Origin of the sequence: Photobacterium marinum (assembly GCF_000331515.1) — a bacterium.
In the GTDB taxonomy this organism is placed as follows: Bacteria; Pseudomonadota; Gammaproteobacteria; order Enterobacterales; family Vibrionaceae; genus Photobacterium; species Photobacterium marinum.
On record NZ_AMZO01000016.1, the window covers coordinates 230,686 to 288,356 of the forward strand.

At 42.5% G+C, this 57,671-nt stretch carries 61 protein-coding genes and 1 riboswitch (1 of these 62 running past the window's edge); of the genes, 29 read left to right on the forward strand and 32 right to left on the reverse strand.

Annotation, left to right across the window (positions count from 1 at the left end; translation table 11 throughout):
• Nucleotides 1-289: 289 nt before the first annotated feature.
• Entirely contained in the window at nucleotides 290-967 is a 678-nt protein-coding gene (gene ribB / locus C942_RS11110) for a 3,4-dihydroxy-2-butanone-4-phosphate synthase (protein ID WP_007465715.1), read from the reverse strand.
• A 193-nt stretch (nucleotides 968-1,160) separates the two neighbouring features.
• Nucleotides 1,161-1,351, reverse strand: a riboswitch (FMN riboswitch).
• Nucleotides 1,352-1,496: 145 nt separating this feature from the next.
• Entirely contained in the window at nucleotides 1,497-2,423 is a 927-nt protein-coding gene (locus C942_RS11115; protein WP_007465717.1) for a hypothetical protein, read from the reverse strand.
• Nucleotides 2,424-2,690: 267 nt separating this feature from the next.
• Here C942_RS11115 and C942_RS11120 point away from each other — a divergent pair, with 267 nt between their 5' ends.
• From C942_RS11120 to C942_RS11160, 10 genes are all read left to right on the forward strand, one after another.
• Nucleotides 2,691-2,882, forward strand: coding sequence for a hypothetical protein (locus C942_RS11120; RefSeq protein WP_007465719.1), 192 nt, complete (start codon nucleotides 2,691-2,693; stop codon nucleotides 2,880-2,882).
• Nucleotides 2,883-3,087: 205 nt separating this feature from the next.
• Nucleotides 3,088-3,366, forward strand: coding sequence for an HlyU family transcriptional regulator (locus C942_RS11125; protein ID WP_007465720.1), 279 nt, complete (start codon nucleotides 3,088-3,090; stop codon nucleotides 3,364-3,366).
• A 521-nt stretch (nucleotides 3,367-3,887) separates the two neighbouring features.
• Complete coding sequence (pntA, locus tag C942_RS11130; protein WP_007465724.1) at nucleotides 3,888-5,444, forward strand: Re/Si-specific NAD(P)(+) transhydrogenase subunit alpha; 1,557 nt, start codon at nucleotides 3,888-3,890, stop codon at nucleotides 5,442-5,444.
• 10 nt (nucleotides 5,445-5,454) lie between these two features.
• Entirely contained in the window at nucleotides 5,455-6,831 is a 1,377-nt protein-coding gene (pntB, locus tag C942_RS11135) for a Re/Si-specific NAD(P)(+) transhydrogenase subunit beta (RefSeq protein ID WP_007465726.1), read from the forward strand.
• A 154-nt stretch (nucleotides 6,832-6,985) separates the two neighbouring features.
• Complete coding sequence (gene vxrA / locus C942_RS11140; protein ID WP_007465727.1) at nucleotides 6,986-8,425, forward strand: sensor histidine kinase VxrA; 1,440 nt, start codon at nucleotides 6,986-6,988, stop codon at nucleotides 8,423-8,425.
• The gene (locus C942_RS11145) at nucleotides 8,400-9,071 is read left to right on the forward strand and encodes a response regulator transcription factor (RefSeq protein WP_007465730.1); all 672 of its coding nucleotides are present in this window, start codon (nucleotides 8,400-8,402) and stop codon (nucleotides 9,069-9,071) included. Before vxrA ends, C942_RS11145 begins: the two co-directional genes overlap by 26 nt.
• A 32-nt stretch (nucleotides 9,072-9,103) precedes the next feature.
• The gene (locus C942_RS11150; RefSeq protein ID WP_232428169.1) at nucleotides 9,104-9,934 is read left to right on the forward strand and encodes a DUF2861 family protein; all 831 of its coding nucleotides are present in this window, start codon (nucleotides 9,104-9,106) and stop codon (nucleotides 9,932-9,934) included.
• Between the two features lie 122 nt (nucleotides 9,935-10,056).
• Nucleotides 10,057-11,262, forward strand: a complete 1,206-nt coding sequence (locus tag C942_RS11155; RefSeq protein WP_007465735.1) for an NnrS family protein — start codon at nucleotides 10,057-10,059, stop codon at nucleotides 11,260-11,262.
• Nucleotides 11,263-11,328: 66 nt separating this feature from the next.
• A complete protein-coding gene (locus C942_RS24655; RefSeq protein ID WP_007465737.1) occupies nucleotides 11,329-11,499 on the forward strand; it encodes a YoaH family protein in 171 nt (56 codons plus the stop codon).
• 174 nt (nucleotides 11,500-11,673) lie between these two features.
• Nucleotides 11,674-12,189 (forward strand): HD domain-containing protein, encoded by a 516-nt coding sequence (locus C942_RS11160; protein ID WP_036799670.1) that lies wholly within the window; start codon nucleotides 11,674-11,676, stop codon nucleotides 12,187-12,189.
• 69 nt (nucleotides 12,190-12,258) lie between these two features.
• Here C942_RS11160 and nadE read toward each other — a convergent pair whose 3' ends face one another.
• A complete protein-coding gene (nadE, locus tag C942_RS11165; protein WP_007465741.1) occupies nucleotides 12,259-13,098 on the reverse strand; it encodes an ammonia-dependent NAD(+) synthetase in 840 nt (279 codons plus the stop codon).
• A 183-nt stretch (nucleotides 13,099-13,281) separates the two neighbouring features.
• Here nadE and C942_RS11170 point away from each other — a divergent pair, with 183 nt between their 5' ends.
• Nucleotides 13,282-13,815 (forward strand): nicotinate-nicotinamide nucleotide adenylyltransferase, encoded by a 534-nt coding sequence (locus C942_RS11170; protein ID WP_007465743.1) that lies wholly within the window; start codon nucleotides 13,282-13,284, stop codon nucleotides 13,813-13,815.
• Nucleotides 13,816-13,948: 133 nt separating this feature from the next.
• Complete coding sequence (locus tag C942_RS11175; protein WP_051035792.1) at nucleotides 13,949-14,398, forward strand: hypothetical protein; 450 nt, start codon at nucleotides 13,949-13,951, stop codon at nucleotides 14,396-14,398.
• A gap of 83 nt (nucleotides 14,399-14,481) precedes the next feature.
• Here C942_RS11175 and C942_RS11180 read toward each other — a convergent pair whose 3' ends face one another.
• The gene (locus C942_RS11180) at nucleotides 14,482-15,168 is read right to left on the reverse strand and encodes an AraC family ligand binding domain-containing protein (protein ID WP_036799673.1); all 687 of its coding nucleotides are present in this window, start codon (nucleotides 15,166-15,168) and stop codon (nucleotides 14,482-14,484) included.
• 273 nt (nucleotides 15,169-15,441) lie between these two features.
• Between C942_RS11180 and C942_RS11185 the strand changes: the two genes are divergently transcribed.
• Complete coding sequence (locus C942_RS11185) at nucleotides 15,442-16,548, forward strand: 1-acyl-sn-glycerol-3-phosphate acyltransferase (protein ID WP_007465747.1); 1,107 nt, start codon at nucleotides 15,442-15,444, stop codon at nucleotides 16,546-16,548.
• A 70-nt stretch (nucleotides 16,549-16,618) separates the two neighbouring features.
• Here C942_RS11185 and C942_RS11190 read toward each other — a convergent pair whose 3' ends face one another.
• Both C942_RS11190 and C942_RS11195 read right to left on the reverse strand, forming a co-directional pair.
• Nucleotides 16,619-17,179 (reverse strand): OmpA family protein, encoded by a 561-nt coding sequence (locus tag C942_RS11190; RefSeq protein WP_007465749.1) that lies wholly within the window; start codon nucleotides 17,177-17,179, stop codon nucleotides 16,619-16,621.
• 90 nt (nucleotides 17,180-17,269) lie between these two features.
• A complete protein-coding gene (locus tag C942_RS11195; RefSeq protein WP_007465750.1) occupies nucleotides 17,270-18,196 on the reverse strand; it encodes a LysR family transcriptional regulator in 927 nt (308 codons plus the stop codon).
• 469 nt (nucleotides 18,197-18,665) lie between these two features.
• On the opposite strand from C942_RS11195, the gene chrA reads away from it, so the two are divergent.
• Complete coding sequence (gene chrA / locus C942_RS11200; RefSeq protein ID WP_007465754.1) at nucleotides 18,666-19,886, forward strand: chromate efflux transporter; 1,221 nt, start codon at nucleotides 18,666-18,668, stop codon at nucleotides 19,884-19,886.
• Nucleotides 19,887-20,065: 179 nt separating this feature from the next.
• A complete protein-coding gene (locus C942_RS11205) occupies nucleotides 20,066-20,377 on the forward strand; it encodes a hypothetical protein (protein ID WP_036799676.1) in 312 nt (103 codons plus the stop codon).
• A gap of 88 nt (nucleotides 20,378-20,465) precedes the next feature.
• On the opposite strand, the gene C942_RS11210 is transcribed toward C942_RS11205, so the two are convergent.
• The 5 genes from C942_RS11210 to C942_RS11230 form a co-directional block, all read right to left on the reverse strand.
• Nucleotides 20,466-21,035 carry a DUF1439 domain-containing protein gene (locus C942_RS11210; protein WP_036799679.1) on the reverse strand — a complete coding sequence of 190 codons (570 nt, stop codon included), beginning with the start codon at nucleotides 21,033-21,035 and terminating at the stop codon, nucleotides 20,466-20,468.
• 48 nt (nucleotides 21,036-21,083) lie between these two features.
• Entirely contained in the window at nucleotides 21,084-21,308 is a 225-nt protein-coding gene (locus C942_RS25340; protein WP_007465759.1) for a hypothetical protein, read from the reverse strand.
• A 207-nt stretch (nucleotides 21,309-21,515) separates the two neighbouring features.
• Nucleotides 21,516-22,391 (reverse strand): RNA polymerase sigma factor RpoS, encoded by an 876-nt coding sequence (gene rpoS, locus C942_RS11220; RefSeq protein WP_007465761.1) that lies wholly within the window; start codon nucleotides 22,389-22,391, stop codon nucleotides 21,516-21,518.
• Between the two features lie 366 nt (nucleotides 22,392-22,757).
• The gene (locus C942_RS11225; RefSeq protein WP_036799682.1) at nucleotides 22,758-23,015 is read right to left on the reverse strand and encodes a hypothetical protein; all 258 of its coding nucleotides are present in this window, start codon (nucleotides 23,013-23,015) and stop codon (nucleotides 22,758-22,760) included.
• Between the two features lie 160 nt (nucleotides 23,016-23,175).
• Nucleotides 23,176-24,807, reverse strand: a complete 1,632-nt coding sequence (locus C942_RS11230) for a methyl-accepting chemotaxis protein (RefSeq protein ID WP_007465762.1) — start codon at nucleotides 24,805-24,807, stop codon at nucleotides 23,176-23,178.
• Between the two features lie 534 nt (nucleotides 24,808-25,341).
• On the opposite strand from C942_RS11230, the gene C942_RS25630 reads away from it, so the two are divergent.
• A complete protein-coding gene (locus C942_RS25630) occupies nucleotides 25,342-25,473 on the forward strand; it encodes a hypothetical protein (protein ID WP_007465765.1) in 132 nt (43 codons plus the stop codon).
• Nucleotides 25,474-26,819: 1,346 nt separating this feature from the next.
• Nucleotides 26,820-27,191: a DUF3653 domain-containing protein gene (locus C942_RS11240; RefSeq protein WP_036799685.1), complete on the forward strand. Its 372-nt coding sequence runs from the start codon at nucleotides 26,820-26,822 to the stop codon at nucleotides 27,189-27,191.
• A 47-nt stretch (nucleotides 27,192-27,238) separates the two neighbouring features.
• Here the strand turns inward: C942_RS11240 and C942_RS11245 are convergent, their stop codons facing one another.
• The 11 genes from C942_RS11245 to C942_RS11295 form a co-directional block, all read right to left on the reverse strand.
• Nucleotides 27,239-27,946, reverse strand: coding sequence for an Abi-alpha family protein (locus C942_RS11245; RefSeq protein WP_007465767.1), 708 nt, complete (start codon nucleotides 27,944-27,946; stop codon nucleotides 27,239-27,241).
• Nucleotides 27,947-28,133: 187 nt separating this feature from the next.
• Nucleotides 28,134-28,991: a hypothetical protein gene (locus C942_RS11250; protein ID WP_007465770.1), complete on the reverse strand. Its 858-nt coding sequence runs from the start codon at nucleotides 28,989-28,991 to the stop codon at nucleotides 28,134-28,136.
• 228 nt (nucleotides 28,992-29,219) lie between these two features.
• On the reverse strand, nucleotides 29,220-29,891 hold the full coding sequence (locus C942_RS11255) for a DUF2726 domain-containing protein (protein ID WP_007465772.1): 672 nt from the start codon (nucleotides 29,889-29,891) through the stop codon (nucleotides 29,220-29,222).
• 276 nt (nucleotides 29,892-30,167) lie between these two features.
• Nucleotides 30,168-31,325, reverse strand: a complete 1,158-nt coding sequence (locus C942_RS11260) for a zonular occludens toxin domain-containing protein (protein WP_036799687.1) — start codon at nucleotides 31,323-31,325, stop codon at nucleotides 30,168-30,170.
• A 3-nt stretch (nucleotides 31,326-31,328) separates the two neighbouring features.
• Entirely contained in the window at nucleotides 31,329-31,655 is a 327-nt protein-coding gene (locus tag C942_RS11265) for a DUF2523 family protein (RefSeq protein WP_007465777.1), read from the reverse strand.
• Between the two features lies 1 nt (nucleotide 31,656).
• Entirely contained in the window at nucleotides 31,657-33,339 is a 1,683-nt protein-coding gene (locus C942_RS25085) for a hypothetical protein (protein WP_007465779.1), read from the reverse strand.
• Nucleotides 33,340-33,486: 147 nt separating this feature from the next.
• Entirely contained in the window at nucleotides 33,487-33,714 is a 228-nt protein-coding gene (locus C942_RS11280) for a hypothetical protein (RefSeq protein WP_007465781.1), read from the reverse strand.
• 10 nt (nucleotides 33,715-33,724) lie between these two features.
• A complete protein-coding gene (locus C942_RS25090; protein WP_157372617.1) occupies nucleotides 33,725-33,967 on the reverse strand; it encodes a single-stranded DNA-binding protein in 243 nt (80 codons plus the stop codon).
• A gap of 53 nt (nucleotides 33,968-34,020) precedes the next feature.
• A complete protein-coding gene (locus C942_RS11285) occupies nucleotides 34,021-34,347 on the reverse strand; it encodes a hypothetical protein (protein ID WP_007465783.1) in 327 nt (108 codons plus the stop codon).
• Between the two features lie 32 nt (nucleotides 34,348-34,379).
• Complete coding sequence (locus C942_RS11290; protein ID WP_007465785.1) at nucleotides 34,380-36,482, reverse strand: replication endonuclease; 2,103 nt, start codon at nucleotides 36,480-36,482, stop codon at nucleotides 34,380-34,382.
• Between the two features lie 2 nt (nucleotides 36,483-36,484).
• Complete coding sequence (locus C942_RS11295; RefSeq protein ID WP_007465787.1) at nucleotides 36,485-36,781, reverse strand: hypothetical protein; 297 nt, start codon at nucleotides 36,779-36,781, stop codon at nucleotides 36,485-36,487.
• Nucleotides 36,782-36,901: 120 nt separating this feature from the next.
• Here C942_RS11295 and C942_RS11300 point away from each other — a divergent pair, with 120 nt between their 5' ends.
• On the forward strand, nucleotides 36,902-37,258 hold the full coding sequence (locus tag C942_RS11300) for a DUF3693 domain-containing protein (RefSeq protein ID WP_007465789.1): 357 nt from the start codon (nucleotides 36,902-36,904) through the stop codon (nucleotides 37,256-37,258).
• 314 nt (nucleotides 37,259-37,572) lie between these two features.
• On the opposite strand, the gene yciH is transcribed toward C942_RS11300, so the two are convergent.
• The gene (yciH, locus tag C942_RS11305) at nucleotides 37,573-37,896 is read right to left on the reverse strand and encodes a stress response translation initiation inhibitor YciH (RefSeq protein WP_007465791.1); all 324 of its coding nucleotides are present in this window, start codon (nucleotides 37,894-37,896) and stop codon (nucleotides 37,573-37,575) included.
• A gap of 120 nt (nucleotides 37,897-38,016) precedes the next feature.
• Here yciH and C942_RS11310 point away from each other — a divergent pair, with 120 nt between their 5' ends.
• Nucleotides 38,017-38,625, forward strand: a complete 609-nt coding sequence (locus C942_RS11310; RefSeq protein ID WP_007465793.1) for an HAD family hydrolase — start codon at nucleotides 38,017-38,019, stop codon at nucleotides 38,623-38,625.
• 155 nt (nucleotides 38,626-38,780) lie between these two features.
• Nucleotides 38,781-39,296 (forward strand): ATP-dependent zinc protease family protein, encoded by a 516-nt coding sequence (locus C942_RS11315; protein ID WP_007465796.1) that lies wholly within the window; start codon nucleotides 38,781-38,783, stop codon nucleotides 39,294-39,296.
• 170 nt (nucleotides 39,297-39,466) lie between these two features.
• On the opposite strand, the gene C942_RS11320 is transcribed toward C942_RS11315, so the two are convergent.
• Nucleotides 39,467-39,826, reverse strand: a complete 360-nt coding sequence (locus C942_RS11320) for a DUF3319 domain-containing protein (RefSeq protein ID WP_036799689.1) — start codon at nucleotides 39,824-39,826, stop codon at nucleotides 39,467-39,469.
• Nucleotides 39,827-40,076: 250 nt separating this feature from the next.
• Between C942_RS11320 and C942_RS11325 the strand changes: the two genes are divergently transcribed.
• On the forward strand, nucleotides 40,077-41,048 hold the full coding sequence (locus tag C942_RS11325; protein WP_007465800.1) for a tyrosine-type recombinase/integrase: 972 nt from the start codon (nucleotides 40,077-40,079) through the stop codon (nucleotides 41,046-41,048).
• A 65-nt stretch (nucleotides 41,049-41,113) separates the two neighbouring features.
• On the opposite strand, the gene C942_RS11330 is transcribed toward C942_RS11325, so the two are convergent.
• The 4 genes from C942_RS11330 to C942_RS11340 all read right to left on the reverse strand — a co-directional run bounded on the left by C942_RS11330 (nucleotide 41,114) and on the right by C942_RS11340 (nucleotide 43,951).
• Complete coding sequence (locus C942_RS11330; RefSeq protein ID WP_036799690.1) at nucleotides 41,114-41,755, reverse strand: putative adenosine monophosphate-protein transferase Fic; 642 nt, start codon at nucleotides 41,753-41,755, stop codon at nucleotides 41,114-41,116.
• The gene (locus C942_RS24665) at nucleotides 41,745-41,918 is read right to left on the reverse strand and encodes a YhfG family protein (protein WP_007465803.1); all 174 of its coding nucleotides are present in this window, start codon (nucleotides 41,916-41,918) and stop codon (nucleotides 41,745-41,747) included. Before C942_RS24665 ends, C942_RS11330 begins: the two co-directional genes overlap by 11 nt.
• Before the next feature lie 135 nt (nucleotides 41,919-42,053).
• Nucleotides 42,054-43,049: a D-alanine--D-alanine ligase gene (locus C942_RS11335; protein ID WP_007465805.1), complete on the reverse strand. Its 996-nt coding sequence runs from the start codon at nucleotides 43,047-43,049 to the stop codon at nucleotides 42,054-42,056.
• Between the two features lie 302 nt (nucleotides 43,050-43,351).
• A complete protein-coding gene (locus tag C942_RS11340) occupies nucleotides 43,352-43,951 on the reverse strand; it encodes an SPOR domain-containing protein (RefSeq protein WP_007465806.1) in 600 nt (199 codons plus the stop codon).
• 163 nt (nucleotides 43,952-44,114) lie between these two features.
• On the opposite strand from C942_RS11340, the gene C942_RS11345 reads away from it, so the two are divergent.
• Nucleotides 44,115-44,624, forward strand: a complete 510-nt coding sequence (locus tag C942_RS11345; RefSeq protein ID WP_007465808.1) for a DUF2301 domain-containing membrane protein — start codon at nucleotides 44,115-44,117, stop codon at nucleotides 44,622-44,624.
• Between the two features lie 206 nt (nucleotides 44,625-44,830).
• Nucleotides 44,831-47,524, forward strand: a complete 2,694-nt coding sequence (locus C942_RS11350; protein WP_007465810.1) for a bifunctional acetate--CoA ligase family protein/GNAT family N-acetyltransferase — start codon at nucleotides 44,831-44,833, stop codon at nucleotides 47,522-47,524.
• Between the two features lie 78 nt (nucleotides 47,525-47,602).
• On the opposite strand, the gene C942_RS11355 is transcribed toward C942_RS11350, so the two are convergent.
• On the reverse strand, nucleotides 47,603-48,502 hold the full coding sequence (locus tag C942_RS11355; RefSeq protein WP_007465812.1) for a LysR family transcriptional regulator: 900 nt from the start codon (nucleotides 48,500-48,502) through the stop codon (nucleotides 47,603-47,605).
• Between the two features lie 154 nt (nucleotides 48,503-48,656).
• Here C942_RS11355 and C942_RS11360 point away from each other — a divergent pair, with 154 nt between their 5' ends.
• Nucleotides 48,657-49,460, forward strand: a complete 804-nt coding sequence (locus C942_RS11360) for a DUF4344 domain-containing metallopeptidase (RefSeq protein ID WP_007465814.1) — start codon at nucleotides 48,657-48,659, stop codon at nucleotides 49,458-49,460.
• 185 nt (nucleotides 49,461-49,645) lie between these two features.
• Here C942_RS11360 and C942_RS11365 read toward each other — a convergent pair whose 3' ends face one another.
• Nucleotides 49,646-50,296, reverse strand: coding sequence for a hypothetical protein (locus C942_RS11365; protein ID WP_007465816.1), 651 nt, complete (start codon nucleotides 50,294-50,296; stop codon nucleotides 49,646-49,648).
• A gap of 310 nt (nucleotides 50,297-50,606) precedes the next feature.
• On the opposite strand from C942_RS11365, the gene C942_RS11370 reads away from it, so the two are divergent.
• From C942_RS11370 to C942_RS11390, 5 genes are all read left to right on the forward strand, one after another.
• The gene (locus C942_RS11370) at nucleotides 50,607-50,969 is read left to right on the forward strand and encodes a hypothetical protein (protein WP_007465818.1); all 363 of its coding nucleotides are present in this window, start codon (nucleotides 50,607-50,609) and stop codon (nucleotides 50,967-50,969) included.
• Between the two features lie 287 nt (nucleotides 50,970-51,256).
• Nucleotides 51,257-54,628, forward strand: a complete 3,372-nt coding sequence (locus C942_RS11375; RefSeq protein ID WP_007465820.1) for a YdbH domain-containing protein — start codon at nucleotides 51,257-51,259, stop codon at nucleotides 54,626-54,628.
• A gap of 45 nt (nucleotides 54,629-54,673) precedes the next feature.
• On the forward strand, nucleotides 54,674-54,889 hold the full coding sequence (locus C942_RS11380) for a YnbE family lipoprotein (RefSeq protein ID WP_007465822.1): 216 nt from the start codon (nucleotides 54,674-54,676) through the stop codon (nucleotides 54,887-54,889).
• An 18-nt stretch (nucleotides 54,890-54,907) separates the two neighbouring features.
• Nucleotides 54,908-55,231, forward strand: coding sequence for a YdbL family protein (locus tag C942_RS11385; protein WP_007465824.1), 324 nt, complete (start codon nucleotides 54,908-54,910; stop codon nucleotides 55,229-55,231).
• Nucleotides 55,232-55,389: 158 nt separating this feature from the next.
• The gene (locus tag C942_RS11390) at nucleotides 55,390-56,346 is read left to right on the forward strand and encodes a YeiH family protein (protein ID WP_007465826.1); all 957 of its coding nucleotides are present in this window, start codon (nucleotides 55,390-55,392) and stop codon (nucleotides 56,344-56,346) included.
• A 43-nt stretch (nucleotides 56,347-56,389) separates the two neighbouring features.
• On the opposite strand, the gene C942_RS25345 is transcribed toward C942_RS11390, so the two are convergent.
• Both C942_RS25345 and C942_RS11395 read right to left on the reverse strand, forming a co-directional pair.
• Nucleotides 56,390-56,530: a hypothetical protein gene (locus C942_RS25345; protein WP_007465829.1), complete on the reverse strand. Its 141-nt coding sequence runs from the start codon at nucleotides 56,528-56,530 to the stop codon at nucleotides 56,390-56,392.
• Nucleotides 56,531-56,687: 157 nt separating this feature from the next.
• Nucleotides 56,688-57,671: the 3' portion of a Y-family DNA polymerase gene (locus tag C942_RS11395; protein ID WP_007465831.1), read on the reverse strand. 321 nt of this gene lie beyond the right edge of the window; 984 of the gene's 1,305 nt are visible here — the last part of the coding sequence; its start codon lies beyond the right edge, outside the window — the gene reads right to left on this strand; it ends in the stop codon at nucleotides 56,688-56,690.

Here is a 57,671-nt window from a genome sequence, read left to right on the forward strand (position 1 = left end):
ATAAACTAAAGGTTATTCCAAACCTGTCGATATTAAATATAAATCGGAAATGAAATTGTGTTGAGAGGGTAAGATGAGCAGAGACTGGGTAGACGTAGCAATGGTTACTGGTTGGGTTTCAGCGTGGACTGCGTTGATTTACTTTATGCCGGCTGTAGGCGTATAACACGAAATTAAACAAAGAAGTATTTTAATGCTGTTATTTATCCGAAGTTCCTGTGTTAAGCAGGTTGGAAAAACTATGAGTCTTTAAAAAGCCGAGATAATTCTCGGCTTTTTTGATGCTTTATTATGCTGAAATACTTTCTGGTTGCTCAGTATTTGCTACTTCATTTGCCAGGCGGTAAGCCGCAAGATCTTCAATTGTCAGAACAGGCATATCGAATTTCTTACCGAACTCAATAACCTCCGGCAGGCGAGCCATTGTGCCATCCGGGTTAGTCAGCTCACACAGTACACCGTAAGGCTTCAGGCCGGAAAGGCGCATCAGATCAATAGTCGCTTCTGTGTGACCACGACGAGCTAGAACACCCTCAGGATTTGCTTTAAGCGGAAATACATGACCAGGGCGGTTCAGATCAGATGGCTTCGCATCGTCTGCGATAGCCGCTTTAATCGTTGTTACGCGGTCTGCTGCGGAAACGCCGGTTGTTACACCTTCTGCTGCCTCAATGGTTACAGTGAAGCCTGTTTGGTTTGCGCTGGTGTTGTTTTCAACCATCATAGGCAGGTCAAGCTGCTGAACACGCTCTTCGGTTAGGCAAAGGCATACGATGCCAGAGCATTCGCGGATCATGATTGCCATTTGTTCAGGAGTCAGTGTTTCTGCGGCAAAAATGATATCGCCTTCGTTTTCACGATCTTCATCGTCAACAACAAGAACACCACGACCATTACGAATTGCGTTCAGGCCGGCTTCAACTCGTTCGAAAGGTGTACCGTATGGGGCTAGTAAAGACTGATTCATGGTAATAGATACTCCAAATAAAAAAATACCAGAATCAGGGCATGGAATGACAGCGTTTCAGCAAGGCTGAAATAACTTCACAGTATTACTCGTCAGGATATATAACGAGAACGCTATGCGTATGAGCTATAACCTGAGTTCAGATACAGCAGTTCTACTGTGTTTTAAAAAGCAAGAGATCGGCATGATCCCCACTGATCCTCTTTCATCCGGACTATAACCGTCGGCTCTGGAATCATGTAAAAAAGCACTGAACCAGATCTGCTGACCTTAACTAACGTGAAATTAGTTAAGCGCTCGCGGGCTTTTCAAAATAAGCCATTTTTATATGATCTATTTCGAACTACCGCCGGTGGGGAATTTCACCCCGCCCTGAGAATTCTTGGAAATCTTAGGTAAATCAACATCTAGACGCAAGAGAAAGAGTTGATTTCGTATCACAAATTTGAAATTACGAGCAGATTGATTGTTTTGTGTTCAGTGGCGAAGAGGAATTATGCTTTGTGATGTCGACTCTTGAGTTAATTATTTATTGGGTATCATCCATTTTTCCGGTGAATTTATAGATGTTTTTGACAAAAAGAGGAAGGCAATAAGTAGGTAATTGCAGAGCACCCATCAGGACGAGATAGTCAGGGCCAAGATAACTTCCGGCGACAGTAAATGTCAGTAATACATTTCGATTTGCCGACGTAATAGCAGCAAGTAAACTCTGATCAAGGTCAGCACGACGGTAACAAAGATAACCTGCAAAAAAATACAAACCGCAGATAACTAACCCAATCAATAAGAAAAAGAAACCATCAGTGAGCGAATTATTGAAAACCTCCCGGAAAGGCCCGATTAACCCGAATGGAAAAGCCAGTACGAGAATAATCGTGACTTGCGAGAGTTTGCCGTGTACGCGATGCAATAGGTGATGTGGAATAAACCTGTAGCAAAGGGCTGAGAACAACATAGGGCCAAAGATAAAGATTACCAACCGCTGGAGATAACTCTGCATGTCTAGTGTGAAATGCTCGTCCTGGAAAACTATCAGGTTGATATAAAGTATGATCGGCATTAACAAGGTTGAGGCAATTGTCATTGCCATGGCTTTTAATGCATCAAGGCCTACAGAGCGGGCAATAGCAGGTGTGGCGAACAGCGAGCCTGTTGCAGCAACACCTGCTATAGCAAGAAGCAACTCCGGGCTGGCGTTTAATAACATAGCAACAGAGCAGCTTATCAGAGTAAGCAACGCTGAATGGAAAAGTGCGTATAGCCAGATTTCGCTATTGAACAGCTGCTTAACCAGCAATGCTTGTGGCATACCCAAAAGGGTAAAAAGCATAAGAAAGAACAGAATATAGGGCAACACAGGGAATAGGGCGAACGAGGTATCTGGAAAAAGAAAGCCTAGAATAGCTGCAACAATAAGTAAGGCTGAGGAATGCTTAGATAAGAGGCTGATCATAATTTTCACTCTTGCTTATGTTGCATCATTGTTGCGTACCAATGCGTTGGATTGCAAGCAAAACAAGAGTATGCACTAAGCACTGCCTTAATCGGAGAAATTATTCATTGTTAATGTCGTTTTAAGCGCTAAAAGATCATGGCGATTAACTATCGATTAACACATAAGAAAAACTAATATTGACATCTAAATATTGTCATTTTTTGCGGAAATATTAACCGGATAAAATTACCTCAGTTCATAAATACAACAAAATGAGAGGCAATCATGGCACAGGCAATGAATTTTGATACCATCGCACATAACGCCGCAATGGAGAAAAAAGCCTATGCGGTTAACATCAAAGGATTGATTGCACACGCATTAGATATTCTCTTTGGCGCTCGTAAAGCACCAAAACAGTACAATGTATCGGATCTTCCGGTTCACCTACAAAAGGACATCGGAATCTATCGATAATCAGTATATTGAACACCGGACATAAAGAAGACGCTGGCTGATGCCAGCGTTTTTTTGCGCTAATAAAACTTATCTGAAGCAATTCGCTGCTTTACAGCTATGATTTTATTGTTTTTTTCCTCATAATTTTACCCAGGTTTAATTATTTACATATCGGATATGGCATTATCATGTCGTATGTGTATGAGGCACGGAGATAAATTAAGTGGGCTTTTTCTCAAAACTATTTGGATTAGGTAAAGAAACCAAAGCGGTTGAGGTTGAACCTTTTGAACACGAAGGTTACCTGATTTATCCGGAGCCTATAGCAGAAGGTGGTCAGTACCGTATTGCTGGCCGCATTTGTAAAGAAATCGACGGTGAGATGAAGACTCATACATTTATCCGTTCGGATTTATTGGCCTCTAAACACGATGCGGAAAACTTCATGTTAGAGAAAGCTAAGATGTTTATTAAGCAGACTGGCGATGACATGTTCCGCTAAAAATTGCAGAACGACAGTTTTCTAAACTATACCGGCACCTGCCGCCGGTATAGTTTCTCATGATCATGGCAGGTACAACTATTGAGAAGTAGTTACAAGAAATATCAATCGGGATAAGCAGGAAGCAATAACTCAAGTGCTTATTCTTATTGGTATCAGATTCATCAGGGAAAGATGGGTTTTCTGACTTCCATTCCGGGTTCACTACAACATCTCTTCTTGATGCATTTAAAACGGAAGTACTGACTGCTCAGGGCATCCGTTTTGGACAATAAGTTGGTTGCATTCGAATTAATTGGTTATTTATGTGCCTGTTCGTGCGTATTTTGTTAATTTTATTCGAGGTTTGACCTCTGTCCACATGCTAAAAACGTTCTTTTATTACTGATAGAAGGTAACATCTGCTGTCAATAACAGCGTGTATGTTAAATAATTTTGTTTTATTCCTACAAAGTGCTTGATCTTACTGAGTGGGTTGGATACAAAATTGTTACTTCTTTGCCAATATTCAGGGAATAATAATGCAAATTGGTGTGCCAAAAGAGATACTCGCGAACGAAACGCGAGTCGCTGCAACACCTAAAACGGTAGAGCAGCTTTTAAAAATGGGGTTCAGCGTTGCTGTCGAACATGGTGCAGGTATCGAAGCAAGCTTTGATGATGCAGCATATGAAGCCGCTGGTGCGACTGTTGTTTCGGTTGAGGATGTGTGGCAATCAGATTTAATTCTGAAAGTTAACGCTCCCCTGGTAAATGACAAAACGGGTGTTGATGAATTTGATTTGATCAAAGAAGGCGCAAGCCTTGTTAGCTTTATCTGGCCAGCTCAGAATCCTGAGTTGCTGGAAAAACTGTCAGGCAAAAACATCAACGTAATGGCGATGGACTCAGTACCACGTATTTCAAGAGCACAGGCTCTTGATGCTTTGAGTTCAATGGCAAACATCGCCGGTTATCGTGCTGTTGTCGAAGCTGCTCACGAATTTGGCCGCTTCTTTACCGGCCAGATTACAGCTGCCGGTAAAGTTCCACCAGCTAAAGTGATGGTTGCAGGTGCCGGTGTTGCTGGTTTGGCTGCAATCGGTGCTGCCGGAAGCCTTGGTGCGATTGTTCGCGCATTTGACGTTCGTCCTGAAGTAAAAGAGCAGGTTGAGTCAATGGGCGCTGAATTCCTTGAAGTTGATTTCAAGGAAGACACAAGCACAGGTGACGGTTACGCGAAAGAAATGTCTGATGATTTCAACAAAGCTGCTGAGCGTCTGTACGCAGAGCAGGCTAAAGACGTTGATATCATCATCACGACGGCTTTGATTCCGGGTCGTTCTGCTCCGAAATTGATCACCAAAGAAATGGTTGATTCAATGAAGGCGGGTAGTGTGATTGTCGACCTTGCTGCTGCAAACGGCGGTAACTGTGAGTACACAGAGGCTGACAAAGTTGTTACTACAGAAAACGGCGTGAAGATTATCGGTTACACCGATATGGTAGGTCGCCTGCCAACTCAGTCTTCTCAGCTTTATGGTACCAACCTTGTAAACCTGATGAAGCTGCTTTGTAAAGAGAAAGACGGCAACATCGATATCGACTTCGAAGATGAAGTTCTGCGTGGTCTGACTGTTATTAAAGAAGGCGAGGTTACTTGGCCGGCTCCACCAATTAAGGTGTCTGCTGAACCACAACAACCAGCACCAGAGCCTGAACAGCCAGCAGTCGTTGAAGAAGCGCCGGCTTCACCTGTGAAGAAATATGGTCTGATGGCTGCCGGTGTTGCAGTATTCGGCTGGATCGCGAACTATGCGCCTGCTGAGTTCCTGTCGCACTTCACTGTATTTGCTCTGGCATGTGTGGTGGGCTATTACGTTGTCTGGAACGTTACCCATGCCCTGCATACTCCTTTGATGTCCGTAACTAATGCTATCTCAGGCATCATCATTGTTGGTGCTTTGCTACAAATTGGCCATGGAATCGGTATTGTTACCTTCCTGTCGTTCGTAGCTGTATTGATCGCAAGTATCAACATCTTCGGTGGCTTTACCGTCACTAAACGGATGCTTGAAATGTTCCGTAAAGATAAATAAGGAGTAACACATGTCTGCAGGTATCGTACAAGCGGCATACATTGTTGCTGCAGTACTATTTATCATGTCTCTTGCGGGACTTTCCAAGCAGGAAACAGCGCGAGCAGGTAACTACTATGGTATTGCCGGTATGGCAATTGCCCTTTTCGCGACTATCTTTGGTCCTGAAGCTCAGGGCACAGCCTGGGTTATCCTTGCGATGATCATCGGTGGTGCAATCGGTATCCACTTCGCTAAGAAAGTAGAAATGACAGAAATGCCAGAACTTGTGGCAATTCTTCACAGCTTTGTTGGTATGGCTGCGGTACTGGTTGGTTTCAACACCTTCCTGGATCACGGTGAACTGACTGGCGCTATGCTGAATATCCACCTTGTTGAAATCTTCCTTGGTGTATTCATCGGTGCTGTAACCTTCACCGGTTCTGTTGTGGCGTTCGGTAAGTTGCGTGGTGTGATTTCATCTAAGCCACTGATGCTGCCACACCGTCATAAGCTGAATCTGGTTGCTGTTATCGTATCATTGCTGCTAATGGTGATGTTCGTTAACGCTGAAGGTTCAATGTTTGCTCTGATCGTTGTAACACTGATTGCATTTGCATTCGGTTACCACCTGGTTGCTTCAATCGGTGGTGCTGATATGCCGGTTGTTGTTTCAATGTTGAACTCATACTCTGGATGGGCTGCAGCGGCGGCTGGTTTCATGCTGGCAAACGACCTGCTAATCGTAACTGGTGCATTGGTTGGTTCTTCAGGTGCAATCCTTTCTTACATTATGTGTAAGGCTATGAACCGTTCATTCATCAGCGTTATTGCCGGTGGCTTTGGTACAGACGGCAGCTCAGCAGCAACAGGTGAAGAGCAGGGTGAACACTACGAAGCATCAGCTGAAGAAGTGGCAGAAATGCTGAAAGGTGCACGCTCTGTAATCATCACTCCTGGATATGGTATGGCAGTAGCTCAGGCTCAGTACCCTGTACATGAGATCACTGACAAGCTACGCAGCAAAGGCGTTAACGTTCGTTTCGGTATTCACCCTGTTGCGGGTCGTCTGCCAGGCCACATGAACGTTCTACTGGCTGAAGCAAAAGTTCCATATGATATCGTTCTGGAAATGGACGAAATCAACGATGACTTCGAAGAAACCGATGTAGTTCTGGTTATCGGTGCGAACGATACGGTTAACCCGGCTGCTTTGGAAGATCCAAATAGCCCAATTGCGGGTATGCCGGTTCTTGAAGTGTGGAACTCAAAACACGTTATCGTATTTAAGCGTTCAATGAACACTGGTTACGCTGGCGTACAGAACCCATTGTTCTTCAAAGAAAATACACAAATGCTGTTCGGTGATGCTAAAGAGTCTTGTAACAAGATTCTTGAACACCTTTAATACAGAGTTTGCTGTAATCTAATAGAGGGAGCCAGTTGGCTCCCTTTCTTTTTCTTCTCATTTCACCCTCTGCCTTTGGTGCTTTCACTGTAAATGTCTTAAACTAATGACAATTTTCTGACATTAACGACCAATTGAGTGATACACTTTGCTCATGAAAAAGTATGTTTTATTAATATCGCTGTTGCTCTCCGGAGTCTGTCATGCCGAGGCTGATAATTTGCCGGAGCGTCTAAGATCTGTACGTGCAGAGCTTCTCAACAGCGAACCTTTAGCGACATACGATTTCAGAAAGCTGCAAAGTCGTTTTCCCAATCCTTTACTGTTACCTTCCAGCTTATTGCCGCAATCGGCAGTTTATCCGCTTAAATCGCTCAAACGCCTTTATAAAAATGCGATTACCTGTAAAGGGCCGTGGCCGGTAAGCCCGCTGGTTACTCAACCAGTTGTTTTCACAAGAGCGATCTGTAATAACACGATCCTTCCAAAGGGGTGGTTTGTCCGAGCCGGATATATTCATCCAGGCGGCGGTAGTTATGCAGTTCGTTATCTTGAGAAACACCCTGATGCGGTTGAAGATTTGGAAAGATACCTTCACATCCAGGAGCGAGAGCTGGCACCGACTAATTCAATACTCGGTCGCCTGCAGCGTATGAGCAATGAAGAAATTCATGTTTATATTGCTGGCGCTGAAGCGTTTATCTCGAATGGCGAGCTGTGGATACGGAACGGTAATGAATACAATGTTTACGACCAGCCAACATGGGCTTTTGTTCTTAACCAGTATGATGTGAACTTTACACGTCTGAAGCAAACTGATTTTTGTCTGGTTAAAAGCGGGAATATCTGTTGGGAAAAAGAAGATCAGTCCCATCTGATGTTTTATCTTCTTGTTGGTTTGCTGGTCGTCAACGTGGCCTTGTTGATTGGTTGGAGTGTTTACCGCTGGCGTATTCGCCGACGTGCCATGCAAGAGCGGATGCTTGTTCTGCAAATCCTTACACATGAGCTTCGTACTCCAATTGCCAGCCTGGGCATGACAGTTGAAGGTTTCAGGCGTCATTTTGATGCGTTACCTGAGAGCTTATACGATGAATTTCGGCGCTTGACGGAAGATTCTCGCCGTCTGCGCCAGCTTGCTGAAGCGAGTAAAGATTACCTTCAGGCGAACCAACAAGAACTAAGTGTTCAACAGGTTGACTCTTTTAATGAGTGGGTTGAATATTTAAGTGAGCCCTACGATGTATCGTTACAGCTCAGCGATGATCGGTCAGTGAAGGTAAATATCTATTGGCTGGGAACTTGTATTGATAATTTATTATCTAATGCACAGAAGTACGGCAAAGCACCTATTAAATTAACTTCATCATTCAACGACGGAAAACTAATTGTAAGAGTTGAAGATAAAGGCCAGCTTGGTTCGAAAGACTGGGCAAGATTGAGAAAGCCCTTTGTTAGTGAAAAAGGTCTAGGGCTTGGTCTTACAATCGTTGAATCGATGATTCGGAGAATGGGGGGACGAATGAAGCTAATCGGCCCGCCGACAACATTTATTTTGGAGATACCGTGTGAATCAAACTCTGCTTCTGGTTGAAGATGACCGCAACCTTGCTGATGGTTTACTCGAGAGCTTGAGGGATGCAGGTTATGAATGCCTGTATGCTGACTGTGCAACAAAAGTAGCCGATTTATGGTCGGGTGCAGATTTGGTTGTTTTAGACCGCCAGTTACCCGAGGGTGACTCGCTTGATTACCTGAATGGCTGGCTTGAGATTAAGCAAGTGCCAGTTATTCTGCTGACTGCTATGGTTTCAGTTACAGATAAGGTTGTAGGCCTTGATTCTGGCGCAAAAGATTACCTGACCAAGCCATTTGCTGAAGAAGAACTGCTGGCTCGAATTCGATTGCACCTGCGTAGCGCGGGTTCTGCACCTGAGGTGAAATCCGCAAATGTCATCACGACCGGCGATATTGTTATTGATATGGATAGTCGTGAAGTCAGACAGGGAGAGGAGAAGATAACCCTTACTCGTACAGAATTCGAATTACTTGTATTTCTGGCAAAGCATGCGGGTAGGGTATTTACTCGTGATGAATTGCTGGATCAAGTATGGGGTTATAACCATTACCCAACCACTCGAACCGTTGACACGCATATCTTGCAATTGCGTCAAAAATTGCCTGGTATTGAAATTGAAACTTTGCGTGGTGTCGGTTACCGACTGAAATCAGCACAGTAATGAGAAAGCTCTCCTATACATGTGCTTTGTTTATGTTGCATTCGGTGTTAATGGCACCGGGTGCAGCTGCAAAGTGGTTTACTGGTCAGGATCGATATACCTTGGCCCATCAAAGGCTGCTTGAAGGTAGCACTTCCGCTAGTTTTGAAGGGATGGTTCAGGCTTGGCAACAAGCTCCGAATAATGAGGAGAGAAATAATCTTAATTCTCTGCTTAAGTTAGCCGTTTCTGAAGATTGTGGTCGAAGCTTGTCTCAAAATTCACTGCCGGACTGGCTGCCCAATTTGGTTATCCAGCGTGAAGTGATCCAGAATCTCAATCAAATTATGCTTAAGTTGTCTATTAATGGCGTGAGCAACAGCAATATCTCTGAAGTGAAACTGGTTAAATGGCCAGATCAGACAGTGATTGCCAATTCACCCGTGATAGGTGCCGGCGGTTATTTTGCTGTTGAAACCCGACGCCTGGAAAAGCCAATTACAGCAGGGCTTTATCAGTTGGTAATCAGTGCTAATGGTGAAGAAAGTTTTAATCGCTGGATTGTTCTCTCTGAGCCCTCTGTTAAGCAGCGTATTTCCTGGAAAGACAGCAAAAACTGGCGTATAGAGCGTGGTAATCTGCCAAATCCGGCCTGTCCATCTCCGGTGCTGTCAATGAGTATGTATGATTTGAACGATACCACCTGGACACCGCTTTGGACGGAAGATGTTGATGGTAAATTGCCAACGACGCTACCTAAAATTGATGTACCGGATGGAAGGTATTGGTTGAGCGTTGGGTTAATCGAAAGTCGCTGGCAAGGGGAAATATCTATACTTGATATACAAACTATCACTCGTCCGGTTGATTACCCAGGATTCTGATTTATAAATAAATAGCCTTCATTTAGACTCGGCTTCTTTCCATATTTCAAAAGATACATTTGAATCACAACTTAAAAGATGTATTATTTATACATCTTTTAAGTTTGAGTTTAAATTTATCTATGATGCAGATTCTGGATAGTGAAAAAGAACAGCGGATTATTCCAATATTCCGTCTCGCATTTCGTCCTTTTTTTCTGGCTGCAAGTGCATTTTCTGTGATATCGATGCTGTTATGGGCGGCTTTCTGGTCAGGGCACTTCAATGTCAGCTCTTTGATGTACAGTAATCCGTTGTGGTGGCATAGCCACGAAATGCTGATTGGTTTTACCGGCGCAATCATTGTCGGTTTCTTATTAACAGCTGTTCAGAATTGGACCGGGAACCCTGGTGTAAGAGGCTGGAAACTGGCGAGTATCTTTTTTTTGTGGCTGGTTGCCAGGGTAGGGATTCTGGTTTCAACGCCGAATACTTTACTAATGATTGCCGACTTATTATGGATGCCACTGGCAGCATATTTTCTCGCAATTCCGATTATCATTCGTAAGCAATGGAATAATCTGTTCTTTGCGCCTTTGATTGCGCTGCTTACTGTTCTGAATGCGCTTTTCCATCTGTCTTTGTTTGGCTATGGTGGGTTTGAACTGCGCGAAATTTCATTTATGGCCATTATGGTTATTGCTGTGATTGTGTTAGTCGTTGGGGGGAGGGTGATCCCATTCTTTACCTGGCGAGGAACCAACACAGAGCAAATTACACGGGTTAAGTGGATTGAGTACGCTTCACTGATCCCATGCTGGTTGTTACTGCTTGCTGTCTTGGTGCCACTCCCGGAAATGTTTAGCAATGAAGTGCTGGCTGGATTGATGCTGCTTACTGCGATTTGTAACTTTGTTCGTTTTACTCGCTGGCGAACACTGTCGACATTGAAAACTCCACTTTTGTGGCTGCTTCATTTTGCCTACCTGTTTATGATCATTGGTATGCTGTCACTTGGTATCAATAAATTTAACGGCTCAATAAGTTACAGTGTAGCGCTTCATTTTATTACCTTGGGTGGTATTGGTTGTATGATTCTGGCAATGATTGCACGAGTTTCGTTGGGTCATACAGGTCGAAACCTGAAAGTCGGAAAATTGATGGTTGTTGCTTTCGGCGCTTTGCTTATGGCTACTCTCGTTCGAACTGTCTTAGTGATGCTGTTTCCTGCTATGATTCTTAATGCCTATGTTATTTCAGCTATTTTGTGGGCTGTCGCCTTTGCGATTTTCACTGTTGTATATTTTCCTATACTGACGACTCCTCGAGTTGATGGACGTCCTGGATAAGTAGATGACAAAACAGCGAATTGCCCCTAGAATAATGCTCCCTTTAACAGAGTAGAATTAACAGCTATGTTCAACAATGTGCCGACATTAACTCACGCGCAGCAGCAAAAAGCTGCAGAGAAGATCCATGAATTGATGGCCAAAGGCATCAGCAGTGGCGAAGCAATTAGAATTGTTGCTGATGAAATTCGTGAAGCGGAAGCGAAGCAGAACGCGGCACAGACTGAAGACGAATAGTAATGCGTTCCAAACGTTAGCTGATTACTAAAACAGGCACCTTATGGTGCCTGTTTTTTCATCAAAATGTGCTGTTAATCTCATCTGTATTATCTTACCTTAGCAAACAGTTGCATGCTGAAATAGAATATTAACTGTTCAGTTTTTAATTTTGGTAATCAAACGGGGGTCAGGATGAACAACCGGTACCTTAAGGCGCGCACATTAGCCAGGGCAAAACATAAAAATCAAAAGTATGGAGATCGTCCTTATTATGTACACCTTGATGCTGTTACACGATTAGCTAGCCCGTTTGGTACTAATGCAATGATTGCTGCTCAGTTACATGATGTGCTGGAAGATACTGAGACATCCCTTGAAGAGCTTGCTGCTGACTTCGGTTATGTAATAGCAGATGCTGTTTGTTATATGACAGATGGTAAGCTTAAAGATCGCAGAGCCAGAAAAGAGCAGGTTAACACTCGACTGGCATCGCTCGATCTTAGTGAAGAATCAGCAAGGATTGCGCTTATTGTTAAAGCCTGTGATCGACTTGCTAATGTAAGGGCAAGCTTGCATAGTCCTGAGAAGTATTTTTCTATGTATCAACAAGAACACCCGGCATTTAAGCAGGCGGTCTATCGTAAAGGTCTTTGTGAAGCAATCTGGTGGGAACTTGATAATCTACTCAGGCTATCAGAGGCCTCCTGAATCAAATCAGATTGAAGAACAAAAAAAGGGGCCTAACAGCCCCTTTTCAAGTTGTAATATCAGCTTCAATTACTCTTCATCATCATAGACTGTCGGAATAGGCTGACGCTTGTGCTGAGTTGCCTGGTAGATTTCAACAAGACGTTCGGCAACTTCTGTTTCTACTGGTTTTCCTTCAAGGAAGTCGTCAATCTGATCGTAAGTTACCATCAGTGCATGTTCATCCGGTTTCTGAGGTGCCAGTTCTTCCAAATCGGCGGTAGGTACTTTCTTAACCAGAACTTCCGGCGCACCAAGATCAGCAGCAATCTGGCGAACCTGGCGTTTATTCAAACCGAATAGTGGTGCAAGGTCGCAGGCTCCATCACCGTACTTAGTGTAGAAACCAGTAATATTTTCAGCTGAATGGTCTGTACCCAACACCAAGCCACCCACGAGGCCTGCAATTTCGTACTGAGCGATCATACGTGCACGTGCTTTAACGTTACCTTTTACAAAGTCGATTTTTGCGTGGCACTCAGGAATCAGGCCTGTACCTTCCAGTGCGTTATGTGTGTTGGCATGAAGGCCGTCAACACCATCTTTGATATTAACGCTAACAGAGTGGGTTGGCTGAATAAAAGAAAGCGCCAGTTGTGCTTCATCTTCATCGTGCTGGATGCCGTAAGGCAAACGAACAGCAATAAACTGATAGTCTTGAGAATTTGTTTCGTCATTTAGTCTGTTGACAGCCAGCTGAGCCAAGCGTCCGCATAGGGTGGAATCAACGCCACCACTGATACCCAACACCAAAGACTTGCATCCTGATTGCTTAAGTTTACGTTGAATAAAACCAACACGTCGCTGAATTTCAAAATCAACATTAATTTCTGGCAATACGTGCATTTCTGCACGAATTAGCTGTTCCATAGTCAATGAATCCTCAGGGCACTGCCCACTATCTAGTCACTTAGCTTGGTGGAATGCAAAAAAAGTGAAATATGCATTAAACCTTTAACAAAATCATGCGATAACTCTAAGTAAGGATCAATCCTGAACCTGCAATTAAATAGAAATTGTGGTTAATCAGTATAAAAAAGGGGCATTCTATTCATGACAACATCAATTGCGGTGTTTGGTAGCGCATTTAATCCACCGAGTCTGGGGCATAAATCCGTGTTGGAGCGCCTACAGCATTTTGATCGCGTCTTATTACTGCCCAGCTACTCACATGCTTGGGGCAAAGCAATGATTGATTATGATGCCCGTTGTGAGTTGGTTAAAGCGTTTATAGAAGATCTCGGACTTCCAAATCTCGAGCTTTGTCTGCTGGAGAAGGAAATAGCAGTTGGAAATGAATCAGTTACAACCTATGCTGTTTTAGAGGAACTACAGAAAAGATTACCAGATACTGAGCTGACATTTGTTGTTGGCCCGGATAATTTCCTTAATTTCGGGAAATTCTATAAATCAGACGAAATCTTAAAAAAATGGCAGATCCTAGCGTGTCCGGAAGTTGTCAAGGTGAGAAGTACGATCATTCGTGAGAATATTGTCAATAATCGCTCAATCTCACACCTAACGACTGAAAGAGTAGCTAGAATGCTTACTGATAAATTACATTACAGTTTTCGTGAATACGACTGACCTTATGTGGTAAATTACTGCCCGCGTTGTGTTGGTCTTTGAAGTGGAAGGCTTGGTTGTGGATTGTAGTAACAGAAAAAATTTGATCTGTATTGTTCTGACCAGTTTTACTTTCGTGTCCGGAGCAATGGCAATGCCGTGTCAACAATATGATATTCGTGAGCTTGCTGCATTAGGTGATGAATATCATCAGCATATCGTAACGTCGTGTTCAGTTGTGGAAGGCACTACAAACACAACCGCTACTCACACACATCCTACATCTAAAAAGTGGAAGCAGGATAGTCGGCCTAATGATGATGAATTTTGGGATGATTGGTTAGGTGTAATCGACTCGCCGGTCATCACCACTAACTCAAATACAACCTACTATGGTGTTAATGTCTGGATGCCAGATAAATACAAGGAAGAAGAAGCCCTAACGGTTGAGGATGCCAAAGAGTGGATAAAAAATCACGGCTTACAAATGAGTTTGGGCATGAGTGGTAATGATAAGAACTCTCCAAGAGTTCGTTTAGATTACCGTTGGCATGCTGATGAATTTGATGATTTTCATCTACAGGTTGAGATTCCATTTCAGTGATACTCTCATGAAAAACATAACAAAAAAGCGACGTTTGAAACGTCGCTTTTTTGGGTATCCAGATCGAGTTCTGCTGGAATATATCAGGCCAGTGTCTCGCCAAGAATCGGCATTGCCAGAGCACTGATACTTTCAGCAGGAATACGCAACGCATCAGCAATTTGATTAAGTTTACGACCAGACCGAGATAGCTTGAGCGCTTCCCGTATGGTCATACAGGCTTCAAATTCATTAGACGATACACCAGTTACTTTAGAAATAGCGTCTATTGCTGCACGATCAGTTACCTTGTCACCTTTTATCATTCGACTAAGCTGTAGGTCGAAGTCAGCAGGAAGAGAAGGGCAAAGAGAATGCGTTTTAACTTTGAGTTTTGCTGCTTGATCAGCAATAACCCGAAGAAGATTTGTTGTCGTCTGATTTTGCTCGGAACACCGATGCTGCTTTGTATCTTCACGAAGCTCGTAGAGTAAAGCAGACAGCAAAGGCGTGACTTTGAAGAAGCCGGCATCACGGCAAACAGGCGTTGTCAGCCTTGCTGAAAATTCGACTTTGTCATACTTGGAACCTGGCAGAAATGTCAACGCATGCAGGCAATCGAACGGAATCCAAAAACCATTACCTTTTGCGACTAAGAACTCTTGCTTACCTAATCTGATCAGGGCAGAGCCTTCAGAAACCACAATCATATATGAGGTATGGCTTTTACGACGTGAGCCAACGTGAAGATAGTTTTGGATACTGTGTGAAAATTCAATTGCCTGTTTCATAGTCTGTCTCTAGCAAAAAAGCATGCACATATTGTTCTGTTTTGCTTGATCCGTCAATAACTGAGGCAGTTCACAACAATTTTTGACTGTTTTTTAGCTGAAATTGCTATGTTAGCAACAGACAGAGTCAGGATTTTTAGGCTAATCTGCTTTTAATTTATACATATACGTGTGGTAAGACCTCCAACCATTTGAGTTGTGAGCTCTAGCCATTGGGTAAACGCATAAATCTGCGTAAAATGTCGCGGTTTTTATTTGATACGAAGCATAATTGTGCAAAAAGATAACGATATTTATAAAGAAATCCGCCCTTACAATGACGAAGAAGTAAGTGGCGCAATTCAGCGTCTGATTAACGATAAAGAGTTCATTACAGCTATTCTTAATTATCGTTTCCCTCAGCTGTCGGGTGTGCTTGGTTGGCTATTGATCCCATTGATCAAGCGTTTTTTGATCCGTAAATGGTCGAATGTAAAAACGGTTGAAGATGTTCAGTTTCAAGTTGCGAAGTACATGAATGCTACCATTGACCATTCATGTGACGGGGTAACATTTAGCGGCCTTGATAACCTTGACCCTAACCAGTCATACCTTTTCGTTTCAAACCACCGCGATATTGCGATGGATCCGGCGATGGTAAACTGGTGTCTGTTCCAGACTAATTTCAAAACGGTTCGTATCGCTATCGGCGATAACCTGTTGAAAAAACCTTGTGCGACTGAATTGATGCGACTCAATAAGAGTTTTATTGTTAAGCGCTCAGCCAAAGGTCCACGTGAGATGATGAAAACGCTTGGTCTGCTTTCAAGCTACATTTCGAATTCACTTGAGACTGGTAACTCTATCTGGATTGCTCAGAAAGAGGGGCGGGCTAAAGACGGAAACGATAAAACTGATCCTGCCATTTTGAAAATGTTCTATATGGAAGGGCGTAAGCGTAAAGAATCTTTCGATGAGTTTATGCCTCAGCTGAACATTGTTCCTGTTGCTATTTCTTATGAAAATGACCCTTGTGATGTAGCTAAAGCAAATGAGCTTTATGAGAAAGCGACTTCTGGCAGCTATGAAAAAGGTGAGTTTGAAGATATCGAAAGCATTATTCAGGGAATTGTTGGTGAGAAGCGCCATATTCATGTGAGCTTCGGTGAAGTGATCAAAGCACCTCTTGAAACACCGGAAGAGCTGGCAGAAGAGATTGATCGCCAAATTACACAAAACTACCACCTGTTCCCTGCGAATTATATCGCAGCTGGAATAGAGCATGAATCTGCAACTGAAGAGGAAAGGAATCGTTTCAACGAGAAGATTGCAGATTTAACGGAGGGGGTAGCAGACATTCTGAAGAAAATGTACGCTTTCCCTGCAATTAAGAAACAGTAAGTTTTTGATTGTTTTTTTTATTAGCACGGGGCAGTGGGAGCTGTAATTTCACTGCCTTTGTTATTTCTTCTCAGTACTGAAGGTTATTGTTGTGAGGACTTAATGTTCTGACAATTGCTTTTGGTGAAAGTACTTCTACTCTGCGGTTTTCTTTTCTTTCCTGCTCGCTTGGTCCTGTCGAAAGTTGCTCACTGCTTCCTGCCGCGACTAATTGTATTCTCTCTTCTTCTACACCAAACACAGATGAAATATAGATAGCAACACTAAACGCTCGTTCATATGAAAGAATGATATTATCTTCTTCATCTGAGCTGTCATCACTGTGGCCAACAACAACTAAAAAACTGTCTGGATGTTGTCTTAAGCGAACCGCAATTGGATCCAGTAAAAACTGGCTTTTAACATTGAGGTCGTAGCTGTTTTTGTCGAAATAAATTACCTGTCGCATTTCAGGTAGTTCGGTCAGCAGAATTTGTGCGTTAGGAACGACAGTTGTGTTGTTAACCGTAACCGGGGAGCTGTTGCTGTTTTGTTTAGTGACGGTGTCACCTCCATTCCCACATCCTGTTACCAGACCAACTGATAAAAGAGCAGGAATGAAAGGCTTAAGCCGAGTATGAATGGGTGACATTAGTAAACCTAAAGTTTATTGATTACTTTAGGTTTAGTTGATCTGTATGGAATGACAACTGCACTGTTGAGATAGTCAGTCAGAGTATTATTAGACTGCTACCGGGTTTGGTTTGCGGTAGGGTGGAACTGCCATGCGCTCTGCCATAAAGTCGACAAAAGAACGAACTTTAGGTGCGAGATATTTACGTCTCGGGTATACAGCATAAATCGGAAGATCGACATCAGCCTTCCATTCTGGAAGTAACTCTACCAATTTACCAGTCTCAAGCTCATCAGTGATCAGATAAGTAGCCAGGTACGCAACACCAAGACCGGATACTGCGGCATCAAGTACGGCAGGTGCATTATCAATTCGGTAATTACCCCGAGCTCGAATCGATTGACGAACACCATCCCGAGAGAACTCCCAGTTCACATATTTACGTTCACGGCTCTGGTAAGTAATGCAGTTGTGTTTACGAAGATCGCCTGGCACAGTCGGCTTACCATGTGCGGCAATATAGTCAGGTGAAGCTACAACTGAGAATTCACAATCAGCAAGCTTACGGGCAACCATACCTTCAGGCGGATGCTCGTGGATTGCTACCCAACAATCGAAACCTTCTTCAAGCAGGTTAGGGCGGTGGTCAAACAGGCTAACTTCAAGTTCTAGATCCGGGTGTTCTTTTTGGAAGTCAGCTAATGCCGATGTAATGCGCGACTGACCAAAAGATTGTGCGAAGCCAATTCGCAGTACACCTTTAATCTCATTTCTATAACCGGCCACCATAGCTTCCGCTTCGCTGACCGTATCCAACAGTTGTTGGCCATATTCAGAATATTGCTGGCCAATATCAGTCAAAGCGACAGTTCGAGTACTGCGCTGAACTAATTGGCAGCCTAAGCGTTCTTCAAGAAAGCGAATCTGTTTACTGACTTGTGATTTAGATATTCCAAGTCTTTCTGCTGCACGAGTGAAATTTTGCTCATGACCAACAGTAGCGAGGATCACCATTTGTTGAAGGTTTTCTAGCATAGGTAACAACCATAGTGGAACAAGCCGGAAATTATACCATTGATTATAAACCGATAAATAAAGGCCAGGTCACACTGTCACATAATGACGCAGTAAAAATGTGTATTTATTGCCACCTAATCAGTTTGAGTGAATCTCTATTTTTATCCATCAACACTGATTGAGCATATAAAAGATCAATGAGCTTGTGACATCTCCGAATATTATCCTGCCATTATTTCACTATCCTGTAAGTATTACAAAATAACATATTCAGTAAAAACAGCATCTTACTTACTTTGTTTTCATCTGTGCACAATGCTTTTGGCTTTTTGTAGCAAACTTACATGGTTGGTAAGTGCTTAGTTATTTGTGCTGATCTTCCATGATCTTTAGTTTGTTGATTAATTCTATCGATGTTTATTATCAAAACGAACGATTTAATTAATTTATTGTGCGCAGATATTATGGGGCCTAATCAGGAGGTTTTATGTTGAAAGTAATGTGGCATTTCTTTGTGTTGGGGCTTTACAGTTTTGGCGGGCCAGCCGCACATATTGGCTATTTCCAGCGTGAATTTGTTCAAAAGAAAAAATGGTTAGATGAGCAGGATTTCACGCAGGCAGTGACGCTCTGTCAGTTTTTACCTGGTCCAGCTAGTAGCCAGTTAGGGATGTTTATCGGTTATAAGCAAGGAGGATACCTCGGGGCATTAGCAGCGTTTGTCGGCTTTACCTTTCCGTCATTTCTACTGCTGACATTTCTGGCGATGGGAAGTCAGTTATACAGTGATGCTCCGTTAATAGATACTTTGATTCAGTCAGCAAAGCTTCTGGCAGTTATTGTGGTTGCAGATGCTCTGTGGGGAATGGCTAAGAAGAACATCACAGATAAGTTGACGCTGATGGTAGCTGGTTTTACGGCTGTTGCTGTGTTTTTCAGTACAGGATTATTGGGGCAGATCACTCCTATCTTACTGGCTGCACTATTAGGTTATCTTTTGTCATTCCGTGCTGAGGACTGTGTTGATACACAACCACCGCAAGCAATTCGTCCAAATTTTGTCTTGCTTGGTGTCTTTGTCTTAATCTTATTGCTGATGCCACTAACAGCTCAGTCATCGCAATGGCTTACACTCTTTAATGTGTTTTACCAAGCTGGTAGCTTTGTATTTGGTGGGGGGCATGTTGTTCTTCCTCTGTTGGAGCCAATGCTTAACGGAATGGTGGAGTCTGATACTTTCTTGAGTGCTTATGCTTCTGCTCAGCTTGTTCCTGGCCCGATGTTTACCATGGCAAGTTTTCTGGGGGCTTCTTACCTAACTGAGTATCCTGTTCTGGGGAGTCTGATTGCAACAATTGCGATTTTTTTGCCTGGAAATCTTCTGTTATTTGCATTTCTGCCAGCATGGAAAGCTCTGTTCAGCCATCCTCGGCTTAAAGCTTCAATCACATTGGTAAATGCTTGTGTTGTTGGCCTTCTGGCTAGTGCGCTTGTTAAACCTGTAATCATGACATCAATTAGTTCATGGGGTGATGCAGTTATTGTGGTGTTGGTTTTCCTTATTTTGAAATACCGAAACATACCTGTCTGGCTGCTGATTACTTCTCTTAGTGTCTATAAGTTCGTGATGTTATCTGTTTCAAATCGGATTTTAAAATATGCATTCGGGGGGACTCACCATAGTGAGACTCCCATTTTGTTCATTTAATGCACTATAACTTTTATTTTTTAATACAATAAAATTTATAAGGATATCTCAACAAAAACACCTGCAAACACAAAACTGATGAGCTAAGCAACGAACTGTGCGAGAGGGATCTAATTGATTAAGCTAATGTTAAGTCAGACTTGGTAGAGTTTTCGCACGTATCATTTCAGGTCCAGACAATGAATATAAAACGAAAGGTTCGACCTAACTTAACTAACTATGATTTACTTGAATTGATTCAGGAAGAATTACAGCAAGCCGAAAGGCGAATTGTAAGAAAAGTTGTCTTCACGGTTTCATGTGGTGTGATCAGCATTTTTATGTTCTTAGCTTTCGTCATTTCAGCTCAGGGGGGAACAGCAAGAGATTACGCAGCAGAAGCGATGAAAAAAGCTTTTGTTGCAGAACGAGCCGTACATATCATTGATGAAGCTTCTGGTGCGAATATTTTAGAAAGAGCAAACACCGTATCTAACCAAAACACAGAGTGATGGAATTAAGGCTGAAGTGGAATTTTCAGCCTTGTACATAACCCGTATTCTTAATTTGAATCGTTTTTAGTTCTACAGCTTGTCGATGTTACATTTGAACGACGAGAGAGTGATTTTTGATTAATAGTTCAGGGCGAGCTGTTTTAAGGACTGATTGTTTAAAATCATCTTCATCCAGGCGGTAAACAGGACGCGTAAGAAGTAGCTGACCAATTAATTGCACAATTGGTGAAATTAAGTGCTTGCTACCGAAACCTTCAAGTACATCCGGCACAATATCAAGTGATTCAACCTCAAGATCGTTTAAGAAAATTGCGCCTTCATTTCTATCGTAGTAGGGAACAGCACTAAAACTAACATCAATGCTGACTTCTTGCTCTGGTTGCCCGGAAATAATAATTTTTGCCTCAGATTTAGCCTCAAGGTTTACACGGTCATCTGAAACACGCCCGATACCCACTTTGATATCATTGAACTTAACATTGGCGTAAGCTAAGCCTTTAACGCCGACTGTTCGTTCAAATGATGCGTTTTTATCAAGGTATTCCTGTATCTCACCCTCGGTTACACTGTAACTGGCGCAGGAAGAAAGTAGAAATACCAGTGTTAGTATCAGTACTCGTTTCACACTAAGCCTATTGATAATAAAATTATTCATAAATTATCAACGAGCTAAGTTTTTTTTCCACTAAATTTCTAAGAAAAATCAGAAACAGTATTTAAATTCATCCTTATAAAGCTTCTCTAACTTCTTGTGGTACTTAACACCTTGCTTATAGGTATATTTTTGCTTCATCTTTTTGTTGATCTTTTCGATCTTAGCCCGTGTGTTGAGGCACTTTTCCGCTTTAGTTTCTTTTGCTGTAACGTATGGTGAATGGTTCAGAGCAAAGGCTGCTAGTAATGCTGTGATAATTAATGAGCGTTTCATTTTAGACAGTTGTTGTAATGAGTGATGAACTCAAACTACAGATTTTGATGGGTTATCGTTACTGAAACAGACTGCTGTTGGGTCAGAAAGCTCACATTTAATTGCTAAGAAACAACATAATTTCTTGCTGGCAGAATTGAGTTCAAGAAAGAGGTAAAGAGGGTGGAGCGCTCTGGATAGACCAGAGCACTCCCGTAGTGCTGGTACTTAAGCAGATTCAGAGAATAACAGCTCGAAATCATAGTTATTTCGTTTAAGTGCGTTTTTCAGCTTATTCAATGAACTCACCTGCAATTGGCGAATACGTTCCCTAGTTAAACCTACCTCGTCGGCAACTTGCTGAAGAGTTTGAGTTTCATGACCAAGCAAACCGAATCGGCGGCAGATGATCTCGCGATCTCGTTCATTAAGACTATTCAGAACCGAAATTGCCAACTTGCTTATATCTTGCTGATTCAGCTCGGTATCTGGCTGATTTGAACCATCATCAGCAATAAAAGCAGAAATTGATTGTGAGTTACTATCATCGCTGATTGCTTGATCAATTGATACAACTGGTGCATCGTAAGCTAAAACGCCAGAGATATCATCGACAGAACGTTCTAGTTTCTCTGCGATATCTTCATGAGTTGGCTCCTGGTTTGTGCTCTTCATCAGCTGCTTGTGAGTTCGCAAAATCGTGTTGATTTCTTTTGAAACGTGTACCGGCAGGCGAATTGTTCTGGCCTGATTGTGAATTGCACGTTCAATGGTTTGCTTTATCCACCAGGTTGCATAGGTTGAAAATCGGAATCCACGCTCAGGATCATATTTATCTACTGCGGTAATTAGGCCGATGTTGCCTTCATCGATAAGATCGCTTAACAGCATCCCGCTACCACGGTATTTCTTAGCAATGCTGACTACCAGGCGCAGGTTACTTTCAATCATTGTCGCCTTGGCATCTTCATCACCCAGCAGACTTTTGCGGCTGTAAAGAATCTCTTCGTTCTTAGTCAGAAGAGGCTTTTGCGCAATTTCCTGCAGGTAAAGGTGAATAACATCAGCATCAAAACCATGTATTTCTTGTGACTTGATATCCATATCTAATCCCTCAATAACTGGTACGACGATGTTTATTTTTTATTGTTGTTACGTAAAGACGTTAACATACACCTATTGCATATTCCATTTATTTGGTTACAAAAAGATAGCAAATAGGTATAACATTTTGTTATTTAAAGCTACGGAATTGGCTGTTTACTGGAGAAATCACACTATTTTGCAATAGCTTATGTTTCTTATTCCAGAAAGGGATAACCGGAGAGTTGCTGGTTTATCTTAATTGTTATGTTACTTAATATTAACTATTGGGTGTGTGTTTTAAGACATTATAGCGAAGAGGGATTACGCTTCTGAATTACAGCGATTCAAAGTTTGAGTTGTTACACTGTAATGGATTTTTGTTTATTATCTGAAAAATAAGGAACTATATTGGTCCAAAACAGCCTTTTTCTTCCCAGAGATTCTGAATCGCATGATAGGTTTCCAATATTCCTTTTTTTGCTTTTTAGTGCCTCCTTTATATTTTGCGTTTATATCAGCAACTTTGTTTTGTAAACCTGCACAAGGTAAATAACGATACAAACGTTCGTAATCGTCTACAGATTTAGAATGCAAAGTTGTAGAAAAAGATATAGCCAGTACAAATAATAATGTTTGCCACATAAGCAGTCTCAAAATGTATCTGATAATAATCTATCGGAAACATGTCTGATAATCATCAGCCAACAAAATATTGGATTCAGGCGATGTTTTTTAAAGAGATTTATGCAATTTAAGTGGGAAATCAGGCTGGCTGATTCATTTGCCAGCCTGACGAGGATGGTTAACTAAGTTTGAATTGAGAGATATTTTCCTGAAGCCCATTTGCAAGCTGGCTCAATTCACTACAAGCCTGTGCCGTCTGTTTCGCTCCGGATGCGACTTCTGTTGATGCCTGGTTAATAGATTCAACACTTCGGCTTAATTCATCTGTCACTGAGTTTTGTTCACAGCAAGCACTGGCGATTTGAATATTCATATCCGCAATACTGGCAACAGATGATTCAATTTGGGTAATGCTGTTACCTGCTATCTGACTTTGTCCAACGCACTGTTGAATTAGATGGCAACTGTTTTTAGTTGCTTCGCCTGTCTCTTTTGCGCGGTGTTGAAGTTTATCAATAATAGAAATAATTTCAGACGTTGACTGTGAAGTTCTTCCGGCCAGTGTTCTGACTTCATCCGCAACAACAGCGAAGCCGCGTCCCTGATCGCCGGCACGTGCCGCTTCAATCGCTGCATTCAAAGCAAGCAGGTTAGTTTGTTCAGCAATTCCACTGATCACATCTACAACCATGCTGATGTTGGCTGTATCCTGCTCTAACTGAGCCACCATTTCGCCGGCATTTTGAATTTCGTTAGCTACTTTCTCAATTTCAATAATTGTTTCATTAACCACACGAGTGCTTTCTTTGGCTTCATTGGTTGCAGATGTCGCTAATTCACTGGCATCTTCAGTATTCGCAGCCACCTGAGAAACTGTTGATTGCATCTGGTTCATCGCTGTCGCAATCATTGCTAGTTGATCCTGCTGGTGTACCATTCCAGCGGACGACTGCTCTGAAACGACACTCATTTCTTCAATAGAAGCACTTAACTGCACAACAGCTGCAGAGATTTCATTAATCAGCTCTTTCAGGCCGTTTTGCATAACGAGACAAGCATCAGCCAGAGAACCAAATTCATCATTACCCATTGTTGAACGGTCAAGGGAGTAGGTTAAATCACCGTCGGCAATAGCCATTGCCATCTTGGTAGTTTTCTCTAGCGGTTGAGTGATTTGCCGAATCATATAAACAGCGACGATGACCATAAAGCCGAGTAGGAGTGCCAATGAAGCCATTGTGTAAAGATTCGCTTGCTGGACACGATTCATAGCTGCTGCTTTGCCCTGATCACTTTCTTTGTTAGTCAGTTCGATTAGTTTATCCAGCGATACCTGTAAGGTGGTGAACTTATCAAAGGAACCCAGTACTACATTATTCGCAAGACCTGTATCTTGTGCCTGGATAGCCATTGAGAAGCTACTTGTTGCCTCTTTATATGCTGTCCATGAGCGCATTACTTCATCAAAGCGTCGTTGCGATTCATTTTCAGTAATTGTTGTTTTGTATGTAGCCAGAGCTGAGTCAACTTGTTTATACACTTTATGAATATCATTTAACCAGTTTTTCACATCAGGGTGGTTAATATTTGGTAAAATAGAAAATTCATCTTTACGAATAGTGGTGATATCTGTTTGAAGATCCAGAACTAATGCTGTTTTAGGCATAGTTCGGTTGGTTATATTAAGTAAATTATCATTAATGCTGGATATTTCACTAAGCATAAATACACCAAGAGATACAACTCCCACACCTATCATTGCCAACATGGCAGCTATTTTTGTTCGAACGGATAGATCTTGAAACCGCATATACAATCGCCCTCAATATTATCATTATAATGAATAAAAAAATGGATACGGGATGGTATTCTGACTATAGGGAAAGTCAAAAAGATTTTCTTCTTTTTTCATGAAAGTTTGATTCTATCAGCTAAATAAGATAATTAACTTGAAAAAATATTTATCGTGAGATTCAGTGTTTTTACTTCTTGATTTGTCAAAGCTGATATCTGAATAACGTTGTGATTAAGAAGAATTTCAACATCTTTAGGCACAATAAATAATCACAAGAAATATAATCTGAAATTGAATTCAATAGTGGAATATAATCTCTTATCGACAAAAAATAAGTTTGTAACATATATAATGTTTACGAATAATAATTAACTTACTTATTCAATAATTGTAAATTTTTGATATTTATAAGCTTATCGAAGTAAATTCAGCAATATAGCTTTAAGTCATATTTATCCTTCGACTCAGTTCAAGTTTCGGAAAGATTAGACACAAAAGTCTAAATTCTAGTGTTACACATGGAGTTACTGAATTGTATAGGAGTATCACATGACAGATGAGGGCGTTGAACTAAAAGTCTGCCCAGTGTGCGGACAAGAAGAGGAATATCTGGTTGATGAACTACGAGAAACCGTTATCTGTATTTGTGGTGCAATTATCGATGAGCCGGTATTTCATTAATCCGACTCAGAGTGACGATAACAGTCATTTAGCATTTCTAGTGCGTGATGGCCTTTTCGTGTTGTTGACTACGTAACGTATTGCTGAGCGTAGCCAGCACTATAAGAGTTATTCCTGCAATTTTATTGACCGCCAAGTTTTCATTGAAAAAGCAGATTTGCCATATCACGGCAAAAATCAGATTCGTAAATATAAGCGGTGCTAGTTCTGAACCTGAATTGACTAACTTATAAGCTTTGGCACGAAACATTTAGTGCCGACAATACTAACGGCAAGAATTGCAAGTAATGTAAGCACATTAGCTTGTGTTAAAGCCACTGTCTCAACATCACATTACCACTGGTGATAACGCTGGTACCCGCAACTGGCAGTAAAATAAGTGCGGCTAGCATAAAGCACCAACCATTTAGACCAGCGGCAGACAGATCGGACTTCGCACCACGGATCAGATTGATGAACCCGTATTGAACCCTTACCAGGGATTTTACTTCGTTTGCCTCCCCGGAAGATTAAAGCAGGAGAGTGTGCTTACATTGATAAACTGGTTCAAAGACCAGTTCGAAGATGAAGGGGATTTATGTCGTCGTTAAACTATTGCGTTTGTTACCTTGTCACATTATTTTGCGGATTGTCTTAAAACATTGCGCGTGTACTTAGCGCGTATTGCTTTTGGAGCCTCTCGAAAGTAACAAATGCCTATGTAAACTTTTAGGTGATCCTGTAACGTTTATTCTTGAGTTTTATCCGCATCTCTGGGCAACTGGGTAAAATTGCTACGCAGGGTGACAATATCGTATAGCCATGATGGGAGCAATCTAGAGCTGTTCGCTAAGACAGTTTCGGCGGTGGCGTGACTGATAGTACCGAGGCTTGAGCATGAGGAAAAAAACATCGGTAATCATCCATTGGTGTAGCGTTTCCAATGGGAGAGAAATGTTGTGATATTCTATGAGTTTTCATGCGGTAGTGTCGGTCCAAAGTCAGGATAGTTTTCACGAATAATACTGAGGCACCGGTATCGAATATCATCATGGATTTTATTTTATGAAGATCTGCCTCGGCATTGATTGCTGATCCTAGCAGGGCCGAGTTATTAAGTGTTGGATTGGCGGATGCTCAGTGACAGAGTACGAGGATGAGCTTAATCCGCAGTAATTCACCATCAGTCATGGTCAGCAAGATCTCATTAGTTAATCTGACATTACTAATTAGATCTTATATTGCCTCAGTGCGCATTATGACGGCCTTATGTTAAATGTTTTTGTTAACATTTATATGCAGCAGCCTTATATACAGGGCGGTTACTATGCAATTCCTCAATAACAAGGAATGCAAAAAGTGACACCATGTCCAAAAATTTAACTAATAACTACATATTTAGAAAATTTACTTGCGGTTTATCGAAAAAAGAGGTGTCAGAACTTTGTTTCAAAAGTGTGAGGACGGTCACGCGATGGGACGCAGGGCAAGAGATACCACCAGAATGCAGAAGATTGATGAAAATGTATGCTGGACGTGAATTAGGAGCGATAGGGGATATTTGGCGTGGTTGGTGGTTATCGAAGGAAGAATTGGTAACCCCAAACGGTTGGAGCCTCAATCCAGATCGAATAATCACGGGAAATGCTCTACTTGAGATCAATGCAGAAAATGATAGACAAGCTAAAGCTCATATACTGAGGACAGCAAGACTGTTGAAAAACCTACCGGAAAAATAATAATGTTTTAGCCCCAAACTATGGGGCTATGTGTATTCAAAATTAAGCTATTTGCTATCAGTTTTTTCTGTACATGCAGATACAAACTCTAAGCCCAATAATGTTGGTAAAATTAGGCTATAAATCTCCCCACCACCAATAACACTGGGAAACCGTAAACACCCTAAGCGTACAAGGTTTGCAATTGCAACTCTTACTTCTTGCGGTGGAAGTTGTTTTTCATCATCACCTGAACGTATGATCTCGCATCGCTCTGGAAGGTGTTCTGTGGTCACCCCCAAATAAACTATATCTCTAAATGAATAACTGTAGATAGTTTCTAAAATTCTAACTTCCAAATGACTCAATTGACTTAGAATTTCGATAAAAGCTCTAGTCATTTTTTGGGGCTCTTGTGAACAGGTGCAATTTACTAACAGCCGAGCCCACATTTCGTGTAGATAATCATCCTCTTCCAATGTTGCGTATTCCAAAAGAGGAATTGCATTCTTAAGCTGTAGTGGGTTATTCGCTCTTTCATAACCTGATGCTTTCATAATTTGGCTTGCTTTAACTATAAGCTTTTGTTGTTTTTCCCATCTAATGAATTGCAACTTATCAGAAATAATGCCAACGCCAGCTTCTAAAGGTGCTGAGATAAACTTAGATACAAATCCACCTAACTGTTTTGATGCTTCAATGGCCTGACCTGAAGTCTTAGCTACTTCTTGTATAGCTTTTGATGACTCAATTACAGCTTCAACTTCTTTTTCCACAAAACCTCCAAAAACAAATCGAACTATTACTTTTCAATCATACGCTTAGCAAGCGTTAAAACAACCCGCCAAAACCCTGCAATAGGCGAACTTCTTGAAATAGGAGGAAACCTACCCCGTCATACATTTTGGAAGTCCAGAACCATGTTGAAGGGCATGGCGACCCCAAAACTTTCACCCCGTATTACTAGGCGGGGTTAAAGAAGTACGAAACAAATATTCCTGCAGTAACTGATATTAATGAGGCAACAATAACACACCACTTAATATTAGAAGAAAATGAAACATAACTATCATAGATAGATATTTCATCCCTCCAATAAAAGGTCGATTTTTTGCCAAAGCTATGTAATTTTGAAAAAAAGTTTGAAGATAATAACAAAGCAAATGAAATCAACATTCCAACCAGACATGCAATAAACGTAACTAATCTTTGGCCACGTAATGAATAATCATAATTTCTATAAATTATAAAATCGAGCTTTTCGCTCTGTGAAAGTTCTAACAGCTTTTCTAATGTATATGAGTCATATTGTGTAGAATGGTCATTTAATAAAATAGTTAACCCAAAAAAAGCAAACAACATCAAAATTGAAAATGCCAGAGCTGAAAGTCTATAAGTTTCGTCCTCATAACGCTTTAAAATAACAGTTCTTTTTATTTGACTATCTAGCTCATCAAAAAGAATGAAACACCAATTACGGTCTTTTCCTGAAACATCCAACGAAATTTTTGAGCCGTAGTATGTATTGTTGTTATGAAAATTAATATTCACAAGAAATCTGTCATTTAAATTATCACTCTTAATTAACAACCCGATCCTCAATGTAACAATGCTTTTGTCTTTTGAATTATCTTCACTTAATATCTGCTCTATATCGTCTGTAACATAATGCGATGAATTCTTACGTTCAACAGAATATTTAATATAACTATCAGGAATGTCTTGCGAAGACTTCAACAAAATGTCATTGATTTTACGTAAATTTTGCTCTGTTAATTTATAATTAACTCTATAATCAATATTGTGACCAGCTCTTTCCATTTGATAACCTAGTTATTCCTAAAATACCAATTACGTTAAATAGCCGACTTTGCGTAGCAAAACTATCAACTCAGCCACATACCGCATCCTGTTCAGAATTTTACACCCATAAATACAGAAATCTAGGCAGCAAATGCATTGAAAGTTAGTTACAGATTATGAACTAAAACGGTAGCAACAAAGCAGCATACCGTTTCAGACATGTTTTATGATGAAGTAGCTAAAATCCTAACTTTCCTCTACATAGCGACATTTGGGGTAGGCCGAACAACCCCAAAAGGTATTGCCTTGATTCTTACCTCGCTTACTTACCCGTTCGACTAGCTGAGAACTACAACAAGGGCAAATTTTGGTATCAGCAGAAGGAGTCTGAGATGATTGTTGAGCTAAAAACTGATGTAATTCATTTTGAATATCACGAATCACATATGAACGCTTTGCCGTAAACTCAACAAACGGAATATTAGCGGATGATAATGCCCTAGATAAGAAAGCATCTCGCTGAGCCCGGTCTGCCTTATTATGGCTTGAATCGTTCAACTCGATTGCACATAAAATTGACAGATTGTCCTTATCACAAATAACAAAATCTATATGCTTTCTAGATATCTGATTAAAAGCAGTTTGCCATTCAGAACGGTTTAGATTGCCTTGAGGCTTAATAATATCAGCTACTCGAACTTTGCCTAAAAGGACGTAATTATCTTTAAGAGACTGAGTTAGAACACCGTAAAATGAACGCTCGGCAGCAGTAAAAAGTGCACCAATTGCTTCAAAAGCATAACTGTCATCTTTATCTACATCTACTGCTTTATCTACTGCTTTTTTCTTGCTCACAGTTCGAATGAAAAAGACAGCACAAAGTAAAAAAAAGACCCCCACAATAACCAGTAATTCCATCCTTACCTCCTTGATAACATGAGAAAAATAAGAAAGGCGATCTATACACCCGATTGAATATTGACGCAAGTTAAACCCCCACGCTTTATCTGAAGTGTCATACGACAATCAGCTGCGTACCATATTGTTAGTTCGACAAACCCCATGAAAAGCGGCCTAGCAGGAAGGAAGGGGGTTAAAATCGCTATAGATACGTGTGTAGTTCCACATAGAAACACCAGCGCGACCGGACAACCCGAGAAGGTGCCAATAGTCGCAACTGGTAACAGGAGTGCATCAGATAGCAAACGAAGGTGTACCAACCGCATTGAAAGCATCCATCATGCCGCCATCGCCTTTCTGTTTCTCATCCACCTTACAAGTGACAATCCGCTGCTCACCACCAAATTCAAGCTTGAAAACACAATCCGACAGGGCGACAAACTTATAGCCCATGCTCACCAAGTCGCGATTGGTGATAGAAAAACGCTTACTGGCTCCCTTATAGACATCTAGGTAAACCAGATAGAAGTTCTGGTTAATGTCGTAGTCCCGCATGTCATCGTAGTAATAGACCTGTCTGGCCCATCCGGTAATGAACATATCAAACCCACTCAACGGGCCGTCTATCTCGATATCTTCCGGGGGCCTACCCGGGGAACCATCATCAACACTAGCGGGCTTTTCTGCCACAACCTCAATCACCGGCACGGGTTCTGGTTCGGGTTCCTCATCACTGAACAACCCCGCAAGCGAGTAAATCAACCACGGAATACCAAGCAGCAGGAATAGGGCACCGCCAACGAAAGACCAGTGTTTCCAGATAGGCTTAATATCCGATGCCTCCCGCTCTAACACCTCCTTTTTGCTCTGGGTATGGGACTTGTAGAACGGGAAGATAGTTTTGTCATACTTCCGCTGCTCCTCGTTCACTACCGCACCACGCCAACCATCAACAACTTTTTTGGTATAGGTACTGGTTGAGCCAAGGGCCGTGTTTTTGATAGTACGGTAAAGAATCTCAACCAAATTCAGGATATCGGCATCCAGTTGTCGCGGGTTCTGGGTCATCAGCAAGATATCGATACCATAATGCTCGTGCATGGTGTAATACTTTTTCACCGCATCCAACGTTTTACCTTTCGGCAAACTGAAATGAGCCTCATCAATCACATACAAAGGCCCAACGCCTTTATCATCACGCCAGTCATCCATATAGTAATCAGGCGTGGAGAACGGGAAGGTTACCGTTGCACCCTCAAAGTCTGCATAGTCAAACTCAACAACCTTAATCAGTTCCTCAACCTCAGCACCATAAATCTTTTTGAAATGCTCAATATTCAAGGGCAGGTTAGTTATCACCTTGCGACCTGATTTAATTGCAGGTATGACGTGATACTTAACAGCCTCGTAGGACTTACCAGAACGCGGTCTACCCGCAATTAAATAAATCATGAATTAACTACCTAATCGGGTAAACGGAATTAGTTGCAAAATAAGACGAACAGTAATTGCCGTGGTAATCATCACCATAGCTTGAGGCAGGCCAATAAGCCCCATCACACCCGCAACCTCTGGCGGAATAGCCGTTATATACTGCGAAATATCGATAGGCTGCATAAACGACGCCAAACCAGAAAGGATTTTTTCCACAGCCGTCATAAATACATCAAAAATGCCAAACAATAAATCTTGCAGCAAAGTAATTAGTGTTAATAACAACCGATACAAAAAATCCAGCAATTCATTATAAAGGTATTCAACCCATTCAAAAAAACCTTGCACATTAACCCCCAAACACCAATTTACGACACGTCATAAAAGCAGTGAACATGATGCAAATACGAATAAACGTCCATACAAAGGCAGGCAAGCGAATATCATAGCAACCAAAGTCAATAATAATATCCAAACATAAATTCCACTCAGGAGCCTGACTAGGGAAGTGGACATTAAATTGATTCACAACATCAAGAAATGCACCATTTTTAACAGATGTAAAATGCTTCTCGATAATACCGTCCAATCCATCCGTATAACGTGAATCAATAAGACTACTGCAAGTATCATTAGTACGACACCCAACTAAATTACGCTTGCCACCTTTACCAAACTCTTCCATCAACCCCGTTTGCTTATCCAACTCACTATTGACATTATCCAACTTATCTTCAATGGCCTTAGTATCAATCTCCACTTTAATATCATTAGTAATAGAATCAGCAACAGCATCAACCGAAGCCGTGATTTTTTCTGTTTGCTCATCTGACTTCTCAGCCATCAATTGTTTTAACTCATCAATTTGCTCCTGCTCAAGTTTTGAATTATCAGCCAACGCTTTATTAATGCTCTCAATATCTAAATCATTATTTAACTGATTAAGACTTTCATTAATTGCATCCAATTTATTTATATTGGCTGTTTTAAAATCATTGGTTGCATTCAAAATACTATTGGACTTGTTATATATCCGGTCAAAGTGAGTACCATATTCACCCTGAATAGAACGCAAGATTGATAATTCCTGCTCAGTAAACTTAGCCATATGGTCTAATGAAGATGATGATTTTTTTGCAGTCTCATAATATTTGCTCACCAAATCTTGTGTATCTGACCAGTTCTGAAGTTCTTTCGCACTATCACGCTGCAATACTTTTAAATGACCATCAATATTAGAATTAGTCCGATTAATCGCACTAATAACACCTGACATATCTACATCAACTGAAATATCTCCCGAACCAGAACCACCTGAACCAGAACCACCTGAACCAGAACCGCCTGAACCAGAACCGCCTGAACCAGAACCGCCTGAACCAGAACCGCCTGAACCAGAACCACCCGAACCAGAACCACCCGAACCAGAACCACCCGAACCAGAACCACCTGAACCAGAACCGCCTGAACCAGAACCGCCTCCCGTATCACCGCCTCCCGTGTCACCGCCTCCCGTGTCACCACCACTAGACGACTTGTCATTTATTTCACAGAAAGTCTCAATAACTTCAGTTTTACGATTACATTTAGCTTCATTCCTTGCGATTGTTTGATTATCGCCAGCACGACTAGAACATGATTTTTTTGCCTCTTGTTCAGCATCATAAGCAGCGGGAGTGTCACAATAATTGTCATCATCATCACTTTTAATTCGTTTAGTGAACAACGAATAATTAGCAAATCCCTGAAAACTATTATCGTACGTATCGTAAATATCACATTTGATATCCATATTTGCTTCACGATATGCACAATTTCTATATTCATATGCTTTACGGCGACCAGTTCTAAAACCATTCGCACAACTAGCATTTGAAACAAAATAATATAATGGCTTAGGTTCACGACCTTCAATACAAAAATCATCACTCGAAGTGCCAGGAAAGCCCGCAGCATATCGAGAATAATACAGGTCATAATCAGCAAGTGCCGGAAAAGAAAAAATCAGTACAAAAATTAACAATCTGTACATAACACACCAAAAAATAATTGCATAAAAAAAGGCGACCGAAGCCGCCTATTAATTATCTGCCTGACCAACCATATATTACCGCCCAGCCAGTCATAGCACCGATTAAAGCCGCAATAGCTAATATGATGTCATGCAGGAGAGCAGCCATTACGCTTTATTTACAGCACGCTTAGCCAAGGTGATACCTTTATAAGCCATAGTGATACCAACAATAGTTACACCCGCCGCACCAACAGCAGTTGCAACACCTGACAAGTCGATAGCACTGAAATAGCTAGAAACCTGAGAACCACCCTCAGCGGCAAAAGTTGGCGCAGCCATAGAAGTTACAGCAATAGCGAAACCGTATTTTTTAGCAGCGTTAAGAAATTTCATAATAGTGTCCTTATAATTGACGGATTAATTTTTTGGCTAATCCAACCCCGTAAGAGGATAAATAGCCAGTAACAAGAATTGCCCCCAAACCAAAAGTAAAAGCAGAGCTAATTTCAGCGGGTGATAATTCCCAAGTAGAAAGCCAAGTGTCATACTCAGCCTTAGTTACCATCACATACCCGTCACACTGGGCAACGGGTATATTTTCAATTCTTAAATACCCTTGAGCATTTGTATTTACGCAGGTAGGCAAGGGTGCCCCCTTAATTAAACTTAATTGCTGAATGATTTATTTTTGCAGCAGCGTTATTTATTCGTCGGCTTTGACTCTAAAGACGGCACACCCAATAAATTCCAGCCAGAGAAACTAATATGTTTACCGCCATCACCCGCAAACGAACGCTCAGTGTGTTGGATCTTAAATTCAGCTTTCTTATCAATCAGAGTTTTCAAATCAGTACCACCGCCCATAGAATCCCATAGGTCAGGGGAGACACGGCATTCAACCACCTCAGAAGGGTTAAATAGCTGCAAGCGAACCACACCGGAATCACGGGATTCACCAGTGCTCTGGTTAGTGTTGGTTTTCTTCTCGATGTCGTCTAGGTCGTTAATTCGTGCTGTAACAATCATTCTTCAATTCTCCAAAATCTTTATTGGGACAGTTATTGACACAAGTCCAAGGAAGAGCCTAAAAGGCGGGAACCCTCCCCGGGGGCGGGTCCCCTCCCGCCTTGCGGCTCTTCAAAAGCCCCTGCATCAAATACGTAAGCGGAAAGCTCATCTACACGTTGTAAATATTGTTGGTACTGCTCGTATTGCTCATCAGCCATACGTCGATACTCATCCTCACGTTCCAGCACCTCGAAGATGTCAGAGACACCCGTCATGATGCGCTGAGTACCGCGCAGGAATTGCTCTTTGTTTTCGGTTTTCCATTTGCGGGCACGTGTGGCAAGGAAGGCCGCACGGAACACCACGCCCACAACCCGGGCACTGGAATCATCGCCGTAACGGGTTTTCGTGGTTTTGGTCGAAACTACCTCTTCACCCCATTCGTTAATCAGCTTTTCCATGATCTGCGGAACTTGGTAAACAGGCTTAATAGTCTGGTCATCACGACGGACAAACACACCGCCCATAGCGAGGCAGAAGCTTTCCCAGTCGGATTCGTCAGCCGCACGACGGACATTTTCAAGGGTGAGCCATTCACCCTCATCGAGATGATTGAACAAGGCATCATCCTCTTTAAATTCTTCACGGACGCGGCGCAGCTCACGCCACACAGTCACGGACGGGCCACCAATAAACTGGAATTGGCGGATACGGTTCACCCGGGCCCAAGTCACCACACGCTCAGCCGCCGCCACACCCTCAAGAACAGTAGAGCGGTCAGAATCGATGTGCTTACCATCGATATTCTTTGACAGGTACTTAGCGACATAGCCAACCGCCGAACCTTTCTCCCAATCAATCGCCTGAGAGGTGAAACGGTATTTTTTCGCCCCGGGTTCCTCTGGTGTATCTTTCATTGCCGCCGCCCGGAACAGGTCGGTGACTTTCTTTTGCTGGCTCTTTTCCATGAACAGCAGCAAATGCCAGTGCGGGCAACCGTCAGCATGAGGCTCAACAACCCGCAGGCCATAAACCTTGATTTCAGCCTTATCGAGAGCCTTACGGAAATCAGCAAACATGCTGGTCATGTAGTCATGCGCGTCCTGAGTGGACGGGCAACCCGCATCAAGCCAAGCCTGATTAACTTGGTTGTTAGAGACAGAATGGAAGCGGCTAGGGCAGGTCGGAGTGTAGAACATACCAACATGGCCGCTTGCCTTAGCGATATTCTCAAACCCCTTGAGCCGGACAAACATTTCAGCGCGGCGAACCTCCGGGTTAGAAATGGATTTACCCGCCAGCTCATGCAAGCTGAACCAGTTAGATTCGTCATCCTCGTCATACGCAACAGTATTTTTCAGCACTTCACTGTTACTCTCGTCACGCTGACGACGACGGCCAAGAGAGAAATCAGAGCAATACGCCTGACCATGTTTATGGACAATCGTCAAATCCCGGGCAACACGTTCAATCTCCAATGCAGAACGACGACGCAACGTACGACGCCACCAAAGCTCATTGGTTGCACGGTTAATCAAGCTTTGAAGCTGGTTGTTTTCTCTGGCCTTTTTAACTTGGTCAGGACGAAACGCCAAACCGTAGTCAGACAGAATGTCACAAGCACGGTCAAATGCCTCGATGACATCCTTAATACCCGCGACCTGACGCATGACAAACGCGGATTTGGCCTTAGCAAAATCACACAGTTCCTCATCAGTAGAAGTGTAACGAAACTCAAGTTTTGACAAGCGCTTATCAGCGTTTTCCAATGCACGAAGTGCTTCAAGATGACCAATTTTATCCGCCATCCTAATGTATGCACGGGACATCACTGGCGCAAAATCACGATGTGACTTACAAGCATCAAAGGCGCGAACAATCCAACTTTTCTCACCAACACAAACTGTTTTCTTACCCCAATCATCATCCCGAGACACAATCACAGGCTGGGGCGCGGCATAATATGGATTGATGCCATAAGCATCAGTGAACATGCTAGCGACCACGTTATAACATTCAGGCATAGCCGGCAGAGAACTCTTAGCGTCACGCGGTAACGTCAGCACGGATGAGTAATCACCAGATTGTTGAGCCAAAGCATAACGCTCAAACCAATTCAGCTTGGAGTGCTCTAACTGCGCTAATTGAGTCATGATTAAGCGTCCTCAACAGAAGCGCGAATCCACATAGAATCAATAGCGGTCAATGCGTTCTCAGCATCCTCAATGAAACGATGGTACAAGCACACATCTACCTTAAATTTCTCAGCCTCAGCAAGGTCGCGCCGCAATGTCACTAAACGTTCTCTCAACGCAAAAGAGGCATGTTCAAAAGCACTATATTCATCCTTAGTAACAACAATAGGTTTATTGTTTTGAGGAACGACACGAGCACGTAGCTTGTCACGAGCTTCACGAAGACTCTTTGCTGGAGAGGATTTGGTAGTAGTCATGATGTGCCTCAATGCTTATGTAATTACCAAGTTTGGTAATCGTAATTACCAGCTTTGGTAATTACAAGATACCAATTTTGGTAATTTAGAAGCTAAAATGAGGAAAACACAGGAGGATTTATGTATCAAAATCAACTGCTAGACGCATACAAAACTGCAAAAAACTATGTTCAAGACAAGCAAATTGCACACGACCTAGCTGTTGGTGCATCAAGAATCTCTGAATACAGAAGTGGCAAGCGCCAAATGTCTGATACACAAGCAATTTTTCTGGCCGAAAACTCAAATATTGACCCGCACCAAGCATTAATCTATCTGGCAGCAGAAAGAGCCAAGGATTACAAAGCCCAGCAGTTATGGAATGACATCACGGCAAAATTGGGTAGCCAAGGTTTTTGGGGCTTAGTCCTTGGTTTTACAGGATTTTTAGCCCTTCACGAACAGGAACTTGAGTGCGCATTATATGTATTATGTTAAATAAGGTATTAGAGTCACCCCAATTATTAGTCCGGTAACGCCCCTCATCCCGTTGATGTGTGGCCACTACGCGCTCTCCCTTCTGAATACTGGACAATTTAACAGTATGCGCAATTTACCATAAAATAGGTAATTAACACCTATTTTTAAGCTCTGCTGCAAATGGTCAGTTTGCCTGGTTCTTCAAAGCTAGTTGTCATTACTTATACAGCAACTTCTTTGTGCTTGTTGATGTTCATCGGTTTACCGTGACTTAGTGACAATCTCTTATTGTTGATAAGAAAAAGCCCGAGGGTTAACTCGGGCTCTTTTGATTAACCGCCGGCCAGTTTTACTGTGTGGCCTTTTTTCTCCAGCGCAACTTTAATGACATCGCGTTTGTCACCCTGGATTTCGATGTTGCCATCTTTAACTGAGCCACCACAGCCGCAAACTTTCTTTAGTTCGGCAGCCAGCAGCTTCAGCTGCGCGTCTTCAAGATCAAGGCCTGTAACAACACAAACACCTTTGCCTTTACGACCTTTAGTCTGACGTTGAATGCGAACAACACCGTCGCCCTTAGGACGTTTTGGTGCTGCTTTCTCTTCTTTGATTCGGCCTGTCTCTGTCGAGAATACTAAGCGGCTGTTATCATTCATCTGAAATAAATCTCGTCTGCTTTCTTGGATTTGTGAGCCTGATAATAAGTTATTGAATCAAGCTTGCGGATTACCCGTTCCCGAATATTATCAATAAATGGTAGCAAAACGGAAACTGTTATGATTCGTAACGTAATTTTTGATCTTGGCGCTGTATTGTTTGAGTGGAATCCAGTCCGAATTGTGCAAACATTTACCGATTCGACAACTGAGCAAAACATTTTACTTAAAGAAGTTATCCATCACCCGGATTGGCTCTCGCTGGATCGTGGCACTATGTTGCTTGCCGAAGAGATCCCGAAATTTGCAGCTCGTACCGATTTTACTGTAGCCAGAATGCAGTCTTTTATTGATCATGTGTTAGACAGCTTGCAACCAATACAAGCTACAGAAAATTTACTTTACCAGGTGCTCGACAAGCACTTCTCTGCTTACTATCTCACTAATATGAGTAATGCTTTTTTTGAAACGCTTCATGACCGAAATGAGTTTTTCTCTCTGTTTGCCGGCGGCATTGTTTCCGGGCGAGAGTTTGTGATTAAGCCGGAGCCGCAGATCTATCAGCTGTTGCTGGACAGATACGATTTGCAGCCAGAACAATCCCTTTATATTGATGACAATGCTGATAATGTTAAAGCAGCTAAAAGCTTAGGCTTTCATGCGGTACAGTTTGAACAAACTGATGCCTGTTTCAGCAAAATTCGTGATTTATTAAAAATTTACCAATAATTGACTTTGCTGTTCAGCGTCAATTCTGCTTCATGGTATATGATTCATATTGAGCTTCTGAGTAAGCTCCTCCTGCTGGTTGGATGATGTTAAGTGCAACAATCCATCTGGTGTCTATATTAAAAACAGACAAATAAACTCTTAGGAGCCTGTGTGTGAAAAAAATTCTGTTACCGGCATTGTTCTTGATCTGCTCAACTGGGGCAAACCTGGCGATGGCTGATAGTAATGACAGCAAACAGAAGTCAATTGTTGGTCAGGTTGAAACAATCAAAGTACATGAACTTGATCTGGATTTTAAGGCACGGATTGATACAGGTGCCAAAACAACCTCTATTCATGCTACTGATATTAAAGTCATTGGAGAAGACAGTGACAGCGATAACATGCGTGAACACCTTGGTCATATGGTTGAGTTTACAGCAACTAATGAGAATGGTGATGAAGTAAGGTATAAAGGCAAAATCATTAAAGTCAGTAAAATTCGTAATGCACAGGGCGTTGAACGCCGCTATGCAGTAAAAATGGATTTAGGCTGGAACGGTGAACACAAGACGGTGTCTGTTAACCTTCGTGACCGCAGTAAGTTGGAGTACAAACTACTTATTGGTCGAAACTGGCTAAGTGGTGATTACCTGGTTGATGTCGATAAGAAAGACGAAGATGATTGATATTATTTTGCTTACACTTCGCTATTAATGAAATTGCCCGGACTGCGTTGTTATCACAGTCCGGGCTAAATTCTGTTTAAGCAAGATTTATTAAAACCAGTTACTACACGATACGAACACCCTTCCCTTTTTCTCTCACGTAATACCAATCACACAAACCAAACATAATTTTATTTTTGTTTTAGTTTTTCAATCACAGCATCCAAATGTTTCTTTATTGCTGCAGGCGAACCTTTCAGCAGTCTGCCACGCAAGATGACATACCACTCATTCGGGTTACCGCTGTCATTTACCAGCTTAAAGCCTCTGTATTCTTCAACTTTCTGGCCTGCTTGCTGAGGTTGAGCATTCAGACCTTCAAATTTCTCTGGCGGCATAAAAGCTTTCATATCACACCACCAATCAATACTCTTCTTGACTAGCGTAAGCTTGTTTTCTACCGGGCGCCCATTGATGACGGTTCTCCACCCATTAGGTTCACCAGTCGTATTCTCAATATTATGCCCTCGGTGGAAGAGTCTTTTCTTCATTTTTGCTCCTCAACGATGCTGAGCTAACACTGCTTTAATCCTTGTACAGAATAAGTGTTTGCAATGCAGACAGATACACAATCGAAATACTTATTTCATACTCTGTTATTGAAGCATTAAGTTAAACGTTTGTCTTCCTGATATGCTTATAAATTTCTGGTTTTTACTAAATTTTTTCTGAATTTGATATGTAAATTTTATTTTTTGTTATATGTTTATAATTATAGTGCACCAGATATTGACACTGATTATGACTAGAAAAATCAAAGTGATAGAAGATAATGCACAAAGAAACACCAGTATTGAACGGTTTAACTGTCATATAAGTGGCATAGAGAACTGGGAGTCACTGACACAAAACCAATATGCAAGAAACACGCTGGTTGCTTTCAAAAATGACTGGAATAGTTTCATTGACTTCTGCTTAGAGAATAAAGTCCCTGCTCTGCCCGCAACGGCTGAGACCGTGCACAGATATATCGATCGCATGTCTCTCAAGCGCAAGCTTGCAAGCTTAAAACGTTACCTTGTCACCATTTCGTTGGTTCATCGTTGCCACCAATTAACGGATCCGTGTGCCCATACCGAAATTCGTATTGAAATGAAAAAGCAGCAAAGCGAAAAACGGAATGATTGCCGTAATGCATCTGCCTTTCGTGACGAACACTTGCAGAAGTTAATAGACATTTATGAACTATCAACTAAACCAAAGGATGTTCGCGATCTGGCAATTTGGGCTGTTACATTTGAAGCAATGCTAAAGCGGAGTGAACTTTCCGCTCTGACAGTTGAATCACTCTATATCCACGGCAACGGCTTGGTAAACATTACTGTCGGCGACAAGGTGATTGAACTCAGTTCTGTTTCATCAAAAGTGCTTCAACGCTGGTTGGTGGTTGGTTTGATTTATGACAGCTTTGTTTTTCGGCGAATCGATAGACACGGAAACATCGGCGACCAGGCATTAGATCATTCATCAATATATCGTGTATTCCGGCGAGCCAGTGATGAGCTGAATATGCCTTCTGGTCATTTGTTCTCGGGACAATCACCACGTGTTGGCGCCGCAAAGGATCTGGCTGACTCTGGTTTATCTGTTGAAGACATTCAGGAACAAGGACGTTGGAAAAGCCCGGCTATGCCTGCTTTGTACGTTGGCGAGAAAAACCGACATGAACAGGAATTGGCTAAATATAGGAAGACAAAACCTTGGGAGAAGTGAGTGGCGTGTATTTGGTAGTTGGTGGCAATATAAAAATTATAGTGCGTTAAACACGATGGTTTAAATCAATCTAAGCTCGGATTTTCAGTCCAGTGCTCGCTGTAATCATGCGGATGTTCGATTGGCACAGTGATTCGCTCAAATAGTTTTTCTAACGGCTTTAACTCTCCAAAATAACCAGCCTGATTCGCATCAACCCACTCTTTGAGGTTGATCCCTTCCCAACAAAGCTCATAACCGGCATTTATAGCCAGAATTTCGAAGAAGATACGCTGCACCCTACCATTACCTTCCCGGAAAGGATGGACTACATTAAGCTCGCAAAAGTAGTGCGAAACGCGACGAATAAAGTTGTCGAATGACAAACCACACAAATGGTTCTCTTCTTCCAGCTCTCGAAAAAGACGGTTGGCTTCTCGCTCGATATTGTGAACGTGACAAAAGCGGGTCTGTCCTTTGGTGATATCGACCTGTCTTATTTGGCCAGCCCAGGGATATAAGTCTTGAAAGAGTATGCGGTGGATTTTTTGCAGATAAGGAAGGTTGAATTGATCAAATACAGGCTCAAAATGCTCGGCCCGAACTCGGGAAAAGTCCCTTTCGGCAAGCTCAAGCTCATCCTCATCCATTATGGATAAGTAATTTTTGAGGACCGATGTATTGGGATAACAATCGGGATCCTGACTTACACCATATTTATCTCGCATATCGCTGTTTCAATTTGGCAATTAGTTCGGCTTCCGATGACGAATTCACTTCTGCATTTACCTTAAACGGCTCAACATCAAAACCTTCTAGCTGAAGACTCGCCCGGTAGTTTTTTTCGCGCAAGGCTTTAAAACGTTCCAGTTTTTTTTGTTTTGTCAGCATAGTTTTCCTGATTTTGCATCTATAGACCAGTATTGCATCTGGTTATGAAATCGCCAAATAGCGAAATTAAGAACACAGAGCGGGATCACGACTGATGAGTGAATCAGGTGTACCCTGCTCTGTGTTGTTCAATGATTACTTAATCGCAGCTGCCTTGATTGCTTGCTCTAGGAATGCCTTGAACTGGTGGCCATGGTGCTCCAGCATCTTAGGGAACATAGAGATTGGTGTCATACCCGGGAAGGTGTTGATCTCATTGAGAAGAATTTCACCTTCTTCGCTCAGGAAGAAGTCGATACGAGACAGATCTTTCAACTTCATGTGTACGAAAGCTTTACGAGCATAATCTCGAATTTGCTCAATTTGTTCATCAGTCAGGTTGTCTGCTTCAACTTTAGTTGTTGAGTGGCTGTCTGCACTGTATTTTTCTTCGTAGGTGTAGAACTCATCTTCCGGACTCAGAATTTCACCAGGCTTGGTGATAACCAGTTCCTCACCGTATTGATAGGCGGCAATTTCAAGCTCACGAGGCTTGATTGCTTTTTCGATAAGCACCTGTTCTGAATAAGTAAATGCATTGTTTACCGTTTCTGCCAGCTCTGACTTATCAGTTACCTTGTAACAACCTACAGAAGAACCCTGACACGCGGCTTTGATGAACACCTGCCCCCATTTATCGAATGCAGCTTCAGCCTGAGCATGTGCAGTTTCGTTGTTATCGCTAAGGAAAACATAAGGGGTGTTAGGAATATTAAGCGCATCAAACCACAGTTTTGTGGTGATTTTGTTGAAGCAATTAGTGCTGGCTTCTGCACCACAGCCAAAGTATGGCAGTTTTGCCATATCCAGGAATGACTGCAGATCACCGGTTTCACCCGGGTAGCCATGAACACAAGGGATTACATAGTTAATGCTTGTTTTTTTGTCGCCGGTTTGCAGAGTCTTATCCAAATTTAGCTGACACATCTGCCCGTTCTGATCAAACCACCCGTCTCCTTTCATTTCGACACGGGTGTAGGCAATATCATCAATCTGTTTCAGCTGCTCTTCAATGTAGTTTGCAGAAACCAGTGACACCTCGTGCTCGGCACTGCCGCCGCCGCACAATAATAAAACATGGATTGAACTCATTATCATCCCTTGTATTACAACGCTGCAGGCGACTTCGCCTGACAGTTAATATCTGTTACAGACTGGTGCCAAAACACAGATACATGATAAAGCGCACCAGTCAAAACCTTGTTCAATAGTAATAGAAAAAAGCGGACTATTGCACTACATATGGCAGCTAACAGTGAAATACTTCAATTGAAGTTACTCTTTTGGTTATTAAAACCACAACAATAGAAGGTTTATAAAGCGATAAACTCAATTAACCGCTCAGATCAAAAAGAGAGCCTTTCGGCTCTCCTTAAAAATAGCTGAGTTTAACTCTATTTCAGCTTCGTCAGCTTTGGCGTTGGAGATGTTTTAATCTCACTAAAACTGCGGATAAACGGACCGTAATCTTTTACATCCTGAGGCAAAGCATTGAGTGCACGTTTAGCCTCTTCACGAGTACGGTAGTGACCAAACAGCATGGTATACCAAGGCACACCCTGCAATTGCTTTTTGTTCATCCATACTGGCTGATTAGATGGCAGTTTATTCATGTACGGGCGGAAGCCTTTGTTATGGCTCAGTGCCAGAACCTGAATGGTATATCCCTCAGGATCCGTTGCCGCTGGTTTATAAACCGGCTTTGGCTTTGGTTTGTCAACAGGCTTAGGTGTAACCTGCTTTTTCTGTTCTGGTATTGGGGTTACGGTGCGTTTTACCGGTACTGCTACTGGAGCAACAGCCACTGTTTTTTCAATCTTAGGCGGCTGAACTACTGGTTGCGGCACTTTTGCTTCCTGAATGCGTTCCATCGTGTGAAGCTGCTCTGCAGTATAAATCTCTTCAGAAGATGAGGAGACAATTTGCATTGTTTCACTATCTGACGCACAACCGGACAATGCCGTTAAAACGGCTAATACGGCGACTTTCTTCATTATTACTCTGCCAAATCCAAATACTGTGTTTTATTCTGCCGTTGGTTTTTAACCCAATCAACCCTAACTTTAAGATAGATCAATAACTATCAGCCATTGGTCACAGGATTAAGGTGTAATATAGCCTTCTTCTTGTCCAATCATCCCTTTTAGGAGTTCTTCAATGGCCGATCCACATATTAAAAGCGATATCGACCGCCTTGATTGGTTAACTGTTATCTTATATCGCGGTGCCCTAACCTTTTCTGCCGCAGTCATGTCTGTTATTGCCTGGGAGGCTGACTTTGCGACACCAGCCCTTGTTATTGCCGCTTTGATTGCAGCAAATACTGTACATATATACGACAAGCGTTTCCGCTTACTTATTGCTGGCAGCAGCCTTTTCGCCGCTATCTTGATGATTGCCGGTTTATGGAATCCGCTGGCTCTTGGTGCCGCTTTATTTACCTTTAGTGCATTGGCTATTAAAGAATATTTTTGCTTTAAACTCAAATTATTGATGCTGACTCCGCTTACTCTGGCAGGATTTTGGTTCTGCCTGGTGTTTGGCCAAGCACAAATCAGCATTGCTTTCAGTATGTCCGGTGCCATTCTTTTGGCGGTGGCTGCATTTTCCAAGTGGCGTATGCCTATTCATTATGACATCGGCGATAAGAGTCGTTACGAAATCTAAATCATCAATCGCAGCAATTTAATCAGTTGCTGCGATTCTATCTTTAGTTTATTTCTCTGAGCCATCACTTTTCTAATTCAATTCTTTATCCTCCTAATTTCTTTATCAAACAACCCTGTTTTGATCACAGCTCGCGGACTTTAGTCACATACACCTATTACCATCCGTTAAACTGTTCTTAATTCTAACTGATGGCGGGTGGCGCTATGGATGGACTGAATAAACTTCTTAAACCAAGGTCAATCACTGTAATTGGTGCGTCAGACAGCCCCAATCGGGCCGGTAACATCATTATCCGTAACCTTCTGTCGGGAAGCTTCCACGGGCCTATTATGCCGGTAACGCCCAAATATGATTCTGTAGCAGGAGTGCTGGCCTATCCGACAATCGACAGTCTTCCTCGGGTTCCGGATCTAGCCATTGTCTGTACCAACGCCCATCGCAACATAGATATTATCCGTCAGTTAGGTGAAAAAGGCGTCAAAGTTGCCATTGTGCTGGCAGCCGGAATGAATGTTGACTTTGAAAACCAAGGAGAAACCGAAGAAGATCGCATGTATTCTGTTGCCCGGCAATATGGAATGCGTCTTGTCGGCCCAAACAGCATGGGAATTATCCTTCCCTGGCTCGACCTGAATGCTTCGTTTTCGCCGGTTGCGGCAAATAAAGGGAAGATCGCTTTTATTTCTCAATCAGCGGCTGTGTGTACCACAATTCTCGACTGGGCTAAAAATAAAGGTATTGGTTTTTCGACATTCCTTTCTATTGGCGATGCCTGTGATATCAACTTTGCCGAACTGTTAGATTATCTTTGCCGTGACAGTAAAACCGAAGCCATCCTGCTGTATGTTGATTCTGTGAAAGATGCCCGCCGATTTATGTCTGCAGCCAGAGCGGCAGCCCGTAACCGTCGTATTTTGGTGCTGAAAAGTGGCAGAACCGTAACAGGCAATCAGGCCGCGCATTTGCATACCGGTGGTGAAATCAGCCTGGATGCGGTCTACGATGCGGCAATACGCAGAGCAGGCATGCTGAGGGTTCACAATACTCATGAACTGTTTGCTGCAGTTGAGACGCTGGCCCATTCGGTACCACTCCGAGGAGAGCGATTGGCAATTCTGACCAATGGCGGAGGCCCGGCTGTAATGGCGGTGGATACGCTTTCTGAACAAGGCGGCAAGTTGGCAAAACTGAGTGATGAAACCATCAGCAAATTATCTGAAGTGTTGCCTGCCTGCTGGTCTCATTCCAACCCTGTTGACATCATTGGTGATGCGGATGTCAGTCGCTATGAAAAAGCAGTGAAGGTTCTGCTCGACAGTGATGATTTTGACGCCTTGCTCATCATGCACTCTCCGTCTGCAATCGCATCAGGCAAAGAGACAGCAGAGAAACTGATTGAACTTTTGAAATCTCATCCACGCACAAAGCGGTTTAATATTCTGAGTAACTGGTCTGGTGAAAATGAGGCAGTGACATCACGACAGTTATTTACGCAAGCCGGTTTCCCTGCCTATCGAACCCCGGAAAGTGCGATTTCCGCTTTCATGCATTTGGTCGAGTACCGCAGAAACCAGAAACAATTGATGGAAACGCCAGTGTCATTCGGGGAAGTTCAGGCCAATCCACGACATGTTCATGATGTACTAAACCATCTTATCGCCCAGGGGCACACGCAGCTTAAAACGCACGAAGTTCGCCCGGTGCTCGAAAGCTATGGCTTCCGAACCTTGCCAACCTGGATTGCCTCAGACGCTGCCGAAGCCGCACAAATTGCCGAACAAATCGGTTATCCGGTTGCGGTAAAACTCCGTTCACCGGATATTCGCCATAAGTCTGATGTTCATGGCGTGATGCTTCATCTCAGAACGGCAGCTGAAGTAGCAAACAGCGCTCAAGCTATCCTGGATCGGGTTTCACTCAATTACCCCGGCGCGCAAATTGATGGTTTGCTGGTTCAGCGAATGGCCAACCGTTCAGGCGCCCAGGAGCTTCGGATTTCAGTTCACCATGATCCTGTTTTCGGGCCAGTCATTCTGATTGGTGAAGGTACGGGCGAATGGGATATCAACAAAGATGCGGCGGTTGCTATTCCGCCACTTAATATGGCGCTGGCCCGCTATCTGGTTATTAATGCGATTAAAACCGGTAAAATCCGACAACGAAGTCAGCCCGAGCAATTGGACATCTCTGCGCTGTGCAAACTATTGGTCAAAATTTCCCAGCTGGTTATCGATTGCCCTGAAATTGTAGAGTTTGATATTCATCCGCTGCTGGCTGCCGGTGAAGAAATGACAGTGATTGATGCTTCAATGACCATTCAACCATTTGATGGTGACATACAGATGCGCCTCGCTATTCGGCCCTATCCGAAAGAGCACGAAGAAGAAGCAACACTCAAGAACGGTACATCTATCTTGCTGCGGCCGATCCTGCCGGAAGATGAGCCCAAACATAAAGCGTTTATCTCTCAGGTTTCAGTAGATGACCTCTACAAACGCTTCTTCTCAGATGTCGGTGAATTAAACCATGAAGCCATGGCAAACCTGACACAGATTGATTACGACCGTGAAATGGCATTTGTCGCGACACAACAAATAACTAACGAAAAAGGTGAAAACGAAGAAATAATCATCGGTGTCTGTCGGGCTTTATCCGACCCGGATAACATTGATGCCGAATTTGCGATTCTGGTTCGCTCTGATCTGAAAGGTGTTGGTTTGGGTAGTATCTTGATGGATAAAATCATCCGTTACTGCAAACAACGGGGATTAAGCCAAATCAGCGGAATGACGATGCCGTCAAACCGCGGGATGATCATGCTGGCGCAAAAAGTCGGATTTAATATTGATATCCAAATGGAAGACGGCATTGTCGAAATGCTGTTGCCGTTGAAATAATCTTAAGCTCTTTCCCCTTGATTCAGTTTTTGGTGAAAATTTAAACTCATGAAAATCAAGGGGAAAGAATTACTTGTATTACTTCTGCTTAAACTGCTTTTTCCATAAGCTTTCAAGGTGTTGGATACACCAGCTTTTGGCTTTACCCATGCGACTACGGTTCCACGCCAATACGATCTCCAGTTCCTGTACAGGATCATCGCCGATCACTGTCAGTTCTCCATTTTTTATCGATTCTTCAGCGTAACTTGCCGACATGGTGGCAATGCCGACACCAGCTTTAAGTGCCACCAGCTTGTCGTGCATTGAACTGACAGTTAACAACGGCTGGTCATCCAAAATGTTATAAGTCAGCGGCGGCAAATTACGTGCGGTATCCGCAACCGCTATTCCTCGGTACTGCTGGCGGACTTTCGGATCCAACGGATTGTCGTGCTGGTGGATCGGATGGTCAGGATGCGCGACCCATATAGTGTCTAACTTACCGATAGGTTTTATCTTCACTTCCGGCGGAGCAACCGCTGGTGCAGGTGCGACCAGTATGTCAGCCCTGTCCTGTGCCAGAGACTCCCAGCAACCGGCTAGAATTTCTTCCCGAAAGCGAACGCGAGTTTTGCTCTGTTTTCCCAGTTCATCCACCAGCGGTAATAAATGATCCAGCTTGATCAATCCATCATAAGCAATCGTAATGTCCAGCTCCCAACCATGCGCCAATGCACTGGCATCAGAAATCATTTCATCTGCGGCAGTAAGAAGTTGGCGTCCCCGTTCAAGTAGCAGCGCTCCGGCCTTGGTAAAAGCCGCTTTATGACCGGAACGATCAAAGATCACCAAATCCAGATCCTGCTCAAGCTTCTGTACTTGGTAGCTCAGTGAAGATGGCGCTCTCCCCAGCTCTTCAGATGCTGCAGCAAAACTGCCCCGACGTTCAATCGCATCCAGTACCAGTAAAGCTTCAAAAGACAATAATTTATTCACATTCACTCCCGACGAATTATCGTCATCCCTTTTGCTCTTTGTATCATAGGTTCACATCGCATTCCTACGAATAAAAACAATGTAATCCTTGCTTAACATCATCATTTTTTATCTGATACTGCTTATTCATCAAACCAATATGTAAATCCTGAATATGCTGAACAAACATTTATTGCCATTAAGTATTGCCGCAGGTCTGTCTCTTTTCGGCCAGCACGCTTTTGCCGACACCTCTGAGCCCGTGAAGCTCGATGTAAAACCAACGGTTCAGTATCAATACCTGTCGGCAGATAACGAGGCAGATAAGCAGGTTCTGGATACAATTAAATCTTCTGATGCAATTCAAACGGTTCTGGAATTAAGTAAGTCTGTCGTTGTTTTTTCTGAACCGGTGGCAATTACTTTTGGTGCAGAAGATGGTCCTTTATACGATCCCGAGAAACATGAGATTCTGGTGCCATATAGCTTTTTCCACCATGCCGTTGAGCGGTTCAAATCTAACAACTATAAAGAGTCCGGGATTACTGAAAAGCAAGCGGCTCTGGATTCCCTTCTACATACCCTGCTCCATGAGCTTGGGCATGCTTATGTGGCTGACCAAAACATTCCTGTACTTGGCAAAGAGGAAGATGCCGTAGATAACTTTGCCAATGTCTTACTGCTGAATTACGTGGAAAACGGTGACGAAGTTGCGATTAGTGCTGCCGATCTGTTCGCCTATGAAGATCAGCAAGTTGAAGCTTTTGAGAATCTGGATTTTATCGATGAACATAGCCTTGATATTCAGCGTTACTATTACACCTTGTGTCTGATTTACGGTAGTAACCCAGATCAACATTCACAACTTTTGAATGAGATAGATAAAGAATACAAAAAAGAACGGGAAGACATTTGTCAGGAAGAGTTCATGCGTGTAACGGAAAACTGGAAGACTTATCTGAGTGACGAAAAAATCTAGATCTCCAAAAAAACAGGAAAATTTCGACGATAGAAATAAATAGTTATTCAGTTACTGATATTTTTATTCATTTTGTTAAGTATTTACCCCGATAATTTTCTAACCATAGCGATAAATTAGTCAAAAAAGTGAATATCCATATATTAAAGGCTATTCACTTTTTTATAAGAATAAATTACAGCAACTTAGAGCATTTGACGGCTCAGATTGACATCACCGACTCCAATTTCAATATCAATCGTATTACTACCGGCACCTTTGTATTCAAGCTGAGCTGATGTTACCGCACGTTCCTGAGTCATCTGGCTTTGTTCAAAACCACTTACCTGAATTTCTCCTACCCCAACACCTGCTGAAACATGTTCATAATCAGCGGCATTAACACTTACCCATGCAGAACCGACACCAATATCCGCTTTTAGTGACTGGCTGATTGAATCAAGGTTAATGTTCCCGACACCGACATCAAAATTTAGCGCAACTTCTGGTGGCACAATTAAAGTCCACTCCTGCTTTATGTCATCCTCATCAATTTCGAGGAATGCTGTCTGAGCTGATACATTTTCTGAAATGCTGATTTCATCCAAATCAGATTTAAGTAATGACCATCCGGAGGTGTCTTCTTTGACTTCAACCCGATAAGTGATGGCATCACCTTCTGCAACTCTGAGATGCACTTTACCGACAGGGACTTTCATTACCAGTTGATTGATCGGTTGTACATTGTTATTCAGCGCGATCTTTCCTGTAATTAGCAAACTCTCCTTTGCCGAAACCAGATTGCTGATCGCAAAAAATGAAAAGATAACAATCAGTACACACATCAATTTTTTCATTTTTATTCCCTTTGGCTACCTAATGTCATCATGTTACAGCAGAGAACATGCCAGATTTTTAAGCCTTTATTTTCAACACATTGCACTAACTAACTCATTATTTACTCACTTCGCATGGCAAAATTAACCATCAAATAGCAAATTTAACCTAATAAAGCATAGCCCTTATGATTCATATTAAAAACAATTAAGAATAGTGATTTAATTGATCTGAATTAATATATCGCACAGCATTTTGCACTAAAGTTGCCGACATGTGTCTGGGACGATAAGAAATTGATTTCAAATCAACAGGTAAGGATTAATCATTATGGAACAACCTTCTCATTCGCTTTCTCAAAGCATCTCCTATCTGAAACATTGTTCATCTCAACTGATGACTAATCGGGACCTGTCAAATCCAAACGTCTCAGCACAGCGAATTCATGAAATCGCTTCTGTTGAATATCTGGAGCTGGAACAAGCATCCAAACAAGCGGCGCAAATTCAGAAAGAACTTTTCCGAGCCATCCACGCTCTGGATGGTGATGATAAGGCTGCTGTTAAAGGTGCGCTGATGAATGCACTACAGTGCCTGAATAATGAAACTACAATTCCGGCACCAACCGAAGATGAATTACACGAAGCCAAGATTGCACAGGTTGCCTGTGATCCTGCACTGGCAGGTTGTTAACCTCCTGTAAGGTAAGAATTCTTATAATAACTACTATATGTAGCCAACATGGAATCTGCCGGGGCCCTGTCAAAAAACATTTTGTTGAACTCTGATAGTAACCGGCTACTTTTTTCCGATATGCAGACACACAAAAGCCCTCTTCTGAGGGCTTTTCTTTATGCTTCTTTCACTCCCCCCTCACCTACATAGCAGACTGAATAATCAAACATTTCCAACCAAACCCATGATTCAGGCTTATGCTTAATAACAAGCAAAGATAAGTCTTTCGGGAGCTTTATTGGTTCATGGATGAAGCAGGTAAACAGCAAAGTGCGTCGAAGAAAGCCTGTGCGATGCAAAAAAACGGCGATCGACGAAAAAACAAACGCAGCCGTAAGCTGCGCCTTTTTATCTATTGCCTGTTTGCTTTACTTTGTTTCTTCGTTATCCCGGCTATCATCATTCCTCCTTGGCTCGCCTCTAAGGGAATCGAAATCAATGCCGTGTCAGGCATCACATTCAAGCAAGGCCTGATGATTGATGAAGTATCCATTGCTATCAACAACAATGCACTTACTCTCAAAAAACTTCGTCTTGAACATTTTGTTGATGAGGAAAGCGCAATTTCAAATTCATCATGGCGCTTGTTTTCCCGCCAAACCGAGGTAAGGTTAGCTCCGGTGGTATTGAATGCACTGGCAGAGCAAGGAATTCGTCTTAGCGCTCTGTCTTTTGTTGATGCTTCGTTTAACTTTACCGACCTCTCTGAGCCTTATGTATTTAGCGCTCATGCCAGCAAACTCAAAGCATCTTTGTTTGATAAAAATGATCACCCAATAAAGCAGCAGATTAGTAACATTGAATTGGTGTTGACGACTCAACCATATCTAGTGATTACTGGTTTTATCCGGCAAGCCTCTCTCAAGCTTTTCATCCCACAGGATGAAGCAAAACATCGATATCCGCTCAGCTTTGAAGACGGTAATTTCTCTATTAGCTGGCAGCCTGAGAAAACACCTCTGTCTGTTCATATAGCGACGCTGATACCGGACTGGCCAACAGTTACGCCTGATTATATTCAGTCCGGTCGGAATATCGCTTTGGAAATGGATCTTGATCAAGCAGCACAAAGTATCAAGCTAACAGCCGATCAACTCAAGTTCGAACAACCGAAGTTCCTGCCTCAATTTGTCGAAAAACCGGATAACACTAACCAGGGACTTCACCTCGGTAGAGCTATCGGAAAACTGTCTCGTTTGCCTTTACGAAAACTGAAGGTTAAAGATTTCAGCTACGGAAAGCTGATTATCAATTCCGTGATGGTTTTGGAAACCCCGCATCCAAGAAAAGACAAGCCGGATAAGAAAGCAAGATTCAAGCTGACAGGTAAAGCACTCGGCCCTGACCCATACAATATTGACGTTCACCTGAAACACTTAAATGAAGAGGACGCTCACTTTACCGGGCATATATCCGGCCCCCATGGCAATAGTTTGGATTGTCGAGCCGAGTTTCATGTTGCCAACCCGTTACCCAAGAACCTCTCATGCCAGTTAAATTTCGCTGATACAAAAACACTGACAGACAGATTAAATCTCCACGGTATTCCGAGTGCCACTTTACAGGCACCTCTGACGTTTACGGCAAAGCAGATCAGCATGCTGCCTCTTAGTAATCAGAGTAAGAATGGTAATACAGCCAACAAAGAAAGCTCAGAGAAAACTGAATCTTCCCGTGACTCAAAGCTAATCAATATGATTGATATCACTCAGGCCGAGTACCAGATAACGATGAAGCTTCCTTCCAAAGTCGATCTCGACCTCAATCAATTTGCTTTCCATCATCCTGTTCTTTCACCATCCGAATCAGAGAAGCGCCCTGTTTCTTCACTGGCTTTTCATACCGACGGTGCTATCGATTTACGAGCACATTTCAACAAAGGTGTGTTAACTCTGAATCTTACCGAGCAGACAGAAAACATCGCGATGAAAAGCCCTCATCACGACAGTCTGATTTCAATTCAGTTTAAGCAGCTCATCTGCTCATTACGCATTGATATACCGGAAATTTCAAAATCATTACAGTGTCACAAAGAGCTACGTTTTAAGGGAAAGCTAAGTCAGCTTTTTCCTGTTACTAACACAAAAATTGAGACGGTAAATGCGACGACTGATGCTTCCATGCAATGGTCTGCCAGTGATCTGAAAGTACAACTTAAACATACCCTACTTACTCTCGATAAATTGACGCTTTCAGCACATCCGGACTTTATCAATACTGAAATCAATGAGCTGGAGCTAAGCATTCCAGGAATTGAAATTAGTCAGCGCTTTGAGCCTGACAAGCCAGCACTCCTAATGCTGAATCTTGAACCTGACAGTGCAATTATTCTTGGTGCTAATGCATACGCTGAGAAAATTATTCTTGATGACAGCCTGCCGGAAAAGACTCGGAAAAAGTTACTTCAAGACAAAAGCCGGCTTCCGGTTCAAAAGTATCAGGCAAAGCTTGAGCTTGAACTGAAAGATACTTCGCTGTTTCAATCCGGTGAGAAACTAGAAATTGACACTCTCTATCAGGTTAGTCTGAACCTCGGGCAAAACGATCAGCGGTTGCCTGCTTTTGGCAGTAACGGGGAGATATCACTGACACCAAGAGGTATCTCTGCCAAAGGCGAGCTGAATAATATGAAACGGGCACAACTGGTCCAGTTCACTGTTATCTCAGATTTAAGCCAACAAAAGACCCGAATCAAGTTACACCGTAATGAAATTCACTTTAGCCCGAAGCAAACACTGCAGAAATATTATCTGCCTCTGCTTCCGCTAGAATACGATCTGAATAATGGCAAAATCAGTTTTGATGCCGACTTGGTTATCAATAAAGACAAATTAACCGGACACTTTGGTGTCTTTACCAATGCTCTCAGCGGCAATATTCACGGCTTTCATTTTGCCGACTTTAATGCTGCCGTCACTGCGGTTATTACTCCCGGAGGTATACGTACAAAGCACCCGATCAGCGCCCATATCGGCCTTTTACATGCCGGAGTATTACTGGAAAACGTCTTCGCAATAATAGAATTTGACACGGAAAATAATCGCTATGCCCTTCATCGTGCGAACGCTTATACGCTCGGCGGTTCTGTCAGCACTCATGGTGTCACCAGTAATCAACTGGCCAACATTCCGGAAATCCCGATTATTGTGCACCATCTAGATCTGAAGAAGCTGATAGAAGCTATTGAACCTGAAGACATTGAACTAACCGGCATCCTCGATGGCCGCTTTCCTGTTGCCATTGAAGATGGTATTCCGGTGGTTAAAAATGGCAGCCTGCACTCCCGTTATCCCGGCGGGATTCTAAGATATAAAGAAGGTTCCGCGATTGATAAGAACATCGAAGCAGCCGGAGAAAACAGTCTGCTGGTGATCAGTAAGATTCTCAAAAATTATAAATACGACTCGCTGGCCGTTGATATAGACTATTCTAAAGAAGGACAATTAAATGCCAGTTCAAGGTTTAAGGGGCATAATCCGGACTTTCAAAACGGACGCCCGGTGAATCTAAACCTGAACATCGAAGACGATATACCAGCACTAATAAAGACACTGAATGTCATTAATTCATCGAAGCTGGAGAGTCTGTTTTTAAAGCAGCTTGGTTTAAACGAGTAGCAATTTTGCGCTTTAACAAAAAATGGCTTACAAAGGTCGTAGTCCATGGATATTCAGCTTAAACTTACCTGCATCACCACACTTTTTGCGCTTACTGTCATGTTCAGCGCCGTCAGTATTTCAGGTTGCACTCCTACTGTTCAGGTTTCCCCCTCCGACAAACCTATTGAAGTAAACCTCAACGTTAAGATTGAACATGAAATCCGGATCAAAGTTGACAAGGAAATAGATGACTTATTCAGTGATGAAGATGTATTCTGATATGGCAAGGAGAATGCCATGAAGAAATTTCTAGTTCTGCTATTTGCTTTTTTCATTTCTGCCCAAGCGTTTGCACTTGATCTCCAGCAGGCGAAAAGCCAGGGGCTGGTTGGTGAAACTAACACGGGGTATGTTGCCGCCGTGACGTCAAATCCGTCTCCGGAAGTAAGAAAACTGGTCACGGGGGTAAATGCACTCCGTAAAGACAGGTATAAAAAAATTGCTGTTTCTCATGGTCTGACTACTGCTGAAGTTGGCAAGCTGGCTTACAAAAAAGCAATCGAAAAAACAGAGTCCGGTCATTATTACCAAAATGCTGCCGGTAAGTGGGTTAGAAAGTAAGCGTTACAATCTAAAGCTATATTCCAACAAGTTCCCCAAAGGCACTATTTATACGTTAAGTTTTTCTTAACCCATCCATCAATTTATTTAACTCTGCCTAACTCCCTTTTCAACGTATACTCGCGCCATCCTTTTGTTTTCTGATTATCTTATCACTGATGATGTCACTTGCTTCACTCACCAATTCAGTTAAAAAATGCCAGACATCCGATTGTCTCTTTTTTGCCATCGCCCTTGTCTGCCTTCTGCCTTTTATCAGCTCTCCGGTTGCTTTAATTCTGGGCTTTTCGCTTGCTAGCCTAGGCTTTGTACCAACTCAGTTCAACCTTGGTGCACTGACCAAAAAGCTACTTTCCTATTCAATCATCGGGCTTGGCTTCGGGATTCATTTAGACCAGGCCATTGAAGCCAGCAAGCAAGGATTAGGACTTATTATTGCGTCTATCTTTTTCACCCTAATTATCGGCAACCTGCTTACTCGCCTTCTGCACATTGAACAAAAAACAGGTCACCTGATTGCATCAGGAACAGCTATCTGCGGTGGCAGTGCCATTGCCGCTGTCGCTCCGGCTATCAATGCCAAAGATGAACAAACATCACTGGCTCTGGCAACAGTTTTTATTCTTAACTCTGTTGCCCTGTTTGTTTTCCCGGCTATCGGCCACTTATTGGATATGAGTCAGCATGCTTTTGGTACTTGGGCTGCTATTGCCATCCATGACACATCTTCTGTCGTTGGTGCTGCCGGAGCTTATGGTGATGAAGCATTGAGAACCGCAACCACACTAAAACTGGCCCGTGCTTTATGGATTATTCCTGTGGCTTTCCTCAGTTCACTAATGTTCAAAGGCGACAGCAAAAAAATCGGCGTGCCTTTCTTCATCGTGTTCTACTGCGTTGCAATACTCTTTGCCCACTGGGTACCGAACCTGCAGCCGGTTTATGACCAAATTTTCTTTGTCTCTAAACGTGTACTGGTGGTTTGCTTATTCCTGATTGGTTCTGGAATTACGGTAAACAGACTGCGTGCTTCAGGATTGCAACCTCTGCTACTTGGTATCTTGCTATGGTTAAGTATCGGGCTGGGGTCACTTACTTATATCCAACTGTTTTAAATACTCTTTCTTGAAATTTAAAAAGCCTGAACTGTTTGACAGTTCAGGATTTTTCTTTTCTTGTTTTAAACACTGCAACCAGCAGCAACAAAAATGCTGTCAGATCCAATAACGCACTGATAAGCCCGGTAGATAGCAACGACAAACCAACCAGTGCCAGCACTCCCCCTATCCATTTAGCCATGAGGTACTTCCTTTATATACTTCGGAAAACTGGCTTAATTATCATGAAATGACACGCAGTAAAGAAAATACTCTTTACCTCTATGAAATAAAATATTGTTATAAGCAAATGGAATTAAATAAAAATTTTTATAACCAAAATATGATCAGTAACTCTTCTAACATTTTGCTACCGGCAATTCATCAAGCCTTGTTGTCCAACGATTTGATCGAAATGCCTGACGCATATGCCAGTTTGTCGAGCTAATTACTGAGGCTGGTTTAATGCCGTTTTTAAAACGAGCGTTCATTTTATCGGTAATCGCCATTAAATCCCGTCGCTTCATCTCTTCCAACGCACTGGTATCAAACATATCGAACTGAAAATGGTCATTATTAGCATCAGTTAGTTCATCAAGAATCACTCCGATTTTCTGGTATTCATACCCCGGTCGGTAAATAGCATCAAGCTGCTCTAATGCCAAAGACAGAAACTTATAAGAATCCTGACTCGGGCACATCAATGTTCTGATACTGGTCTTGTTATGCTGAGGCAATTCTTTATAACGGTTGGTACGAAGAAAAACACTAACAATTCCCGTCTGGCTGCCTTGTCGACGTAATTTCTCACCGGCTCGTTGACAATGAAATGCTAATGCCGCCTTAAGATCGTCCAAACTGCTGATCCCGATACCAAAGCTGCGACTGGATAAAATCTGTTTACGCTTTTCATCAATGTCTCCCGGGTTAATACAGGTAATCCCCTGTAACTCCAACACCGTTCTGGCTAAGCCAACATTCCATAACCGTCGCATATCTGCCGCACTTTTATCCGCTAACTGTAAGGCGTTATGAACACCTGAAGTACGCAGACGTGTCGACATTTTCGCACCGATTCCCCAAATATCCTGAATATCGGTTCTTTCCAGCAACCAGCGTCGCTTATGATCAGTGTCGATCTCAATCACGCCGTCGACTCGTTCTTCATATTGCTTGGCCGCCTGATTACCAAGCTTAGCCAGCGTCGGAGTTGCTCCGATACCTACGCGAACAGGCAAACCAAGGTGCTTTTCAATCGTATCTCGAATATCTTTCCCGTATCCCGCCAACCCTTTGTGGCTCAAGCCATCCAGGCGCACAAAAGCTTCGTCTATAGAATACTG

Bases quoted from the DNA above. Each gene is read 5' to 3' on its own strand.
- ribB (WP_007465715.1), bottom strand. From the start codon at position 967: ATGAATCAGTCTTTACTAGCCCCATACGGTACACCTTTCGAACGAGTT.
- C942_RS11115 (WP_007465717.1), bottom strand. From the start codon at position 2,423: ATGATCAGCCTCTTATCTAAGCATTCCTCAGCCTTACTTATTGTTGCA.
- C942_RS11120 (WP_007465719.1), top strand. From the start codon at position 2,691: ATGGCACAGGCAATGAATTTTGATACCATCGCACATAACGCCGCAATG.
- pntA (WP_007465724.1), top strand. From the start codon at position 3,888: ATGCAAATTGGTGTGCCAAAAGAGATACTCGCGAACGAAACGCGAGTC.
- pntB (WP_007465726.1), top strand. From the start codon at position 5,455: ATGTCTGCAGGTATCGTACAAGCGGCATACATTGTTGCTGCAGTACTA.
- vxrA (WP_007465727.1), top strand. From the start codon at position 6,986: ATGAAAAAGTATGTTTTATTAATATCGCTGTTGCTCTCCGGAGTCTGT.
- C942_RS11150 (WP_232428169.1), top strand. From the start codon at position 9,104: ATGTTGCATTCGGTGTTAATGGCACCGGGTGCAGCTGCAAAGTGGTTT.
- C942_RS11155 (WP_007465735.1), top strand. From the start codon at position 10,057: ATGATGCAGATTCTGGATAGTGAAAAAGAACAGCGGATTATTCCAATA.
- C942_RS24655 (WP_007465737.1), top strand. From the start codon at position 11,329: ATGTTCAACAATGTGCCGACATTAACTCACGCGCAGCAGCAAAAAGCT.
- C942_RS11160 (WP_036799670.1), top strand. From the start codon at position 11,674: ATGAACAACCGGTACCTTAAGGCGCGCACATTAGCCAGGGCAAAACAT.
- nadE (WP_007465741.1), bottom strand. From the start codon at position 13,098: ATGGAACAGCTAATTCGTGCAGAAATGCACGTATTGCCAGAAATTAAT.
- C942_RS11170 (WP_007465743.1), top strand. From the start codon at position 13,282: ATGACAACATCAATTGCGGTGTTTGGTAGCGCATTTAATCCACCGAGT.
- C942_RS11175 (WP_051035792.1), top strand. From the start codon at position 13,949: ATGCCGTGTCAACAATATGATATTCGTGAGCTTGCTGCATTAGGTGAT.
- C942_RS11180 (WP_036799673.1), bottom strand. From the start codon at position 15,168: ATGAAACAGGCAATTGAATTTTCACACAGTATCCAAAACTATCTTCAC.
- C942_RS11190 (WP_007465749.1), bottom strand. From the start codon at position 17,179: ATGTCACCCATTCATACTCGGCTTAAGCCTTTCATTCCTGCTCTTTTA.
- C942_RS11195 (WP_007465750.1), bottom strand. From the start codon at position 18,196: ATGCTAGAAAACCTTCAACAAATGGTGATCCTCGCTACTGTTGGTCAT.
- chrA (WP_007465754.1), top strand. From the start codon at position 18,666: ATGTTGAAAGTAATGTGGCATTTCTTTGTGTTGGGGCTTTACAGTTTT.
- C942_RS11205 (WP_036799676.1), top strand. From the start codon at position 20,066: ATGAATATAAAACGAAAGGTTCGACCTAACTTAACTAACTATGATTTA.
- C942_RS11210 (WP_036799679.1), bottom strand. From the start codon at position 21,035: ATGAATAATTTTATTATCAATAGGCTTAGTGTGAAACGAGTACTGATA.
- C942_RS25340 (WP_007465759.1), bottom strand. From the start codon at position 21,308: ATGAAACGCTCATTAATTATCACAGCATTACTAGCAGCCTTTGCTCTG.
- rpoS (WP_007465761.1), bottom strand. From the start codon at position 22,391: ATGGATATCAAGTCACAAGAAATACATGGTTTTGATGCTGATGTTATT.
- C942_RS11225 (WP_036799682.1), bottom strand. From the start codon at position 23,015: ATGTGGCAAACATTATTATTTGTACTGGCTATATCTTTTTCTACAACT.
- C942_RS11230 (WP_007465762.1), bottom strand. From the start codon at position 24,807: ATGCGGTTTCAAGATCTATCCGTTCGAACAAAAATAGCTGCCATGTTG.
- C942_RS25630 (WP_007465765.1), top strand. From the start codon at position 25,342: ATGACAGATGAGGGCGTTGAACTAAAAGTCTGCCCAGTGTGCGGACAA.
- C942_RS11240 (WP_036799685.1), top strand. From the start codon at position 26,820: ATGTCCAAAAATTTAACTAATAACTACATATTTAGAAAATTTACTTGC.
- C942_RS11250 (WP_007465770.1), bottom strand. From the start codon at position 28,991: ATGGAAAGAGCTGGTCACAATATTGATTATAGAGTTAATTATAAATTA.
- C942_RS11255 (WP_007465772.1), bottom strand. From the start codon at position 29,891: ATGGAATTACTGGTTATTGTGGGGGTCTTTTTTTTACTTTGTGCTGTC.
- C942_RS11260 (WP_036799687.1), bottom strand. From the start codon at position 31,325: ATGATTTATTTAATTGCGGGTAGACCGCGTTCTGGTAAGTCCTACGAG.
- C942_RS25085 (WP_007465779.1), bottom strand. From the start codon at position 33,339: ATGTACAGATTGTTAATTTTTGTACTGATTTTTTCTTTTCCGGCACTT.
- C942_RS11280 (WP_007465781.1), bottom strand. From the start codon at position 33,714: ATGAAATTTCTTAACGCTGCTAAAAAATACGGTTTCGCTATTGCTGTA.
- C942_RS11285 (WP_007465783.1), bottom strand. From the start codon at position 34,347: ATGATTGTTACAGCACGAATTAACGACCTAGACGACATCGAGAAGAAA.
- C942_RS11290 (WP_007465785.1), bottom strand. From the start codon at position 36,482: ATGACTCAATTAGCGCAGTTAGAGCACTCCAAGCTGAATTGGTTTGAG.
- C942_RS11295 (WP_007465787.1), bottom strand. From the start codon at position 36,781: ATGACTACTACCAAATCCTCTCCAGCAAAGAGTCTTCGTGAAGCTCGT.
- C942_RS11300 (WP_007465789.1), top strand. From the start codon at position 36,902: ATGTATCAAAATCAACTGCTAGACGCATACAAAACTGCAAAAAACTAT.
- yciH (WP_007465791.1), bottom strand. From the start codon at position 37,896: ATGAATGATAACAGCCGCTTAGTATTCTCGACAGAGACAGGCCGAATC.
- C942_RS11310 (WP_007465793.1), top strand. From the start codon at position 38,017: ATGATTCGTAACGTAATTTTTGATCTTGGCGCTGTATTGTTTGAGTGG.
- C942_RS11320 (WP_036799689.1), bottom strand. From the start codon at position 39,826: ATGAAGAAAAGACTCTTCCACCGAGGGCATAATATTGAGAATACGACT.
- C942_RS11325 (WP_007465800.1), top strand. From the start codon at position 40,077: ATGACTAGAAAAATCAAAGTGATAGAAGATAATGCACAAAGAAACACC.
- C942_RS11330 (WP_036799690.1), bottom strand. From the start codon at position 41,755: ATGCGAGATAAATATGGTGTAAGTCAGGATCCCGATTGTTATCCCAAT.
- C942_RS24665 (WP_007465803.1), bottom strand. From the start codon at position 41,918: ATGCTGACAAAACAAAAAAAACTGGAACGTTTTAAAGCCTTGCGCGAA.
- C942_RS11335 (WP_007465805.1), bottom strand. From the start codon at position 43,049: ATGAGTTCAATCCATGTTTTATTATTGTGCGGCGGCGGCAGTGCCGAG.
- C942_RS11340 (WP_007465806.1), bottom strand. From the start codon at position 43,951: ATGAAGAAAGTCGCCGTATTAGCCGTTTTAACGGCATTGTCCGGTTGT.
- C942_RS11345 (WP_007465808.1), top strand. From the start codon at position 44,115: ATGGCCGATCCACATATTAAAAGCGATATCGACCGCCTTGATTGGTTA.
- C942_RS11350 (WP_007465810.1), top strand. From the start codon at position 44,831: ATGGATGGACTGAATAAACTTCTTAAACCAAGGTCAATCACTGTAATT.
- C942_RS11360 (WP_007465814.1), top strand. From the start codon at position 48,657: ATGCTGAACAAACATTTATTGCCATTAAGTATTGCCGCAGGTCTGTCT.
- C942_RS11365 (WP_007465816.1), bottom strand. From the start codon at position 50,296: ATGAAAAAATTGATGTGTGTACTGATTGTTATCTTTTCATTTTTTGCG.
- C942_RS11370 (WP_007465818.1), top strand. From the start codon at position 50,607: ATGGAACAACCTTCTCATTCGCTTTCTCAAAGCATCTCCTATCTGAAA.
- C942_RS11375 (WP_007465820.1), top strand. From the start codon at position 51,257: ATGGATGAAGCAGGTAAACAGCAAAGTGCGTCGAAGAAAGCCTGTGCG.
- C942_RS11380 (WP_007465822.1), top strand. From the start codon at position 54,674: ATGGATATTCAGCTTAAACTTACCTGCATCACCACACTTTTTGCGCTT.
- C942_RS11385 (WP_007465824.1), top strand. From the start codon at position 54,908: ATGAAGAAATTTCTAGTTCTGCTATTTGCTTTTTTCATTTCTGCCCAA.
- C942_RS11390 (WP_007465826.1), top strand. From the start codon at position 55,390: ATGATGTCACTTGCTTCACTCACCAATTCAGTTAAAAAATGCCAGACA.
- C942_RS25345 (WP_007465829.1), bottom strand. From the start codon at position 56,530: ATGGCTAAATGGATAGGGGGAGTGCTGGCACTGGTTGGTTTGTCGTTG.